The organism is Klebsiella michiganensis (genome assembly GCF_002925905.1).
In the GTDB taxonomy this organism is placed as follows: Bacteria; Pseudomonadota; Gammaproteobacteria; order Enterobacterales; family Enterobacteriaceae; genus Klebsiella; species Klebsiella michiganensis.
The window spans coordinates 113986-171112 of sequence record NZ_PRDB01000011.1 but is presented as its reverse complement, the minus strand read 5'-3'; the positions used below and the strand labels follow the sequence as shown (position 1 = coordinate 171112).

Sequence of the window (57127 nt, the reverse complement as noted above, 5' to 3'; positions counted from 1 at the left end):
TTGTTTATATTTTTGGCATGGTACTCATCGGCTTTATTGCCTGGCGCTCGACAAAGAACTTTGATGATTATATTCTCGGCGGCCGCAGCCTTGGCCCATTCGTCACCGCGCTCTCCGCCGGAGCCTCCGATATGAGCGGCTGGCTGCTGATGGGGCTACCGGGGGCGATATTTATTTCCGGTATTTCCGAAAGCTGGATTGCCATTGGCCTGACGTTAGGCGCATGGATTAACTGGAAGCTGGTGGCGGGGCGTTTGCGGGTGCATACCGAGGCGAATAATAACGCCCTGACGCTGCCGGATTATTTCACCGGCCGTTTTGAAGATAAAAGCCGCGTGCTGCGCATTATCTCGGCGCTGGTCATTTTGTTATTTTTCACCATCTATTGCGCTTCCGGTATTGTGGCCGGCGCGCGTCTGTTTGAAAGCACCTTTGGCATGAGCTACGAAACCGCGCTGTGGGCCGGGGCGGCGGCAACCATTATTTATACCTTTGTCGGCGGCTTCCTCGCGGTAAGCTGGACCGATACCGTTCAGGCCAGCCTGATGATATTCGCCCTGATCCTGACGCCGGTGATGGTGGTGATTTCCGTCGGCGGGTTTGGCGATTCCCTGGAAGTGATTAAGCAAAAGAGCATTGAGAACGTTGATATGCTCAAGGGCCTGAACTTCGTGGCGATTATTTCGCTGATGGGCTGGGGCCTGGGCTATTTTGGTCAGCCGCATATTCTGGCGCGCTTTATGGCGGCGGATTCGCATCACAGCATCGTTCACGCCCGTCGCATCAGCATGACCTGGATGATCCTCTGCCTGGCGGGCGCCGTGGCCGTCGGTTTCTTCGGAATTGCCTACTTCAATAACAACCCGGCCGTTGCCGGTGCGGTTAATCAGAACGCTGAACGCGTCTTTATCGAACTGGCGCAGATTCTGTTCAACCCGTGGATTGCCGGGATCCTGCTGTCGGCGATTCTGGCGGCGGTGATGTCCACCCTGAGCTGCCAGCTGCTGGTGTGTTCAAGCGCCATTACTGAAGATCTTTATAAAGCGTTTTTGCGTAAAAATGCCGGACAGAAAGAGCTGGTATGGATAGGACGCTTTATGGTGCTGCTCGTCGCGTTAATTGCGATCGCCCTGGCGGCCACCCCGGAAAACCGCGTGCTGGGTCTGGTGAGCTACGCATGGGCTGGCTTTGGCGCAGCGTTTGGCCCGGTGGTGCTGTTCTCGGTGATGTGGTCACGAATGACCCGTAACGGTGCACTGGCCGGGATGATCATCGGCGCCTTAACGGTCATTATCTGGAAGCAGTTCGGCTGGCTGGGCCTGTATGAAATCATCCCAGGCTTTATCTTTGGTAGCCTGGGGATTGTGGTCTTCAGCCTGCTGGGTAAAGCGCCTTCCGCCGAGATGCAGCGACGCTTCGCCGAAGCGGACGCCCATTATCACTCCGCACCGCCGGTGCGCGCGACCGCCGAGTAAGCCTCCGCAACCCCATCAAGCCCGCGTAATGCGGGCTTTGTTATTTATGTCTCTTGCTAATGGCTTGAAAATACGCTGATATCTCAGCACAAATAACAATGAGGGTAGCAAAATGAGTTTCAAACAGGGTGCAGTGGCGCTGGTACTGGCAGGGATATTAAGCGGCTGCGTAGCGCCCGCCGCGAAGAGGGCTCCGGCGGCGGACGCTAACGCCTGCCCGGCGGATAACGCCATGGTGCAAACCACGCTTTATTTCGGCTTAAGCCGTCCGGCCGGGAAGGATATTACCGCGCAGGAGTGGCAGCAGTTCGTTGACCGCGACGTGACGCCGCGCTTTCGCGATGGCCTGACGGTCTTTGACGCGCGCGGGCAGTGGCTGGGCAATGACGGTACCGTGGCGCGCGAGCAGAGCAAAGCGCTGATGCTGATTCACGGCAAAGATGAGAAGAGCGAAGAGGGGATTGAGGCGCTGCGCACGACCTATAAATCACGCTTTGCTCAGGAGTCGGTGATGCGCGTTGACCAGCCGGTCTGCGTACATTTTTAATTTGAATCAGGTGATATTCCCGGGTTGCGGCTAACGCCTTACCCGGGCTACATAGCTACGCGGGCCTGTTACCCCGGGGTAACAGGCCAAACGCGCTTCGGTTACAGTACCAGCCCCGCAAAGCTGGCGGAGAGCAGGCTGACCAGCGTTGCGCCATACACCAGGCGCAGGCCAAAGCGGGAAACGATATTCCCCTGCTGCTCGTTCAGGCCTTTAATCGCCCCGGCGATAATGCCGATAGAGGCAAAGTTGGCGAAGGAAACCAGGAACACGGATAAAATTCCCAGCCCGCGCGGCGTCATGCTAGCGGCTATTTTTTGCAGCTCAATCATGGCGACAAATTCATTGGCCACCAGTTTCGTCGCCATAATACTCCCGGCGTTCAGCGCATCGCTAAGCGGAATGCCAATCAGCCACGCCAGGGGATAAAAGACGTAGCCGAGGATCTGCTGGAAGCTCAGGCCAAATATCGTGGCGAACAGGGCATTTATGGCGCTAATTAAGGCGATAAAACCAATCAGCATCGCCAGAATAATCATCGCGACTTTAAAACCGGCCAGAATATATTCACCGAGCATTTCAAAGAAGCTCTGGGATTCATGCAGTTTTTCAAGCTTGATCTCCTCCTCGCTGCCCGGACGCGTCGGGTTAATGATCGACAGCACAATAAAGGTGCTGAACATATTCAGGATCAGCGCGGCGACGACGTATTTCGCGTCGAGCATACTCATATAAGCGCCGACGATGGAGAGCGACACCGTCGACATCGCGGTGGCCGACATGGTGAACAGGCGGCGGGAAGAGAGATCGCCGAGCACGCCTTTATAGGCAATAAAGTTCTCTGATTGACCGAGAATCAGCGAACTGACCGCGTTGAAGGACTCCAGCTTACCCATACCGTTAACCTTTGACAGCAGGGTGCCAATCAGGCGAATAAAAATTGGCAGAATACGCCAGTGCTGAAGAATACCGATGAGCGCGGAGATAAAGACAATGGGGCACAGCACGCCAAGGAAAATAAACGCCAGCCCTTTTTCACTCATGCCGCCAAATACAAAGTTGGTGCCTTCGGCGGCAAAGCCGAGCAGTGATTCAAAAAAGGATGCGATATTTTTCACTAGCCACAGGCCGCTTTCGGCGTGGAGAAAAAAGAAAGCCAGGGCAACTTCAATAATAATTAACTGGATAATATAGCGAATGCGGATTTTTTTACGGTCGTAGCTGGCAAGCCAGGCAAGGGCGAGGATAACCACCAGCGCCAGCAGGAAGTGCAAGAATTGAGTCATGTCGTTTATTTCGCAGGTCAATAAGGCCGCCATTTAGCCACAGCTGGGCAGCCGGGTAAATATCTGGCGCAAAAAATCCCGTCCTGCTGCCCGAGGGGCCTGGGCTGCGAGATAATCGCGCAAGTCATTATTTGTTCGCGACTGATTTACAAATCGTCATCATTCACTCCATATTTCACTTGTGTTTCTGATTATTGTAATGATAATCACTATCATAAATATTTACCTATCTTTGCATCAGTTGACTGCGGTTCACATTTAAGGGTGTTGGCATGTTTGTCCCATTTCTCATCATGTTACGTGAAGGCCTGGAAGCTGCGCTGATTGTCAGCCTGATTGCCAGCTATCTGAAACGCACCCAGCGCGGTAGCTGGATTGGCGTCATGTGGATTGGGGTGCTGCTTGCGGCGGCGCTGTGCCTGGGCCTCGGAATTTTTATCAACGAAACCACCGGCGAGTTTCCGCAGCGCGAGCAGGAGCTGTTCGAAGGCATCGTGGCGGTGGTGGCGGTGTGCATTCTGACCTGGATGGTGTTCTGGATGCGTAAGGTGTCGCGCAACGTCAAACAGCAGCTTGAGCAGGCGGTTGATAATGCCCTCCAGCGCGGAAATAACCACGGCTGGGCGCTGGTGATGATGGTCTTTTTCGCCGTCGCGCGTGAAGGCCTGGAATCGGTCTTTTTCCTGCTCGCCGCTTTCCAGCAGGATGTCGGAATCTGGCCGCCCATCGGCGCGATGCTCGGCCTCGCGACGGCCATCGTTTTAGGGTTCCTGATCTACTGGGGCGGCATCCGCATGAATCTCGCCGTCTTTTTCAAATGGACCAGCCTGTTTATTTTACTGGTGGCCGCAGGTCTCGCCGCGGGGGCTATCCGCGCCTTCCATGAGGCCGGACTGTGGAACCATTTCCAGGCGGTCGCCTTCGACCTGAGCAACGTCATTTCGACGCACACCCTATTCGGCACGCTGCTGGAAGGGATCTTCGGCTATCAGGAAACGCCGACCGTCAGCGAAGTGGCGGTCTACTTTATCTATTTGATCCCGGCGCTGGTGCTGTACGTCTCGCCGCCGGGTAAAAAAACCACCGCATCCCGGGCAGCGTAGTCGGGCATCGCGGATTGCAATAGTGACAACATACTTATCGAAAGGGATGGTCATGATGAATCATTTTCGTCGTAATGCGCTGCAGCTTACGCTTGCTGCGCTGTTCAGCTCGGCTTTTTACGCCCAGGCGGCCGATATTCCGCAGGTCAAAGTGACCGTCACCGACAAACAGTGCGAGCCGATGAACGTCACCGTGAAGGCGGGTAAAACCCAGTTCATCATTCAGAACCACAGCCAGAAAGCGCTGGAGTGGGAGATTCTGAAAGGGGTGATGGTGGTGGAAGAGCGGGAGAATATCGCCCCCGGCTTTACGCAAAAGCTGACGGCCAACCTGCAGCCGGGTGAATATGATATGACCTGCGGCCTGCTGACTAACCCGAAAGGCAAACTGACGGTGACCGGCGAGGCGACCAAAGATGCCGCCAAAGCCGATGCGCTGCTCAGCCTGGGTGAAGCCATTACCGCCTATAAAGCCTGGGTCACCGCCGAGACCGCGGAGCTGGTTAGCGGCACGAAAGCCTTTACCAATGCGGTGAAAGCGGGCGATATCGAGAAGGCGAAAGCGCTGTACGCGCCGACGCGCCAGCACTATGAACGTATTGAACCGATCGCCGAACTGTTCTCCGATCTCGATGGCAGCATTGACGCCCGCGAGGATGACTACGAGAAAAAAGCCGAAGATCCGAAATTCACCGGCTTCCACCGGCTGGAAAAAGCGCTGTTTGGCGATAACAGCGTCAAGGGAATGGATAACTATGCCGATCAATTGAACGCTGACGTTCTCGAGCTGCAAAAACGCATTAGCGAACTGGCGTTCCCGCCGTCAAAAGTGGTCGGCGGCGCGGCCGGTCTGATTGAAGAAGTGGCCGCCAGCAAAATCAGCGGAGAAGAAGATCGCTACAGCCATACCGACCTGTGGGATTTCCAGGCCAACATTGACGGCGCGCAAAAAATCGTCGACCTGCTGCGTCCGCAGCTGCAAAAAGAGAACAGCGCGCTGCTGGCGAAGGTGGATGCCAACTTCAAAAAGGTGGACGCAATTCTCAGCAAATACCGCACCAAAGATGGCTTTGAGGCCTATGACAAGCTGACGGATGCCGATCGTAACGCGCTGAAAGGCCCGATCACCACGCTGGCGGAAGATTTGGCCCAGCTGCGCGGGATCCTGGGTCTGGACTAAGGCGATGGCTGAGCAAAAATATGATGTTAATCAACCGTCCCGGCGGCGGTTGTTAAAAGGGATTGGCGCGCTTGGCGGCGCGCTGGCGATATCCGGCGGCTGCCCGGTGGCGCACGCGGCAAAAGACAATAGCTCTCCGGGTACGGTGTCGCCGGATGCGCGTCAGGAAGCGCAGCCGTTTTATGGTCCACATCAGGCAGGGGTGCTGACCCCGCAGCAGGCGTCGATGATGATTGTCGCCTTTGATGTGCTGGCCAGCGATAAAGCGGACCTTGAGCGGCTGTTTCGCCTGCTGACCCGGCGTATTGCCTTTCTGACCAAAGGCGGTCCCGCGCCGGAGACGCCGAACCCGCGGCTGCCGCCGATGGACTCAGGCATTCTCGGGCCGTGGATCGCCCCGGATAATCTGACGATCACCGTCTCGGTGGGGCATTCGCTGTTTGACGAGCGTTTCGGCCTGGCTCATCAGGCGCCGAAGAGGCTGCAAAAGATGACGCGTTTTCCGAACGATTCGCTGGATGCGGCGCTGTGCCACGGCGATCTGCTGCTGCAAATTTGCGCCAACACCCAGGATACGGTGATTCACGCCCTGCGGGATGTGATTAAGCACACCCCGGATTTGCTCAGCGTGCGCTGGAAGCGGGAAGGGTTTATCTCCGACAGCGCCGCGCGCAGCAAGGGTAAAGAGACGCCGGTGAATCTGCTGGGCTTCAAAGACGGCACCGCGAATCCGGTGAGCACCGATAAGGCGCTAATGGATAAAGTGGTGTGGGTCACCGCCGACCAGGGAGAGCCTGCGTGGGCGACGGGCGGCAGCTATCAGGCGGCGAGGATTATTCAGTTCCACGTTGAGTTCTGGGATCGCACTCCGCTGAAAGAGCAGCAGACTATTTTTGGCCGCGATAAACTGAGCGGCGCGCCGCTTGGGATGCAGCACGAGCACGATGTCCCTGATTACAGCAAAGACCCTGACGGCGATACCATTGCGCTCGATAGCCATATTCGTCTGGCGAACCCGCGTACCCCGGAAACCGAATCCAGCCTGATGATGCGCCGGGGCTATAGCTATTCGCTGGGGGTGACCAATTCCGGTCAGCTGGACATGGGGCTGCTGTTTGTTTGCTACCAGCACGATCTGGAAAATGGCTTCCTGACGGTGCAAAAGCGCCTGAATGGAGAAGCGCTGGAGGAGTACGTGAAGCCCATTGGCGGCGGCTATTTCTTTGTTCTGCCGGGGGTTATCGACGATCGGCATTATCTCGGGCAATCGCTGCTCGAAGCCTGACGTACCTGCCCGCAAGGGCAGGGCGTTTTCTGCTGTTTTTCCATTCATTTTTTGTATTTCCTGCCTTGTTTCATTTTTCTGTAATCTTATAGTCGGAAACTCTCCTCAGCTGCGATGAGAATTATTTGTTGTCCGTGTGTGAAAAATAAGTTGCGCTTAGAATTATTTCTGATGTACTTATTACAGGCGCGGTAGTTCTCGGCAGTAGTCTCGTTTCATTATGGAGATCGCGAATGCCCGATTGCTGTAACGGAAAAAGTCAAACCCCAGACCGTACTTATCAGCACGGGAGCCCAACTTCCGGCCGCGATTTTCACACCGCAAAATCCTCCTCCTCTATCAAAGAAAACCAGAACCCAGGCAAGGTTACCGGTGCGCGTAGCCGTGACCCTCTGCCAATTCGTCAGGCAAGCAATGGCTTACAAGGAAGCCAAACCTCAATCGTTAGTGCGCATAATCGCGTCGATCGTGGCGCGTGTGATGTAAACCAACAACGCAAGGTGCTATCCATGGGAAGACAAAAAGCAGTGACCAGAGCTCGTCGTGAGGCCAAACGTGTGCTGAGACAGGATTCGCGAAGCCATAAGCAGCGCGAAGAAGAATCGGTCACATCGCTTGTGCAAATGAGTGGCGTAGAAGCCATTGGCATGGCGCGGGATAGCCGCGACGCATCGCCAATCGAAGCGCGCAATGACGCTCAGGCGCATTATTTGAATGCCATCGACAATAAACAGCTGATCTTCGCCACGGGCGAGGCCGGGTGCGGTAAGACCTGGATTAGCGCGGCAAAAGCAGCTGAAGCCCTGATCCATAAGGATGTGGACAGAATTATTGTTACCCGTCCCGTTCTGCAGGCCGACGAAGATCTCGGCTTCTTACCGGGAGATATCGCCGAGAAGTTTGCTCCCTATTTCCGACCGGTCTATGACGTGCTGGTGAGAAGGCTAGGGGCTTCCTTTATGCAGTACTGCCTGCGTCCGGAAATCGGCAAGGTGGAAATCGCGCCGTTCGCCTATATGCGCGGACGTACATTTGAAAATGCGGTGGTGATTCTGGACGAGGCCCAGAACGTGACCGCTGCGCAAATGAAGATGTTTTTGACCCGCCTCGGGGAGAACGTGACGGTTATCGTCAACGGCGACATTACCCAGTGCGATTTACCTTCAGGCGTACGGTCGGGTCTGACCGATGCGCTGGCGCGTTTTGAAGAGGATGAGATGGTGGGTATTGTGCGCTTTACAACCGATGATTGCGTGCGCTCAACGCTTTGCCAGCGCGCGCTGAAAGCCTACTACTGAGTTCTTCTGCGTCTGCAAAGCCCGGGTGACCGGGCTTTGTTTTTTGCTGCACTACAGAAGAGCCTGCAGTGAAGGAGCGGCCATCGTGGCTTCAAACGGAACGATCTCGACTTTCGCTACGCCCGATTGCTGAAATGGATCCTGGCTCAGCCAGTTTTGCAGCCCATCCATATCATCGCCTTTAGCCAGAATCACGCCGCCGGACCTGGGGATTTTACGCCCCGAAGCGAGAAATATTCCGTCAGCATAGCCTTGCTTTAGCCATTCCACGTGCGCAGCAAGCTGGGCGTCTACCTGATCAAGCGGTTTAACGTAAGTCAGAACAACAACGGCAATGGTGCTCATTTTCCTTCCTTAACATTTAAATGTAACGCTGCAGAAGCTTATCATTCACGTGAACAGCGCTTCAGGTTTTATTAATCAACTGATGCGGGTCAGCCGCGGCGCATAACCGGCGCGGTGGGTGTCTGGACGAGCGCAGGATCGATTAAAATGTCCAGGTGATTGCCGCGGTCACGGAACCTTCATTGCGCCGTGAGACTATCGGGCTGTCAGCGGCGTGTTCTCCGAGCCAGGTATAGCCGGCGCTGAGCGTGGAACCCCAATGCTCGTCATATTGATGGCTCCAGGTCAGCGCGTTGTCGATGCCGTAAAATCCGCCGGGTGCGCGATAGGGGCGATAGCCGGAACGGGCGCTCTGCCGTTGATCGACCCCGTAAAAGGTATTGGCGTACCGGCTGTCGCCAAACAGCGCGGCGGACTGTAGGGCAACGATATCCTGCGAATTCTGGAGCAGCAGGAGGGTTGCGGAGGTCTGATAATGCACGCCCTGGGCGTCGGTGAGCGGAAGCGTAGCCTTACCTTCAACGGTGAGCCACGGCGTGACCGACCAGCCGACGGCGAAGGCGGTATTCATGGTGGCTTTAATATTACCCATCCCCTTCAGCGTATTCGCCCCATCGCGCCAGCCTGAGTTTTTTTCCGCTCGCCCGAGGTCATAACCGAGCGTGTGCTCGAAGTAGAGACCGCTGTCGCCAGCCAGGTCATAGCCTATGCCTTTTTGGCTATCAATAAAGAAAGCGCCTTTCCGCCCCTGTAGCACGGGAACCACCTGCCAACTCTGCTTGTCAGAGCCGCTGTAACGAGGCGCGTATTTTCCGCCCACCCCGATAGTCAGCCCATCGGAAGGCGCGGCGGCTTCATCGGCACGCGCGCCGGGTGTTATTGCCATTAAAAACGGCACGACCATATACGGCGAAATTTTTCTGGCTATCATACTGTTCTCCACGTGGACGCGGGCGCCGTCGATAAGGACGCGCCGCAGAATGCCGGTGCAGTATGGTTTTGCTAAATCAATGAACGGTCGGGATAGTGTTAAGAAACGGTCAAGGTGAACAGATGTTGTCCAGAAGAGTGTTGATAATTGAAGATGACGCCGATGCGGCCGGGGTGCTTGAGGCCTATTTACGCCGGGAAAACTATGACGTGGCGGTCACCGTGGATGGCCTCGCTGGGCTGGATATGGCGCAGCGCTGGAAACCCGATCTGATTCTGCTGGACGTGATGCTGCCCGGGCTGAACGGCACCGAGGTGCTGGCCAGCCTGCGGCGGAAAAGCGATGTGCCGGTGATTATGGTTACCGCGATGGGGGATATGCCCGATCGTATTGGCGCGCTGCGCTATGGCGCCGACGATTATGTGGTGAAACCCTATCATCCCGGCGAAGTGGTGGCGCGAGTTCAGGCCGTGCTCCGGCGGAGCCGCAAAGCGGAGACGCAGGAATACATTCTGCGCTGGCAGGGGCTGGAGGTGGACGTCGCTGCCATCGTCGCGGCCGTCAGCAATCCGGGGGAACCTGTCCATATTCTCGATCTTACCCCGACCGAGTTTTCGCTTCTGGCTACGCTGATGCGCGCCCCCGTCCGTCCCTTTTCGCGACAGTATCTGCTGGAGCGCTGCCTTCCTGAGAGCGAAGCGCTTGAGCGCGTGGTGGATACGCATATTTATAACCTGCGTAAAAAACTGGAGGGGGCGGGGGTATCCGGGGTGCTAGTCAACGTTCGCGGCGTGGGCTACAGGTTCAGACAGCCATGATGAAGACCCGTCACTCCTCTCTCTGGCGCTGGATTTGCGGGCGCATTCTGGCACTGGCCATCGGCAGCGTGATGGTTATCGCCACCTGTATGTGGCTGCGTTTCGCCGTGCAAAACTATTGGATCATGCACAAAATGCCGCCCGCTTTGCGGGAGGAATTCATTGCGCTCAGCCGCAATCCGGAGGCCAACCCGGCGCGTTTTCATCAGATTGTCGATACCTGGTGGGGATTGAGCTATTCCACGCCCTCTATCGCCTCGGCGGACTGGGTGACCGTGGCGGTGCTGGTGCTGGTCATGATCCCCTTCATTGTCGTTATGGGGCTCCGCTACGCCCGTCCACTCTCGCTGCAGTTCAGCCGTCTTCGTGATGCGGCGAAGGACGTCACCGGGGGGCAATTTGGCCGCCAGGCGGAGCTGATTGAGGACGCGCCAGCGGAAATGATCCGCTTTGCTGCCGACTTTAACAAAATGACCGGCCAGCTGGCCCGCTATGATAAAGAACTCCGCGCCTCGCATGTTGCGATGGCGCATGAGCTTCGCTCCCCGCTGACGGCGGCGATTGGCCGTCTGCAGGGCATGCTGGATGGCGTTTTTGATACCCAGCCGCAGCAGCTGGAGATGGTGATGAAACAACTCCAGCATTTGAATCGATTGACCGATGAGCTGCATCTGCTTTCCCTGGCGGATGCCGGCAATCTGGTGCTCGATGAGCGGCCATTTTGTCTGGATGAGCTCCTTCAGGAGCGAGCCGCATGGTTAACGCCGCAGGCGGACGCGCAGAGCGTGACGATCGCCATTCAGCCATCGCCGTCCTGTCCCTTCCGCGGCGATGCTTTTCGCATGGGCCAGGTATTTAGCGTACTGATGGAAAATGCCGTACGTTACGGGCGCAGGGGGGGACATCTGGCAATTACGTTGCGCCGCGGCGAGGGCGCTTACACCATTGATTTTGTCGATGACGGGCCCGGCGTGGCGAGGCATTTTTTACCGGATATGTTTGAACGTTTTACCCGCGAGGAGGCGTCCCGCGCCAGACACTCCGGCGGCAGCGGCCTCGGATTATCCATTGCGCGCGCTATCTGCGTGGCGCACGGGGGGCGCATCAGCGCATCGCTACCGGCGAGCGGCGGCCTGCAGATTCGCGTTGTTCTGCCGTACGCTCCCGCCGCAGAAGAAAACAGCCTGCCTTGATAATCCCTTGACACAACGTCGAGCCATTCTCGATGAATGTGTCATGTAATGGCGCCATTTCCCGAACGGAGTGGCGTTATGTTATATGAGTTAGTTCTTTCCCTTCGTCAGTGCGTGTACGCTTTGCTCGGCGCAGAACGGACGCTATCCTGGTTTGCGCTGTTGCCGCCGATCGTACTGATCCTGATGATCGTACCGCTTGTGGGCTGCGGCGATAAAAGCGCCGAAAAGCCCGCGCCGGCCCGCCCGGTGCGCTACGTGGTGGTGGGTTCCCCGGCGACGCTTCCCGCTCTGGAAAGAACGGGCGAAATCCACGCGCATGATGAGACGGCCCTGAGCTTTCGTACGGCGGGCAGGATGCTGACGCGCGCGGTGGATGTCGGCGATCGGGTCAACTACGGGCAGCTGCTGGCGACGCTTGAAGAGACCAGCGCGCGAAATCAGCTGGACAGCGCGACGGCTGACGATGAGAGCGCTCGAGCGACCGCCCGGGTCGCCGCGCTGAACGTTAACCGGATGCAGAAGCTCATCGCCACGGGCGCAATCGCCCGCTCTCAGCTGGACAGCGCGCAGGCGGACTGGCTGGTCGCCAGCGCCCGGGTGAAGAGCAGCGAGGCCGCTTTGCGCAACGCCAGGGAAAGCCTGGGCTGGACGCGTCTTACTTCGCCGGGTGAGGGGGTTATCACGGCGGTCAGCGCCTCTCCCGGTCAGGTGGTCAGCGCCGGAGAGACGGTGGTGACGCTGGCGGCGGGTCAGGCGCGCGATGTGGTATTTGATATCCCGGATCCCGCTAAGGTTGAGGCGCAAAGGGCGGAAGAATTTCAGGTTGCTTTGCTCAGCGATGCCGGGGTGAAGGCTTATGCTGTGTTGCGTGATATTAGCCCACAGGCCGATCCCCAGACCCGGACATGGCGCGTCAGGGCAACGCTCAAGAAACCGCCCGCCGCGATGGCGCTGGGCGCCAGCGTCACGGTAAGGCTGCCGTCATCAGGCTCGACGGGGTACGCTATACCGGCTTCTGCGCTGAGCCGCTGCGGAGATAAACCGGCCGTCTTTGTCATCACCCCGCAGATGCAGGCGCAGCTGCGCGTTGTCGTTCCCGCCAGCTACACGGCTTCTTCCGCGATCATCGCTTCCGGCCTTGTGCCCGGCGACCGGGTTATTACCGCCGGCGTTAGCAAACTGCGCCCGGGCGAAAAAGTCGTCGCCGGAGAGAGGCTGCCGTGAAAATAGCGCCGTCAAAAAATCGCTTTAACCTTTCTGCATGGGCGCTGGAAAACCCGCAAATGGTCAGTTTCTTTATGCTGCTGATTATGGTTATCGGTTCGCTCAGCTATACGCTGCTGCCGCGAAATGAAGATCCGGCTTTTACTATCAAAACGGCGGTAGTCTCGGCGCAGTGGCCGGGCGCGTCGGTAACGGATACCACGCATCTGGTGACGGATGTCCTGGAGAAAAAATTACAGGAAACGCCCTGGCTCGATTATATCGAAAGTGAAACCCGAGCCGGGCAAACGGTTATCTATATTAATCTCCGCGATGACACCCCGGCGCACAACGTTCCGGCGATCTGGTACCAGATCCGCAAAAAAATGCAGGATATTGCGCCATCGCTGCCGGAAGGTGCGCAGGGACCGAGCGTGAACGATGAGTTTGACGATACGTACGGCACCATTTACGGATTTATCCCTGACGGATATAGCCTTGAAGAGGTGCGACAGCGGGTGGAGACGATCCGCCGTGAACTGATGTCCGTGCCGGATATCGGCAAAACGGTCCTCCTTGGCGAGCCGCAGGAGCAGATAGTCATCGCTTTTTCGCCCGCCCGGCTGGCCGGTATGGGGCTTACCATTCAGCAGGTTGCGGACGCTCTGAAGGCCCAGAATGCCGTGGCGCCGGCAGGAACCCTGCGCACCGGGCAGGAGAATATCACGCTAAACGTCAGCGGGGCCCTCAGGAGCGAAGCGAGCCTGCGCGCCGTCATCCTGCACATCAACGATCGCTATCTTCCCCTGACCGATATTGCCACGATTGAAAGAAGCGCGGCCGAACCGCCTTCAGCGGCGTTTCGCGTTAACGGACGTCCTGCCGTTGGGCTGGCGATTTCCATGGCGCCGACGGGCAATATGCTGCGCTTTGGCGAGACGCTGAATAACAGAATGCGCGCCATCGGCGCCGGGCTGCCGCACGGCATCGAGATAGTTAAAGTGGCTGACCAGTCGGCGGTGGTCAGCGGCGCCGTAAGCGGATTTGTCCGGGTACTGGTGGAAGCCGTGCTGATTGTGCTGGCGGTTTCTTTTGTCTCGCTGGGATTAAGGGCCGGGCTGGTGGTGGCCGCGGCGATCCCGCTGGTGCTGGCGATGACCTTTGCCGGGATGCTGCTGGCAGGCATTGGTCTACAGCGCATCTCTCTCGGGGCCCTGATCGTTGCGCTAGGGCTGCTGGTGGATGATGCCATGATCGCCGTGGAAACCATGGTATCCCGGCTTGAGGCCGGCGATACGCGACGGCAGGCGGCGACGTACGCTTTCCAAACCACGGCATTTCCGATGTTGACCGGTACGCTGGTCATGATTGCCGGGTTTATTCCCGTCGGTTTTGCCTCATCCAGCGCGGGCGAATACTGCTTTTCGCTGTTTGCCGTGGTGCTGATGGCGCTTCTGAATTCATGGGTCGTAGCGATTCTGTTCTCCCCTTTGACCGGAACGTGGCTGCTGCCGGAAAAGCTGAAACATCGTGCCGCAGGTCCGGGCCGCATGGCGCGGGGATATGGACGACTTCTGCGTACGGTACTGCGCCACCGGCTTGCCACCCTGGGGATTGCGCTGGCCGCGCTGGGACTGTCGGTGTACGGGACCACGTTTATGCAGGGGGAGTTTTTCCCTTCATCGGATCGCCCGGAGCTGCTGGTCAGCCTGACGCTTCCGGCCAATGCTTCGCAGACGGAAACGGAGAAACAAACGGAGAGGCTGGAAAGGGCGCTCGCCGGGAATCGCAATATTGACCATTATTCGACCTATATTGGGGCGGGCGCCATCCGCTTTTATCTGCCGATGGATGTTCTGCTGGATAATGAAAATACGGCGCAGCTGGTGGTGGTGGCGAAAGACCTGGCCGCCCGCGACCGCCTGCGGGAACAGTTAAACGCGCTGCTGACCACGCAATTCAGCGATCTGACCTCGCGCGTTTCGCCTCTGGAGCTAGGGCCTCCGGTGGGCTGGCCGATCAAATACCGGGTCAGCGGGCCTGATTATCTCAAGGTCAGAGAGTATGCCGGGCGTCTGGCCGAGGCGATAGGGCGCTCGTCGTTAACCCGGGAGGTAAATCAGACCGCCGGCGAGCCGGAGAGAACCATCGTCCTGCAGGTGAACCAGACTGCCGCGCGGGCGGCGGGCGTGTCATCGCAGAGTCTGGCGCAGACGCTTAATACCGTCTGGTCAGGCACGACGGTCACATCGCTGAGAGACAATGACCGGCTGGTTGATGTGGTGCTGCGGGCGAACGACAGCGAGCGATTGAATCTTGCCACCCTGTCATCGCTGACGGTTGAGGGGCGCGGTGGAGAAAAAGTTCCCCTCAGCGCAGTAGCCACGCCAACCTGGGGAGTGGACGATCCGGTGCTCTGGCGTCGGCAAAGATTGCCGTTTATCACCGTACAAACCGACCTCGCGCCGGGAATGCGGGCAGAAGGCGTATCGAACGGTCTGCGCCCGATGGTGGATCAACTGCGCGCGGGTTTACCCACCGGTTACAGCATTGTCGAAGGCGGAGTGGTCGCGGAGTCCGAAAAAGGCAACAGCTCGGTATTGAATATTTTACCCGTCACCCTCGGCATTATGCTGTTATTGCTGATGCTTCAGCTGCGGCGCTATTCTCGTATGCTGCTGGCTCTGTTCATGGCCCCGTTCGGCTTGCCGGGGATTGTTATGGCCATGCTGCCGGGCGACACGCCAATGGGATTTGTGGCTCTGCTCGGCGTCATCGCGCTGGCGGGGATGATTATCCGCAATGCCGTGATACTTATCACTGAAGTTGACGGCAATCTGGCTCAGGGCATGGAAAGCGATGCCGCTATTATTGCCGCCGCAGAGCACCGGGCCAGGCCGATATTTCTGACCGCCTGCGCCGCGATACTGGGTATGGTCCCCATCTCTCACCAGGTCTTCTGGGGACCGATGGCGTATGCCATCATTGGCGGGCTGATTGTCGCGACGCTCGTCACGTTAACCGTGCTGCCGGCGTCCTTTAGCCTGCTGCTGGAGAGGGGGAGATACCGGGAAAAACGTCCCGCCGCTTAATAACACAGGATGGCCGGGGGCGACCCCGGTCGGGGTGCAACAGGCGAAAAAAAAGCCCGTACTTGCGTACGAGCTCTTCTTAAAATATGGCGGTGAGGGGGGGATTGACTCGCTGCGCTCGCCGTTACTCGGCCCGTCCCTGGGCCTCGCCCCTGCGGGGCCAGCGCAGGCGCTGTTCAAAATTGCTCCCGGCAATTTTGTCGGGGCAGATTCCTCGCAGGCTCGTCATCTGTCCAACTGGCTGGCACCAGTTGTCGAACCCCGGTCGGGGCTTCTCATCCCCCCCGGCGGGTGCTATATGCGAAAAAAAAGCCCGTACTTGCGTACGAGCTCTTCTTAAAATATGGCGGTGAGGGGGGGATTCGAACCCCCGATACGTTGCCGTATACACACTTTCCAGGCGTGCTCCTTCAGCCACTCGGACACCTCACCATATTGTTTTGTCGCTCACCTTGGGTGGGCAACGGGGCGCTACTATAGGGAGTTGCGCTAAAACGGTCAAGCAGTATTTATGCTTTCGCTATCGTTCGGTTAAGCAATGAACACTGCCCCGCCGTAGCACGGCGGGGCAGTCATTTTAACGCTGTGAATCAAGCTGTTCGTTATTCTTCACCACGTCCTGAGCTTTGGTGTAGCTCTCAATCAGCAGCTGGTATGCCGGGAAGACCTTGGTATACACCTCGGCCCACTCAGCGGCATCCGGGCGGTTCCAGGTGCGCTGCAGTTCAGAAGCAACCGCTGCGGTATCCATCGGCACGACGCCAGCCTGGACGACGCGGGCGAGGGTGATTTCCTGCGCCATCTTGCTATAGGTACCGGAAGCATCAATGACGGCAAAAACCTTATAGCCATCGGCGACGGCGGCAATGGACGGGAACGCCATGCAGACGCTGGTAATGGTACCAGCGATAATCAGCGTTTTACGCCCGGTCGCTTTTACCGCGGCAACAAATTCCGGGTTATCCCACGCGTTAATCTCTCCTTTACGCGCAATATATTGCGCATGGGGCGCGTTCGCATGAATCTCAGGGATCAGCGGGCCGTTTGGTCCCTGCGGCACTGACGCCGTGGTGATCACCGGGATCCCGGCTAATGAAGCCATCTTCGCCAGCGCGGCGGCGCGCGCCCGCAGCTCCGGCATCGGCATATCACCCACGGTCTGGAACAGACCGCTCTGGTGGTCAATCAGCAGCATGGCGGTATCATTGACATCAATAACCGGACGAGAACCATTAAAGTTAGCTGGGGTAGACATATTATTCACCTCATTCAGTATCAGATTTGGCCGAAGCGGCCGCTATTAAAATCACGAACCGCTTCCGCGATTTGTGCTTTGGTATTCATCACAAAGGGGCCGTAGCCCACGATCGGCTCCTGCAGCGGTTCACCGGCCATCAGCAGTACTTTTGCGTTGCTACTGGCCGAGAGGTGGAGCGCTTCTCCTTTCTGGCTGAGCACCACCAGTTGACCCTCGCGGGCGCTACCCTCGCCGTTCACCACCACTTCACCTTCCAGAACGACCAGCGCCGTACTCCAGCCGGCAGGCTGATGCAGCGTAATTTCCTGGCTCTGGTTAAGCTGCAGGTCCCAGACGTTAAGCGGAGAAAACGTGTGCGCAGGGCCGACAATATCTTCGTAGCGCCCGGCAATAACCCGCATATGGCCCGCATTATTCGGCAGCTCAACGTCCGGAATCACATCAGCAGTGATGCTCTGGTATCCCGGCTGCGTCATTTTGTCTTTCGCCGGGAGGTTGACCCAGAGCTGAATCATTTTCAGCTCGCCGCCGGTACGGGTAAATTCCGCCGAGTGGAACTCTTCATGCAGGATCCCGGCGCCTGCGGTCATCCACTGCACATCGCCCGGTCCAATGACGCCGCCTCTGCCGGTAGAGTCACGATGTTCAACTTCGCCGGAATAGACCACGGTGACGGTTTCAAATCCGCGATGCGGATGTTCGCCGACGCCGCGTTTGCCTGTCCCCGCCGGGAAGTGATGGGGGCCTGCGTAGTCGAGCAGCAGGAAGGGGCTTAGCTGTTCGCCGTGAGTCTGGTAAGAGAACATTGAGCGAACCGGGAAACCATCGCCTACCCAGTGCTGTGAAGGCGCGGTGTAGATACCTGTAATTTGTTTCATGGCAGTCTCCTGAATAGCTGTTTCTGATGTGAATAAGCATATATTCGCCACTAATAGTCCGCTAGATAGCAAAAATGACCTATACTGTTCTAAAAATGGAACGATGGAGGAAGGATGCAGGATCTCAATGACTTAGCCTGGTTCGTACAGGTGATCGATCACGGTGGTTTTGCCGCGGCGGGCAGAGCGCTCGATCAACCCAAATCCAAGTTGAGTCGTCGTATCGCCCAGCTAGAAGAACGCCTCGGCGTCCGTTTGATTCAACGTACAACCCGGCAGTTTGCGGTAACGGAAGTTGGCCTGACCTTTTATCAGCACTGCAAAGCGATGCTGATCGAGGCGGAAGCGGCAGAACAGGCGGTGGAAACCCTGCGTTCCGAGCCGCGCGGGAGCGTAAAGCTGACCTGCCCGGTAACGCTATTGCATGCGCATATCGGGCCGATGCTGGCACGGTTTATGGTGCGCTATCCGGGCGTGAATCTGCAGCTGGAAGCGACTAACCGACGCGTTGATGTTGTTGGAGAGGGCGTCGACGTCGCGATTCGCGTACGTCCAAGGCCGATAGAAGATAGCGATCTGGTGATGCGTGTTCTGGCCGATCGCGGGCACCGTCTGGTCGCCAGCCCCCGGTTGGTGGAGCGGCAGGGGCAGCCTCAGGTTCCTTCAGCGCTAAGCGATTGGCCGGGGTTAAGCCTGGGGGCGGGCAAACATCAGCATAAGTGGCAGTTGACCGGCCCGGAGGGGGCAAGGGCGGAAATCTACTTTACTCCCCGGCTGGTCACCACGGATATGCTGGCGCTCCGTGAAGCGGCCATTGCCGGCGTTGGGGTGGTACAGCTTCCTTTATTAATGGTGCGCGATCAGTTGGCCGCCGGAGAGCTGGTGGTTGTCCTCGATGAGTGGCAACCGCGCAGGGAGGTGATCCATGCGGTGTTTGCCTCTCGTCGCGGATTACTCCCCTCGGTCAGGGCGCTGGTGGATTTTCTCAGCGAAGAGTATCAGCGGATGGAAGAGGATTAGCATTTGCCATAATCCCGGCGGCGGCGCGATGCGCCTGTCCGGGCTCGGATTACCGGCGATCTGCGGCCCGGTAGCCCGGCTAAGCGCAGCGCAAGCCGGGAAGAAGCCACAGCAATACCACCTCACGGCATATTCCCCGGGTTGCGGCGTAAACGCCTTACCCGGGCTACGGGCTATCGGCAATCTGCGGTACTGTAGCCCGGGCACGCGCATCGCGCAGCCCCCGGGAGAAGAGCATGGAGTAGAAGAATTTCCCGGAGGCGATGCTGCGCATCTGTCCGGGCTACCGGACGGGGTGCTATATGCGAAAAAAAAGCCCGTACTTGCGTACGAGCTCTTCTTAAAATATGGCGGTGAGGGGGGGATTCGAACCCCCGATACGTTGCCGTATACACACTTTCCAGGCGTGCTCCTTCAGCCACTCGGACACCTCACCATATTGTCTTTCCCGTTGTTGCCGGGAACGGGCGCTAATTTAGGGAAATACGTATCTCCCGTCAATCAACTTTTTTAAAAAATCGCGCGTTTAGCCAAACTTCAAGCAACTTGCTCCCTAAATGGGCGAAAATCGATTTTTTTATCGCCATTCCCTTTTTCGCACGCTCGGCGAATGAAATTTGCTATGCTGGCAATCCAATAGAAAACAACGAGTAAAACGCGACGCTAACCTAACCTGCCAGCAGCGTCGGCTATCAGGAGCCTTTATGGATATCATCTTTTACCACCCCACGTTCGACACCCCTTTCTGGATTACTGAACTGGAAAAACAGCTGCCCGGCTCGCGCGTCCGCGAGTGGAAACCCGGAGATAATCAACCCGCTGACTATGCGCTGGTCTGGCATCCGCCGGTAGAAATGCTCCAGGGCCGCCAGCTTAAAGCCGTCTTTGCCCTTGGCGCCGGCGTCGATTCAATCCTCAGCAAACTGCGGGAACACCCGGAAATGCTGCCGCTGTCAACTCCGCTGTTCCGTCTGGAAGACACCGGCATGGGGCTGCAGATGCAAGAATACGCGGTGAGCCAGGTGTTGCACTGGTTCCGTCGTTTTGATGACTATCAGGCATTAAAACAAGAGGCGCGGTGGCAGCCGCTGGAGGAGTATCAGCGTGAAGATTTCACCATCGGCATTATGGGCGCGGGCGTGCTTGGCGCGAAAGTGGCCGAAGCCCTGCAAAGCTGGGGTTTTCCGTTACGCATCTGGAGCCGCAGCCGCAAATCCTGGCCGCAGGTCACCAGCTTTGCCGGAGAAGAGGAGCTGAATGCGTTCCTCAACGGAACACGAGTGCTGATAAACCTGCTGCCCAACACGGCGGAAACCGTTGGAATTATTAATAGCGCGCGCCTGGCGCAGCTGCCGGATAACAGCTACGTGCTGAATCTGGCTCGCGGTGTTCATGTGGTGGAAGACGATCTGCTGGACGCGCTGAATAGCGGCAAGTTGAAAGGCGCGATGCTGGATGTGTACAGCCGCGAACCGCTGCCTGAAGCGAGCCCGCTTTGGCGGCATCCGCGAGTGGCGATGACGCCGCATGTTGCCGCCGTCACCCGGCCTCTGGAAGCCATGGCTTATATCGCCAAAACCATCGGTCAGTTAGAACGAGGTCAAACGGTCAGCGGGCAGGTCGATCGCCAGCTGGGATACTAAGCGACAGCCCCGCGTGAGCGGGGTTTTTGCTGATCACAGGCGCAGATTCCTGCTATTCTTGCCACAAACAGAGAAGGAGATTGTGATGTATCCTGTTGACCTGCACATGCATACCGTCGCCAGCACCCACGCCTACAGTACCCTGCACGATTATATTGCAGAAGCAAAGCGCAAGGGGATCAAACTCTTTGCCATTACCGACCACGGGCCCGATATGGCCGATGCGCCTCACTACTGGCATTTTATTAATATGCGTATCTGGCCGCGGCTGGTGGAGGGCGTTGGTATCCTGCGCGGTATCGAAGCCAATATCAAAAATACCCAGGGCGAAATTGACTGTACCGGCCCGATGCTCAACTCGCTGGACCTGATCATTGCCGGTTTTCACGAGCCGGTGTTCCCTCCAAAGGATAAAGCAACGCATACCGAAGCGATGATCGCCACGATAGCGAGCGGCGCGGTGCATATCATTAGCCATCCGGGTAATCCTAAGTTTCCCGTTGATATCCCGGCCATTGCCGCGGCAGCGGCGAAGCACCACGTGGCGCTGGAAATCAATAACTCATCCTTTGTTTCGTCGCGCATTGGCAGCGAAGATAACTGCCGTGCCGTTGCCGCGGCCGTACGCGATGCCGGCGGCTGGGTTGCGCTGGGTTCGGATTCCCATACGGCATTCACGCTTGGTGAATTTAGCGAATGTCGCAAAATCCTCGATGCTGTTGATTTTCCGGAAGAGCGAATTCTTAACGTGACGCCGCGGCGTCTGCTTAATTTTCTTGAATCGCGTGGGATGCCTGCGATTCCTGAGTTTGCTGAACTTTAATTTGAATAACTGGAATAAATGAATGAACGAGTTTTCAATCCTCTGCCGCGTGCTGGGCTCTCTCTATTATCGTCAGCCGCAGGACCCGCTGCTGGTGCCGCTGTTTACCCTTATTCGCGAAGGGAAGCTGGCAGCGAGCTGGCCGCTGGAGCAGGATGAACTGCTGGAGCGTCTGCAAAAAAGCTGCGATATGCCGTCTCTGGCCGCCGAATACAACGCGCTGTTTGTCGGTGAAGAGTGCCGCGTGGCGCCTTACCGTAGCGCATGGGTAGAAGGCGCCACGGAAGCTGACGTTCGTACTTTCCTCAGCGCGCATGGTGTCCCCACGGGGGAGGGCGCGGCGGATCATTTAGGCTCCTTGCTGCTGGCCGCTTCGTGGCTGGAAGATCACGCGCCGGAAGATGAAAGCGACGTTCTGGAAACCCTTTTCGCTGAGTATATTCTGCCGTGGTGCGGCGAGTTCCTGGGCAAAGTTGAAGCCCATGCAACCACGCCGTTCTGGCGCGCCATGGCCCCGCTGACTCGTGAAGCCCTCTCCGCCATGTGGGATGAGCTGCAGGAAGAAAATGAGCAATAAATTGTGATTAAAGTCACAATTTAGTTGCAACAAAACATTCTGAATTTCATTTAGTGTGTTCTGTGTCGCATTTGACGGGCGCGTTTCTGCTATGATACGCGCCATGAACATACTCTTCGCAATCGCATTAACGACGGGCATTCTCTCCGGTATCTGGGGATGGGTGGCGGTCGCATTGGGTCTGCTGAGCTGGGCAGGTTTCCTCGGCTGTACGGCTTACTTTGCCTGTCCGCAAGGTGGGTTAAAAGGGCTGCTTATTTCGACCTGTACGGTCATGAGCGGCGTGGTGTGGGCGCTGGTGATTATTCACGGTAGCGCGCTGGCGCCGCAGCTGGAAGTGGTTAGCTATATCATGACCGGCGTCGTGGCGTTTTTGATGTGTATCCAGGCGCGTCAGCTGATTCTCTCTTTTGTGCCGGGTACTTTTATCGGCGCGTGTGCGACGTTTGCCGCCGGCGGCGACTGGCGTTTAGTTGTGCCTTCACTCGCGCTGGGCCTGGTATTTGGCTATGCCATGAAAAATAGCGGCCTGTGGCTGGCGACCCGGGCGGAGAAAAATAAATCTCTGGCTAATCAAAGTCGCGAATCTTTTTAACTTATCCCACTTTTCATCACCAAAGAGCCCGTCGGGCTCTTTGGCTGTTTTTGCTGCCAAGTATTACCTCATCATAAATCTTCCCGCCATTTTGTTTTTCCTTATATATCCGCAACTTTAACTGTACCGGGAGTTAGTGAATCGATTTTGTTAGCACATTTAAACAAATGATATTTTTTGTTTTTAAATTGTTAATATAATTAAATTGAAGTAAAAAAAATTAACTCGTCGCACTCATGGATGGCTGGTGCTCTTCAGTAGCTATACCGATATGCAGAGGAGTTTTATAATGAAAACAATTAGATATGCTTCGCTTGCAGCCCTGTTTATATTACCCTCGTTTATTAGCCCTGCGATCGCCGAACAGACCGTGGCTGGCGTCGTCCATTTTTACGGACGGGTGGTGGAAGCACCCTGCCAGCTCGATGCAATCAATAATCAGGTTATTATGGATTGCCCGCGGGCGGAGACGATTAAAATTTCCGCTCAGCAGCTTGAGAAAGGGAATATCCGCAACGAAAATATCCGTTCTGCGCAATTACGCTATATTAATCCGCAACGGACCCTCGCCATTCTGGATGTTGATTATCGGTAACCCTCTGCCCCCGGGCTTTCGCCCCGGGGGCTATCGTGCCATATTATCCTCCTGTATTCCTTTCAAGACGTATGCCGACAGGAGGAGAAATGGCTGTTCAACCTGAAGTGGTTCTCGGCGATATTACCAGGCTTGAGGTCGATGTTATCGTCAACGCGGCTAATCCGTCGCTGCTTGGCGGCGGCGGGGTGGACGGGGCGATTCACCGCGCGGCAGGGCCGGAACTGCTGGCTGCCTGTAAAGTTGTGCGGCAACAGCAGGGAGAGTGTCCGCCGGGCCATGCGGTGATTACGGCGGCAGGAAATCTGCCCGCCAGCGCGGTGATTCACGCCGTAGGGCCGGTCTGGCACGGCGGTGACAGGCAGGAGGCGGAATTACTGGCTGACGTTTACAAAAATAGCCTGCTGCTGGCCTCGGCAAATAATTACCGATCCATCGCATTTCCTGCTATCAGCACCGGCGTATATGGTTACCCTAAACAGGCCGCCGCGGAGATAGCCGTGCGGACGGTAACTGCCTTTCTCACTCGCTACAATCCGCTGGAGCGCGTTTATTTCGTTTGTTTTGATAGCGAAACCGCCGGCATCTATACCCAATTACTCGAGGCGAGTCGCGCGCAACTCGGCCATCAGAATAAGATATGATAGTTTCCTGCGAAGACGGGAAACTATCATAACGGGAGAGTCATCGGTGACTGAAGGGAAGGTTCTACAAAAACAACGGCTTCGCCGGATGGAAATTGTTGCCGCGGCACAAAAATGTTTCGCGGAAAAGGGCCTGCATGGCGCCTCCGTAGCGGATATTGCGCGTCAGGCTGGCCTTAGCGTAGGCCAGCTATATCGCGTTTTCGCCAGCAAAGAAGAGATCATCGAAGTTATCGTCAGCGAGATCGTGAATGCCAGAGTGGGCGAAATGGTTGCCGGGAATCATGATTTAGCCCGCATGGCTTCAGTTTTAGCCGGCGTGCTCCCCGCGACCGAGTCTACGAAAAACGATAATTATCTGCTGATGGAAATTAACGCCGAGGCGTCCCGAAATCCGCGCCTGCGTGAAATTATGATCCAGGCCGATCGTCGCCTGAAAGAGGAGGGCGGACGGCTTACCCGCCACTACCATCCTGAGATGACCGCGGAGCAAATTAGCGTCGCCTGCGAATTTATCGCGATATTAACGGAAGGGGCGGCATACCGTTGCGACCTGGCGACGGCTCCGATGGTAGATAAAGCGGCGATGGAGAGCCTGTACCGCGATGTCTTTCAGCTGTTGTTTGCGCAAAAATAGCGCTGCTATGTGCGTTCCACACAGCAGCTCCCTGTTTTAACTGGCGGAAATTTGCGGCTTAGCCGTCTTTTGCTGGAATTTTCCGGAAAAAAGAAAGCGCAACAGCGGTATCCGCAGATGAATTTCATACAGCACCAGTGCAATCCCGACAACAAAAACCAGCCCGGTGATAAATCCAAGGGTATTTGATTGAATGACCGGGGTTATCCATGCCCCGTAGAGCAGGGTCAGAGGGTGGTGCACCAGGTAGATAAATAGCGATGCGTTGACGAAGTAGGTCACCCGCGCGGACTGGAAATTCAACAAACGGTGGCCAAGCGAAAAGACCACGTTGACCATCCATAGCCCCAGCACCATCGTAATCACGTACTCCGTTTCGTACATCCAGCCATCGCCCGAGCCGTACTGCTGATTCAGTCGGTAAGCGATAAATCCCAGGAATGCCGCCACAAAGCACCACGGCGAGGGGGTCGTGAACATCGTCTTCAGCCGCGCGTTAATAAACGTCTGGGCGCCCAGGATAAAGAAAGGCAGGTAGAACAGCGTTTGCATCACGATAAAGTTGAACAGACCGTTGCTGAGAATGGGCGGATAGAGGATAAAAATAGTGCGGCGGATGACCGCGTACAGCACGCCCAGAGCGAGAAAAATCATCGACAGCTGGCCTAATGTGACGGTGTCACCAAAGGTGGGCGCAGCGGCAGAACGCGGTCGCGTCAGCCATTTGAACATTACCACGCCCAGCGACGTCAGGACCACCAGCACCAACAAAAACCACAGATGAGAGATCAGCTCCCAGGCGAGGGTGTTGAACTTGTCATAGCCTGATAGCGTATGCCAGTTATCCGCTTTACCGTTGACGTACTGCAGCATAATAAACTGCGGCAGGGTCAGGAGCGGGATCGCCGTTAACATGGGAATGCCGACGCGCTCAACGCGTACTTTCCACCATTTTTTCAGCGGATAGCGCAGAAAAAGCATGTAGGAAAAATAGCCGGAAATCACAAAGAAGACCTGCATGCGAAAGGCATGGATGAAGTCGTTAAATAACGTCAGCCACCACGAGGGCTCGGCGCTGTTAACATGCCAGCTGTGGCTGGAGTAAATGAGCGAAATGTGAAAAGGGATGCCCAATAGCATCAGCCAGGCGCGGATGCTATCGAAAAAATATTCACGCTGTACCGGAGTATTATTCATACAATATCACTACATTCTCAGACAATTCGTCTTATCACTCAACGTGATAACGTTTAAATTCTCTGCAACCCTACATGAACTCTGGTTAACTGTCTCCAGGATAAGCACGCAAAGTGCAAACGGGGCAGTAACTGTGTATTCCCTGTGCCGCGATGCCGAACAATGCAGGGATTATGTTGTCGGAATGCCTGAGTTTCCATTAAAATAGATCGGATCGATTTAAGCACACAAAGGGGGAAGTGCTTACTTATATGAAACATAAACCACAGATGATGAAAATGCGTTGGTTAAGCGCAGCCGTAATGTTGTCCCTGTGTACTTCATCTGCATGGGCATTCAGCATTGATGACGTCGCAAAAGAGGCACAAACGTTAGCCGGCAAAGGCTTTGAAGCGCCTAAAAGTAACCTGCCCTCTGCCTTCCGCGACATGAAGTATGCGGACTATCAGCAAATTCAGTTTAATCACGACAAAGCCTATTGGAATAATCTGAAAAGCCCGTTCAAGCTCGAGTTTTATCACCAGGGAATGTATTTCGATACGCCGGTCACCATTAATGAAGTGACGGCAACCAGCGTACGTAAAATTAAATATAGCCCGGACTATTTTAATTTTGGCAACGTTCAGCACGATAAAGACACGGTTAAAGACCTCGGTTTTGCGGGCTTTAAGGTTCTGTATCCGATCAACAGCAAAGACAAGAACGATGAGATCGTCAGCATGCTCGGAGCCAGCTATTTCCGCGTGCTCGGTCAGGGCCAGGTATATGGGCTTTCTGCCCGCGGACTGGCTATCGATACCGCGCTGCCGTCCGGAGAAGAGTTCCCGCGCTTCCGTGAGTTCTGGATTGAGCGTCCTAAAGCCACCGATAAACGCCTGACGATTTATGCGCTGCTTGATTCCCCGCGCGCAACCGGCGCCTATCGCTTTGTGATCATGCCCGGTCGCGATACCGTGGTGGACGTGCAGTCTAAGGTCTATCTGCGTGACAAAGTCGGTAAACTGGGCGTGGCGCCGTTAACCAGCATGTTCCTGTTCGGGCCGCATCAGCCGTCTCCGACCACCAACTACCGCCCGGCGCTGCACGACTCCAACGGGCTGTCCATTCTTGCCGGTAACGGTGAGTGGATCTGGCGTCCGCTCAATAACCCGAAACACCTGGCCGTCAGCAGCTACGCAATGGAAAACCCGCAGGGGTTTGGCCTGCTGCAGCGCGGCCGTCAGTTCTCGCGTTTTGAAGACCTCGACGACCGCTACGATCTGCGCCCAAGCGCGTGGATTACGCCGAAAGGTGATTGGGGCAAAGGGAAAATCGAACTGGTCGAGATCCCAACCAACGATGAAACCAACGATAACATCGTCACCTACTGGACGCCGGATCAGCTGCCGGAACCCGGCAAAGAGATGAACTTCAAATACACCATCACTTTCAGCCGTGACGAAGACAAACTGCATGCGCCGGATAACGCTTACGTTATGCAGACCCGCCGTTCTACCGGCGACGTCAAGCAATCGAATCTGATCCGCCAGCCTGATGGCACCATTGCCTTTATTGTCGATTTCACCGGCGCCGAGATGAAAAAGCTGCCCGCAGATACGCCAGTGACTGCCCAGGCCAGCATCGGCGATAACGCTGAAATCGTCGAAAATACCGTGCGCTACAACCCAGTAACGAAAGGCTGGCGTATGATCCTGCGCGTCAAAGTGAAAGATCCTAAGAAAACCACGGATATGCGAGCAGCCCTGGTCAATACCGACCAGACGCTGAGCGAAACCTGGAGCTATCAGCTGCCTGCCAATGAATAAGATAACGAAGTACATCGACGCATTGCCGCTGTCGGATGCAGAAAAACGCGCGTTACCTGACGCAAGTCTGCAGGCCGTACATCAAGCACTGGACGCTGAACATCACGTTTACCACCGCGAAGACGACTCCCCGCTGGGGTCGGTAAAATCGCGGCTGGAGCACAGCTGGCCAGATTCACTGGCCGGTAACCAGCTGGTTAAGGATGACGAAGGGCGCACTCAGCTCAACGCCATGCCGAAAGCAAAACGCTCCTCCATGTTTCCGGACCCCTGGCGGACTAACCCGGTCGGGCGCTTCTGGGATCGGCTGCGCGGACGCGACGTGACGCCGCGCTATCTTTCTCGCCTGAGCCAGGAAGAGCAGGAGAGCGAGCAGAAATGGCGTACCGTCGGCTCTATCCGCCGCTACATTCTGCTGCTGCTGACGCTGGCGCAGACCGTGGTGGCGACGTGGTACATGAAAACCATTTTGCCCTACCAGGGCTGGGCGCTGATTAACCCGGCGGATATGGTGGGGCAGAACCTGTGGATCTCCTTTATGCAGCTGCTGCCCTATGTGCTGCAGTCGGGGATCCTGATCCTGTTCGCCGTGCTTTTTTGCTGGGTCTCAGCGGGATTCTGGACCGCGCTGATGGGCTTCCTGCAGCTGCTCATCGGGCGTGATAAGTACAGTATCTCAGCCTCGACCGTCGGGAATGAGCCGTTGAACCCGGAGCATCGCACGGCGCTGATCATGCCGATCTGCAACGAAGACGTTGACCGCGTATTCGCCGGCCTGCGTGCGACCTGGGAGTCGGTAAAGGCCAGCGGCAACGCCGAGCACTTTGATGTCTATATCCTGAGCGATAGCTACAACCCGGATATCTGCGTGGCAGAGCAAAAGGCGTGGATGGAGCTCATTGCCGAAGTGCAGGGCGAAGGGCAGATCTTCTATCGCCGCCGCCGCCGCCGCGTGAAGCGCAAAAGCGGTAACATTGATGATTTCTGCCGCCGTTGGGGTAGCCAGTATAGTTACATGGTGGTGCTGGATGCCGACTCCGTCATGAGCGGTGAGTGCCTGAGCGGCCTGGTGCGCCTGATGGAAGCGAACCCGAATGCCGGTATCATCCAGTCATCGCCTCGCGCGTCGGGCATGGATACGCTGTATGCTCGCTGTCAGCAATTTGCCACCCGCGTCTACGGCCCGCTGTTTACCGCAGGGCTGCACTTCTGGCAGCTGGGTGAGTCGCACTACTGGGGACACAACGCCATTATCCGGGTGAAACCGTTTATTGAGCACTGTGCCCTCGCGCCGCTGCCGGGTGAGGGTAACTTCGCGGGTTCCATTCTGTCGCACGACTTCGTCGAAGCCGCATTGATGCGTCGCGCCGGATGGGGGGTCTGGATTGCTTACGATCTCCCCGGATCTTATGAAGAGCTGCCGCCGAACCTGCTGGACGAGCTGAAGCGCGATCGCCGCTGGTGTCAGGGGAACCTGATGAACTTCCGCCTGTTCCTGGTTAAAGGGATGCACCCGGTTCACCGCGCGGTGTTCCTGACCGGCGTGATGTCATACCTGTCGGCGCCGCTGTGGTTTATGTTCCTTGCGCTCTCAACTGCCCTGCAGGTGGTGCATGCGTTGACCGAACCGCAGTACTTTCTGCAGCCGCGGCAGCTGTTCCCGGTCTGGCCGCAGTGGCGTCCGGAGCTGGCCATTGCCCTGTTTGCTTCCACCATGGTGCTGCTGTTTCTGCCGAAGCTGCTGAGTATTATCCTGGTGTGGTGTAAAGGGCCAAAAGAGTACGGCGGATTTATCCGCGTGACCCTTTCTCTGCTGCTGGAGGTGCTCTTTTCGGTGCTGCTGGCGCCGGTGCGTATGCTGTTCCATACCGTGTTTGTGGTCAGCGCGTTCCTCGGCTGGGAAGTGGTGTGGAACTCGCCGCAGCGTGATGACGACTCTACCCCGTGGGGCGAAGCGTTTATGCGTCACGGCTCGCAGATGCTGTTGGGTCTGGTCTGGGCGGTGGGCATGGCATGGCTGGATCTGCGCTTCCTGTTCTGGCTGGCGCCGATTGTGGTGTCGCTGATTCTGTCGCCGTTCGTGTCGGCCATTTCCAGCCGCGCCACCATCGGCCTGCGCACTAAACGCTGGAAGCTGTTCCTGATCCCGGAAGAGTACTCCCCGCCGCAGGTGCTTAAAGATACTGACGCTTACCTGACGCTTAACCGTCAGCGTTCGCTGGACGACGGCTTTATGCATGCGGTATTTAACCCGTCGTTTAACGCGCTGGCAACGGCGATGGCCACCGCGCGCCACCGTCACGGGCATATTCTGGATATCGCCCGCGAACGTCACGTTGAGCAGGCGCTGAACGAGACGCCGGATAAACTAAACCGCGATCGTCGTCTGGTATTGCTGAGCGACCCGGTCACGATGTCACGCTTGCACTATCGCGTGTGGGCCGCGCCGGAGAAATACTCTTCGTGGGTCGGCGCCTATCAGCAGCTGACGTTGAATCCGCTGGCGTTAAAAACGAAGTAAGCCGTACGTTAAGGAAAATACCGGCAATGGTGCCGGTATTTTTTTACCTGAAAATCGAGGTTGTTGATGAGAGTTTTACTGGTTATCGCAATGACGCTGTTTCTCAGCGGCTGCGGGAGTATTATCAGCCGCACAGTGCCTGGCCAGGGCCATGGAAACCAGTACTATCCCGGCGTTCAGTGGGATGTTCGTGATTCAGCATGGCGCTATATCACTATTCTCGATCTGCCCTTTTCGCTGGTGTTTGATACGCTACTGCTGCCGCTTGACGCCAGCCATGGCCCCTATAACTAATTAGCGTTCATCCCATTCATCGGCGGCAGCCTGGCCCTCCTCGGTATCGAGAGAGGGTTCAAGCTGAAACTCGCCTTCATCCCATTCATGCAGCGTGTTTTCTTCCAGCCACTCCTGGCGAAGCTCAATCTCATCATAATCGCCGTCAAAGACGCTCTGCGCAGCCTGACCGCTGAGGACCGGCAGACATTCGCCCTGTTCATCCTCGTCGGCGAAAAATTCGGCCTGCCAGGCAATATCACCGTCCTGGAGTACGTACTTCTGGATATTTAGCTGCTCAATGCTGGCGCTCTCTTCGTCGCTATCGGGATTATTAGCCAGAAACTCCTCGCGGGCTGCATCGATTGCTTCTTCAAGCGTGGCATAGAACATCGAATCCTTTGGCATGGCTAACCTCCTAAGATGAATAGAAATGAACACGATTCAATCTATAGAAGGCGGTTGGCAATGCGTCAAGGAGGTGAACGCCACACGGACATTAATTTACCGAATGCGTGCCGGAACCCGGATTGTCCGTTGCCCGGGGGCGGCGGGAGCGACCGAGGGTCAGGGTCGAGTAGACCGCATTGAACAGCACCACACCGGCGGTGACTAAAAAGACTGCCCGGAAGCCGTAGTTGGCGGAAACCGATGCGCCGATGAGCGGGCCCGTGACGTTGCCGATATCGCGGAACGACTGGTTATAGCTGAATATTCTGCCCGAGATTTGGCTGGTGGAGTTGTACACCAGCAGCGTTTGCACTGCCGGCAGCAGCGCGCCGTCGGCGGCGCCTAACAGGAAGCGCAGGATCCCCAGCTGCAGCGGCGTCTGGACAAACGACATGGGAATCAGGAGCAGGACAGAAATCACCAGCGCAACGATCAGGATCTTTTCCGGACCGATACGGTCGCCGAGTTTACCGAGGCGAGGGGCGCTAAGCAGGGCGGCAATACCGGGGACTGAAGCTATCATGCCGCTGATAAACGCAATATTACTGACGTTGCCGGCGAGATCGCGCACGTAAAGCGTCAAAATCGGCGCGATGGAACCGGTAGCCACCTGGATAATCAGCGATGTCACAAACAGACTCAGCACCAGCTTCGGATTTTTAAGCGACGTGAAAACGTCTTTCGCGCTGAGCATCTCTTTTTTACTGACGGCGACAAAATTTTCGCGGATGAGAAAAAGGGTAAATAAGAAACAAATAAACAGCACGCCTGCCGTCATAAAGAAGACGGTACGCAATCCCCAGTGATCGGCCAGGAAACCGCCGGCCAGCGGCCCCAGCAGCGCGCCGCTGACCGCCCCGGTAGAGAGAGTCCCCAGCGCCCAGCCGCTCTTATGACGGGGAATTTGCGTCGCTATCAGCGCATTGGCGTTAGGAATAAATCCGCCGAGCAGACCTAACAGCGCGCGCAGGATCAGAAACTGCCAGATATTCTGCGCCAGGCCCATCAGCAGCATAACGATTGCCATACCGAGGGCCGAGCGCAGCAGCATAATTTTGCGCCCTTTGCGGTCCGCGAGACCGCCCCAGAAGGGGGAGGCCACGGCGGAAAATAAAAAGGTAATGCTGAAAACCAGCCCTGACCACATATTGAGGGCGCTATGGCCGGTTACGCCGAGTTGTTCGACGTAGAGCGGGAGGAACGGCATCACCAGGCTAAAGGCGGCGCCGGTTAAAAAGCAGCCGAGCCAGGTGACGGTGAGATTACGTTTCCAGTTAATGGGGGTATCAGCAGAGGGCATAGGATTCCACTGGCCTGCCGCGCAGGTCAAATAATTGAAAATATGAGCCTGCTAATTATGCGCCTGAGAAATGGTTGCCGCAATGGAGGAGAGCTTTTAAAGCTAAAGGAGGGCTCTGAACGGTGGGGCTTACTCCGCATCCGGATTCAGATGCGGAGCCATTGCGCGAGCGCGCGCCGGGAGGCGCTAGTAACGAGAAGGAATGCCTTCAGGACGCGTTTTAAAGCGGCGATGCATCCACATATACTGTTCCGGCGCCATCAATATGCACTTCTCTACCACTTTGTTCATCCAGACGGCGGTAGTCTCCGCATCGTCCAGCGGCGGATCGCACTCCGGCGGCAGGATAATCAGCTCATAGCCTTTACCGTCCGGTTTACGGCGCGGCACGAACGGCACAACGCAGGCTTTAGACATCTTTGCCAGCATCCAGGTGCCCGAAGTGGTCGCGGCCTGGTCAACGGCGAAAAACGGCACAAATACGCTGGCGGCCGGGCCATAGTCGTGATCCGGCGCATACCAGATCACTTCACCCTTTTTCAGCGCGCGGATCATGCCTTTCAGATCCTTACGATCGATCATGTCTTTGTTGGAGCGCAGGCGTCCCCATGTCTGCAGCCAGTCGATAACCGGGTTATCGTTTGGACGATAAACGCCAATGCCCGGCTCGTTGATACCGAACATGCGCGCGCCCATCTCCAGCGTGAGGAAATGAATGCCAATCAGCAAAATGCCGCGCTTTTGCGCCTGAACATCACGGATATGCTCGACGCCGATGGAGTCAGTCCAGCGCGCAATACGCTTCGTCGGCCAGAACCAGGCCATGCCGGTTTCCATTAACCCCATGCCAACGGATTCAAAGTTTGCCACGACCATGCGGTGACGCTCTTGTTCGCTCTTATCGGGAAAACAGAGCTCCAGATTCCGGTTGGCTATTTTGGCCCGGCGCTTCATTAGCCGCATGGCGAGGCGGCCAAGACCGGTTCCGAGGCGATAAATCAGCGGATAAGGCAGCTGAACAACCAACCAGAGCAGGCCGATCCCGAGCCAAAGCAACCAGTAACGCGGGTGCAGCAACGCTGCGGAAAATTTAGGTAAATGGGTCATCTCATACCTGTTTAATTAAGCAACGTGTTCTATTATCGCATTTTTTTATGCCTCAGCCAAAATACCGGCCGCAGATGGCATTTAATGTTAACGCAAGCAAATATGGGTGAGAAAAATGTAGCGCAAAATGTGGGGATGTAAATTAAGCGTGTTTGCTATATGATGCCCGCCGTTTATTTTACTCATTGACTATGCCGAGCAGGTACACCATGCCAGTGTTACATAACCGCATTTCAAATGAGACGTTAAAGGCGCAAATGTTGGCTGAGACCGAGCCGCGCACGACGATCTCGTTTTATAAATATTTCACTATTATCGACCCAAAAGCCACGCGCGATGCGCTGTGGATTGCGTTGACTAAGCTGAACGTTTTTGGCCGAATTTATCTGGCTCACGAAGGTATTAACGCGCAAATTAGCGTTCCGCAAAGCCGGGTCGATGCGCTGCGCGAATTCTTATACGCTTTTGATCCCGCCCTGAATGGCCTGCGCCTGAATATCGCCCTCGATGATGACGGTAAATCCTTCTGGGTTCTGCGTCTCAAGGTACGCGATCGGATCGTCGCGGATGGGATTGACGATCCGACGTTTGATGCATCGGACGTGGGCGATTATTTAAAGGCTGCGGAAGTCAACGCGATGCTGGACGACCCGGATGCGGTCTTTATTGATATGCGTAACCATTACGAATATGAGGTCGGCCATTTCGAGAACGCGCTGGAGATCCCGGCGGATACGTTTCGCGACCAGCTGCCGAAGGCCGTTGAGATGATGCAGGAACATAAAGATAAAAATATCGTGATGTACTGCACCGGCGGTATCCGCTGCGAAAAAGCCAGCGCGTGGATGAAGCACAATGGGTTCACTAAGGTCTCGCATATTGAGGGCGGGATTATCGAATACGCGCGACGCGCGCGCGAACAGGGGCTGCCGGTTCGCTTTGTCGGTAAGAACTTTGTATTCGATGAGCGGATGGGAGAGCGTATCTCAGATGATGTTATCGCCCATTGCCATCAGTGCGGCGCTCCCTGCGACAGCCATACCAACTGCCTGAACGATGGTTGCCACCTGCTGTTTATTCAGTGTCCTGCCTGCGCGGAGAAATTCGCCGGCTGCTGTAGCGAAGCCTGCATGGAAGAGCATAAGCTGCCGGAAGAGGAGCAGCGAAAACTGCGCGCCGGCCGCGAGAATGGCAATAAGATCTTTAATAAATCTCGCGGTCGGTTGAATACGAAGCTGGGGATCCCGGATCCTGAGCCTTCAGAAAAACCATAGCCAGATAAGATCGATAAACGCCAGCAGAAGCCATAGCGCCAGATAAATCATAAAATGTTCGCGGATGTTGTTAACCAGTAATTCGAACAGGCGACGCATCATCTCTCTCATCATTCACGGCCTCAAGCGAGGCCGTTTCTTTAGCGTGGTTGTCAGGTTGTACGGCGGGCGATTATTTCTTAAACCGCGCCAGTGAAAACGGGGATAGATCAAACCCAAAGGGTTCTTCAAGCGCGAACCGTGTGGCCAGTTCACCGAGTACCGGTGCGAACTTAAAGCCGTGTCCGCTCAGGCCGGTAATCAATAGCGTATCCGGCTGGCCGGGCAGCGTATCAATGATAAAGTCCTCGTCGGCGGTGTTGTCATAGGTACAGGATGCGCCATGCAGGCAGCCGCCGATACCGGGCAACACATTACGCAAGAAGCTAAAAGCTTCAGAGCCGTCCGTTGCAACGGCACCAAACGGCTTACGCTCTTCCGGCGTGGAAATAGGCTGCCCGCCGTTATGCTTGCCGATTTTCAATTCGTTATCTTCTGCCGGGAAACCGTAAAACTGATCGCCATTCGCTAACTCACCGGTAAACGCCGGGAAATTATTTTTGCTGCTGTAGCGGCCATCCGCCTGAAACCAGGCGAAAATTTTACGTACCGGCTGGACAGGGAGTTCTGGCATCAGCCGGGTAACCCAGGTACCGGCGCTAACCAGCAGTTTTTTGCCGCTGTACTCACCATCAAGCGTATCGACGGTTACGCCGTTCGGCGCGTGGTGAATGGCCGACACCGGGCAATTGAAGAGCTGTGCGGCGCCCGCTTCGCGTGCCAGACGGATCCAGCTTTCAACGGCCAGTTCGCTGCGCAGTATGCCGGATGCGGGTTCAAATATCGCCCGATAATCATCAGGAATACGAATTTCCGGCCAGCGAGTCATCACCGTCTGCGCATCCATTTCTTCGATATTGAGCTGGAACTCGCGCGCGCTGCTGGCAACATTGCGCAGAAAGTCGGAGCCGGCAGGCCCGAGGTTAATCACTCCTGTACGTTCAAAGACGGCTTCACCGCTGGCGGCGGCAAACTCATCCCATAGCTGTTGCGCGCGCAGTACCAGGGGGACATATCTTTCGCCTTCGCCATAGGCGTGACGAATGAGGCGGGTACTGCCGTGATGGCTGCCTTCCTGATGCGGCGGCTGATGGGCATCAATCATCAGTACGTTGAGCCCTGCCTGCCGCGCATAATAGCCTGCGGCAGCGCCGACCGAGCCGCTACCGATAATGATAAGATCGTATTGCATGGTGAGTTCCAGGTTATTGCTTTATTAGCAGGGTAATTAACAACCTGCTGTTATACAAGCCCGAAAATAATTCAGGCACCCGAGGGTGCCTGTTAAGTGAATATTCTGACATTAGCGCTAAATTTTAATGCCTTCGATACTCATTTTCCTGGTATTCGCCAGATTCAATCTTCGCAATACCTGCTTCCAGAATCGAAATAAACTGACGTGCGACGTCCGTCGTTAGCCATAGCGTCTGGCCAATCTCTGCGTCTCTACTGCTTTCTTGAGCGGGGTTTTGGTAGTGCAGGCGCAACATCAGCGCATCGTAACTATCAACGGTGCTGATGTCCCATCCGACGAGGGGATGGGTCTGGATGACTTCATTATTCTTTTCCATCATAACCCCTTATTCATATGTTAAAAGACAACAGTTCTCGAGGTTTAATGCGTGTTTTTTGAAGCAAGTTAATTATATCAGTAGTCAAGAATAAACTCGAGAAATTAAATGAAATAGAGATACATACGCGCCCATTTGCTGATTTTTTAGGCAAATCAGGGAGGGTTAATTGTTATTTATGAAGGTGCTAAGGAAAAGCAATAGGGGAGAGTCTGACTATGAAAAAAATAAAAAAGCCGGGGCGACCCGGCAAAAAATTGCACAATGAGGGAGCAAATTTAATTGACTAGTCGCGGACAAACCAGTCGTCAGCGCTTTCCCAGGTTTCTTGCAGGATTTCGCTAATCCGGTCTTTGTCTTCTTTCAGGCCGCCGATAACCGACAGATTGTTATTAGCCGCGTACCGAACCGTTACCTGACTTGAGGTAGAGGGAAACTGCTGTTCGATACGACGCGAGAGTTCATTGTTCAGCGCATCTAAGGCGCCGTTGGGTAAGGCTGTTGATTTGGCGATAGAGACTTCAATACGCATAATTGCCCCCTGGATAATGTACTGTTTGTTTATACAGTACTATCTGAAGATTTACAACAGGGGGCAGGCTATTTATTTTTTCATCGTCCAGCGCACGGTTTCCCCGGCAAGGAACGGCACCAGCGCGTCGCCTGGCAGGGCGATACTCTCGACCACCTGGCTCTCTTCGCGCACCAGCTCCACGTAGCCCTCATTGACCGGCAGGCCATAGAAGCGGGGGCCGTTAAGCGAACAGAAGGCTTCAAAGTGTTGCAGGGCGTTCATCTCCTCAAATACCGTGGCGTAGCTGCCCAGCGCGGTCGGCGCGTTAAAACAGCCTGCGCATCCGCAGCTGGCTTCCTTACGATGGCGGGCATGGGGAGCGGAATCCGTGCCGAGGAAAGCGCGGTCAAAACCGCTGGCAACCAGTTCGCGCAGCGCCTGCTGGTGAATATTGCGTTTCAGGATCGGCAGGCAATAAAGGTGGGGACGCACGCCGCCAACCAGCATATGGTTACGGTTGAACATCAGGTGCTGCGGGGTGATGGTGGCCGCCAGCAGCTCGTTACCGTCGCGTACGTATTCAGCGGCATCTTTGGTCGTGATGTGTTCGAAGACCACCTTCAGGCCGGGCAGGCGCTGACGCAGCGGCTCCATGACCGTTTCAATAAAGCGCGCTTCCCGGTCAAAAATATCGATATCAGCATGGGTGACCTCACCGTGAACCAGCAGAGGCATCCCCAGCTTTTCCATGCGTTCCAGCACCGGCATAATGGCATCCGTACTGGTGACGCCGTGGCTGGAGTTGGTGGTGGCGTTGGCCGGATAGAGCTTGGCGGCAGTGAATACGCCTTCGTTAAATCCGCGCTCCAGCTCAGCCGGGTCGAGCGTATCCGTCAGATAGCAGGTCATCAGCGGCGTAAAATCATGGCCCGCAGGGATCGCATCAACGATACGCTGGCGATAGGCGAGGGCGGCTTCGACGGTAGTGACAGGCGGTACCAGGTTTGGCATCACGATTGCCCGGCCATAAAATTCACTGGTATAAGGCACGACGGTTTTTAACATATCGTCATCGCGCAGATGGATATGCCAGTCATCAGGGCGGCGGATTTTCAATACCTGGGATTGTGCTGTCATGGAAGGCTCCGGCTAATAGGTTCAGTCATCAGGGCTGTTTTTGCCGGGCACTAAGGATAAGCGTAAACGTTTTCCTTTGCATCAACTTCCGTAAAAAATCGGGCGCTTCAGCGCCCGAGCCATCAGTTGGTGAACGGGATAATAATCTCGCCGGGCTTCACTTCAATCCCTTTAGCATACTTTTTCGCCAGCGCTTCACCGGTGCTGGCATCCTCGCGCAGGACGTAGGCAGGCTGCTGATTGAAGTAGCTACGCAGGGACTGATTCAGGTAAGGGATCAGCGTCTGTACGACAGACTGGAGCTTTTCCGGCTGAACTTTAGCATCGACGACTTCCATCTCCTGCAGGAAAATGGCCCCCTTTTCTTTATTGAAAGCCGGCAGCGCTTTGAGCTTCAGATCGATGGTCGCTTTCTGGTTCCCGAAAAGTGAATTCAGATCTAAATTGGCCACGCCGCTTAACGTGACTTTGTTTGGTTCTTCACGGCCAATAGCGCTGGTAAGATTTTGCAGTTCAATATGGGCATCCGCTACGCCTGGCAGGCCAATATCCTTAGCGAAGTGGTTACGTTTCTGCAGCGCCTGATTGATTTCCTGCTCGCTCACGGAATATTGCGTGAGCTGATTACAGGCGCTAAGCAGGCCGCTAACGATAAGCGCGGCCGCGATAAACATCTTTTTCATTGGATTCCTTAATGTCATGCCATGGGTTCATCCTGACACAAAGCAGCATGGCCCGCCAGCGCAGGAGGTGCTAGCGGAAAAGACTGAAAAAGAGGCGTTCGGCAGCGAAGGGCCAAACCATCCGCTGCCTTGAGGTTAAATAGCCATTGAAGAAAGCAGGTTGATCTGCGTCTGTTTGGCCATGTTGTCACGATAGGCGGCCACCCGACTCGGCCAGTTCACGCCGGCAACCAGCGTCAGATTCCTCAGCAGAGGAAAGAGCTGAATATCATCTTCAGAGAGTTCTCCGTTGACGGCGTTCGGCTGGACAATCAGTTTATCCAGCGCCCGCAGATCGTCGCTGATGTTCTTCACCAGACCGGGGGAATGGGCGAGATGGTCAGCAAAGCTGCCGATAGCCGCCTCTTTCTTTTTCACAAAATAGGCGCGCGCCTCTGGCGTGGCGAATTCATCAAACGCGGATTTGGCAAAGCGGGGGATCAGCAGGCGGTTCGCGTAGCCGTTGACCTTCCGCAGCCAGGTTTCCACCGCCGGATTACGCGGGCCGGTAAGCAGCGGTTTGCCGTCCAGCTTATCGACATAGTGCACGATATCCATGCTTTCCGGCATATAGCGGCTATCGTCTTTTTGCAGGATTGGCGCCATTTTCTGGCCGATCATTCGGGTGGGGGTTAATTCATCATCGTTCAGGAGCACAATCAGTTCGACGGGGATATTTTTCAGGCCGAAAATCATGCGGGCTTTAAGGCAGAACGGGCAGTGATCGTAGATATATAACTTCACGTTTCTCCTCCATTGTTGCTGAACATCCTCAATTCAGTATGGAGGAGAAAGGAAGGCCCGGCAAATCAGGTTCGCGGCTCCAGCATTCCGGAGGCCGAACGTTTTGGGCTGAACTGCCACCACAGCGCAATAAACGTCGCGAGGCCGATAATGCCCAGCATCAGCCACGGCAGCTCAGGCTGCCCGACGGCCTTCCCGGCATCGAACAGCCAGCCGCCGCCTGCGTAGCCGAAAGCGCCGCCGAAGGCCAGGCCTAACCGGCTAAAGCCCATATAGCTGCCGCGCGCTCTCGCATCCGCCAGCGACGCCCCCAGCGTCTCACGCGCGGGTTCAGCGATGATTGACCCCATATAAAATACGCACATCAGCGTAAACAGCTGCTGCAAATTGCTGCTCAGGCCAATTGGCATCATCGCGAGCGTCATGATCAGCAGGCCGGCCATCAGGCGCTGCTCCAGGCGAAAACGCTTTTCGCTCCAGCGGGCAATCGGATACAGCAGCGTTAGCGAAATGGTGGCTTCAATGGCGTACATCCATTTGACCGCCGCCGGAGAACCCGCAATATCATTAACCATAATCGGCAGCATCAGCATCACCTGCACCGCCAGCATATAATACCCGGTCAGCGTCAGCACATAGGTGACAAAGCGTTTGTCGCGCAACACGCGCCCCAGTCCTTCACGAACCGGCGTTTTGACCGTCGACAGCTTCCAGGCGGGAAGATACCAGGCGTTGAATGCCGCACAGGCGATAAACAGCGCCGCTCCGGCGCTGCACACCAGGCGAAAATCATATTGCAGCAGCCAGCTGCCCAGCAGCGCGCCGATCACCGCTCCTGCGCTGTCCTGCATCATCAGGATAGAGAAGAAACGTCCGCGCTGGTGCGGGCGTACCAGCTTGACCACCAGCGCCGCCCGCGGGGGATCGAATAGCGTGCCGCCGAGGCCAGAAAGAATACAGGAGAGCCACAGCACCCAGGGTTCATGGGCAACGGCCATCGCCGCGAAGCCGGCCGCGCGCATCAGCATACCGGTAACGATCATCGGTTTGGCGCCAAAACGGTCGGCAATGGCGCCGCCAAATATTCCTAAGCCTTGCTGCACCAGCTGACGCAGGCCGAGCGCAATCCCGACCATCAGCGCAGCCCATCCCATCTGGTCGACAAAGCGAATGGAGATAAGCGGAAACACAACGAAAAAGCCGAGTACGACAAGCATGTTATCGACTAACAGGAAATATTTACCCAGGCTCCTTGCCTGCGATACGCGGGACATTTCCCCTCCAGGGAAAAATAAGAATAAGCTCTGACATTTTGCGGGGTTAATGGCTATTTTCCCAGCGCGCTCGCGACAATATTTTTTTATCAAAATGCAAGAACGATAGAGGCTATTCATCGAAAAGCAGAGATGGTGCAGAAAATGGTATGTTGCTGTTTTCACACCGCCGTGCAGGACAGGTATAGTAAAGTCAGCAAGTATTGCGTCAGGGGAACAGGAGAGGGGAATGTTTGGCTATCGCAGTAACGTACCGAAGGTGCGTTTGACGACGGACCGGCTGGTGGTTCGGCTGGTGCACGATCGTGACGCCTGGCGTCTGGCCGATTATTACGCGGAAAATAAAGGGTTCTTAAAACCCTGGGAACCGGTGCGCGATGACAGCCACTGTTATCCTTCCGGCTGGCAGGCGCGTTTATCGATGATTTCTGAGTTTCATAAGCAGGGCTCGGCGTTCTATTTTGCTCTGCTTGACCCGGAAGAAAAAGAGATCATCGGCGTGGCGAATTTTTCGAACGTGGTGCGCGGATCGTTTCATGCCTGCTATCTCGGCTACTCCATCGGGGAGAAATGGCAAGGGCAGGGGCTGATGTATGAAGCGCTGACGTCGGCCATTCGCTATATGCAGCGCACGCAACATATCCATCGCATAATGGCAAACTATATGCCGCATAATCAGCGCAGCGGCGATTTGCTGGCGCGTCTGGGCTTTGAAAAAGAGGGTTACGCCAAAGATTACCTGCTCATTGATGGGCAGTGGCGCGATCACGTACTGACGGCGTTGACGACACCGGACTGGACCCCGGGTCGCTAAGGAGACATCATGAAATATCAGTTAACCGCGCATGAGGCGCGGGTCATTGGCTGCCTGCTGGAAAAGCAGGTCACCACGCCGGAGCAGTACCCCCTGTCGGTCAACGCGGTGGTCACCGCCTGTAACCAGAAAACAAACCGTGAACCGGTAATGTCGCTCAACGAAAGTGAAGTTCAGGATCTGCTCGATACGCTAGTCAAACGCCATTATTTGCGTACGGTCAGCGGTTTCGGCAATCGGGTGACCAAGTATGAACAACGCTTCTGCAACTCTGAATTCGGCGATCTGAAATTCACGCCGGCGGAAGTCGCTATCGTGACCACACTGCTGCTGCGCGGGGCGCAGACGCCTGGCGAACTCCGCGGTCGCGCGCAGCGAATGCATGAATTCAGCGATATGGCCGAGGTTGAAAGCGTCCTCGAAAACCTGGCTTCGCGAGAAGATGGCCCCTATGTTGCGCGTCTGCCGCGGGAGCCTGGCAAGCGTGAAAGCCGCTATATGCATCTGTTCTGCGATGATATGGATTCACTGATTACCGTCGTGGAGGCCGTGTCGCCGCCCGGCGACGATCTTCAGATGCGCGTTGAGGCGCTGGAGGCGGAAGTTGCCGAGCTAAAAGCGCGTCTCGATTCACTGCTGGCTCACCTGGGAGATTAAGCATGTCGGCGAAACTACGTATAGGAGTGGTTGGCCTGGGCGGTATCGCGCAAAAGGCGTGGTTACCGGTGCTGGGGGCCGCAGATGACTGGACGCTGCAGGCGGCATGGTCGCCCGGGAAAGAGAAAGCGCTGCGTATCTGTGAAACCTGGCGTATTCCCTATGCGGATTCTCTGGAACAGCTGGCGGCGCAGTGTGATGCCGTATTCGTGCATACTTCAACGGCTTCACATTATGAAGTGGTTTCCCGCCTGCTCAATGCCGGAGTGCATGTCTGCGTTGATAAACCGCTGGCGGATAAACTCAGCGATGCGGAGGCGCTGGTTGAGCTGGCCGCTCGCCGTCATCTCACGCTAATGGTCGGGTTTAACCGCCGTTTTGCCCCCCTCTATCGCGAGCTGAAGGCCCAGCTCGGGAGCGCTGCGTCGCTGCGGATGGATAAGCACCGTAGCGACAGCGTGGGCCACGATCTGCGCTTCACGCTGTTGGATGACTATCTGCACGTCGTCGATACCGCGCTATGGCTGGCGGGCGATAAAGCGCGTTTAAGCGGCGGTGCGCTGCACACCACCGCTCAAGGGGAGATGCTGTATGCCGAACACCATTTCAGTTGCGGAATGATGCAGATAACCACCAGTATGCACCGCCGCGCCGGAAGCCAGCGGGAGTGGGTACAGGCGGTAACCGACGGCGGATTATATGAAGTCCGGGATATGCGGGAGTGGCAGGAGGAGCGGGGGCGCGGCGTGATCCAGCGCCCGATCCCTGGCTGGCAGACCACCCTTGAGCAGCGTGGATTTACCGGCTGCGCGCGGCATTTTATCGAATGCGTGCAAAATCAGACGGTTCCTGAAACGTCCGGCGAGCAGGCGCTGCTTGCTCAGCGCGTTATAGAGAAACTCTGGCGCGAAGCGATGAGCGAATAATCCGTTGTAACAACTGACAGTAGTAATTCATTATGAACCCGGTAGACTATCGCCACTTTCCAGCGCCCGCATTTGCGGGCGTTTTACTCCAGGGTTGTGGAATAACACGTTAATGAATCTTTTAAAATCACTGGCGGCCGTCAGTTCGATGACCATGTTCTCGCGCGTGCTGGGCTTTGCGCGCGATGCGATTGTGGCGCGTATTTTTGGCGCGGGGATGGCCACCGACGCCTTCTTCGTTGCTTTTAAACTCCCGAACCTTTTACGGCGTATTTTTGCTGAAGGCGCTTTCTCACAGGCTTTTGTGCCGATTCTGGCGGAGTATAAAAGCAAGCAGGGTGAAGATGCGACCCGGGTTTTCGTCGCCTATGTTTCGGGGCTGCTGACGCTGGTTCTGGCGCTGGTCACCGTCGCCGGTATGCTGGCGGCACCGTGGGTGATTACTATCACCGCGCCGGGATTTGCCAATACGCCCGAAAAGTTCGCCCTGACCACGCAGCTCTTGCGCATCACTTTTCCCTATATTCTGTTGATCTCCCTGGCTTCACTCGTGGGCGCCATCCTGAATACCTGGAACCGCTTTTCGGTGCCTGCTTTTGCCCCGACCTTCCTGAACGTCAGCATGATTGGTTTTGCGCTGTTTGCCGCGCCCTATTTTAATCCGCCGATGCTGGCAATGGCGTGGGCGGTAACGGTTGGCGGTATTTTGCAGCTCGCCTGGCAACTGCCGCATCTGAAAAAAATCGGCATGCTGGTGCTGCCGCGGGTCAACCTTAAAGATGCTGGCGCGGTGCGGGTGGTGAAACAGATGGGCCCGGCGATCCTCGGCGTCTCCGTCAGCCAAATCTCGCTGATCATTAACACGATTTTTGCCTCATTCCTCGTTTCCGGCTCCGTATCGTGGATGTACTACGCCGATCGTCTGATGGAGTTTCCGTCCGGCGTACTGGGCGTGGCGCTGGGGACCATTTTGCTGCCTTCGCTGTCTAAAAGCTTCGCCAGCGGCAATCACGATGAATATTGCCGTTTGATGGACTGGGGATTACGCCTGTGCTTCCTGCTCGCGCTACCGAGCGCGGTGGCGTTAGGGATCCTGGCCAAGCCGCTGACGGTCGCGTTATTCCAGTACGGGAAATTTACCGCTTTTGATGCCGCGATGACCCAGCGCGCGCTGGTGGCATATTCTGTCGGGCTTATGGGGCTCATCGTCGTGAAGGTGCTGGCTCCCGGATTCTATTCGCGGCAGGACATTAAAACGCCGGTGAAAATTGCCATCGTCACGCTGATCATGACGCAGGTGATGAACCTCGCCTTTATTGGCCCCCTGAAGCACGCTGGTCTGTCGTTGTCGATTGGTCTGGCGGCCTGCCTGAACGCCGCGCTGCTCTACTGGCAGCTGCGGAAACAGAAAATTTTTACGCCTCAGCCGGGCTGGTTCCTGTTCCTGCTGCGCCTGGTCATCGCGGTGATTATTATGTCAGCGGCGCTGCTGGGTGTGATGTACCTGATGCCGGAGTGGTCGCAGGGGACGATGCCGTTCCGCCTGCTGCGCTTGATGGTGGTCGTGGTGGCCGGCGTTGTCGCCTATTTCGCGACGCTGCTGCTGCTGGGCTTTCGCGTGAAAGAGTTTGCTCGCCGCACGGTTTGAGTTGTTCTGATGAAAGAAAAGCCGCTCTGCAGGAATTGCACAGCGGCTTTTTTTACCTGACGGTTCGCTCTTTATCTGGCGGTTCGCTGCGCCGATACGACCCTGGCGCTTTCCAGCAGGCGGATCCCAAGGGCAATCGCACCGGTTACGACGGCGAGGGTCACCACGCCGCTCCAGCCTGCGAGCACATACAGTTTGCTTCCCAGTACTGAACCCAGCGACATCCCAATAAACACGCCGGTGAACAGCAGCGCGTTGAGGCGTCCGCGCGCCTGCGGCTCCAGGCCATACACCAGGTTCTGGTGCGCTACGAGGCTGGATTGCAGCCCCAGGTCAAAACCGACGGCCGAGATGGCAATCAGGATTAGCTGACCATGCGGCGGTAGCGCAGGCAGCAAAAACATCAGGGCAAACGAAACCGTCACCAGCGCCGCGCCCATTTGCGTGACTTTTTCTGCGCCGAACTTGTCGGCCAGGCCGCCTGCCAGCGGGGCGGCAAGCGCCCCGGCAGCCCCTGCAATACCGAAGCCACCGGCTACCGCGCTGCCCATCTGATAGTGCGCCAACAGCATGACCGCAAGCGTAGACCAGAAGGCGCTAAAGGCGATAGAGAGGAATCCCTGGGCGAATGCGGCGCGACGGAGTGCCGGATAGCGTTTCCACAGATGCGCCATCGATTTCATCAGCTGCGGGTAGCTGAGGGTTGAGTGAATTTCGAAGCGCGGCAGCACGCGCCACATCACCACACCAATCATCGCGATGCTGACCGCAGCCGCCTGATACATTACCCGCCAGCCGAATAGCGCCCCCACCAGACCACTAACGGTTCGCGACAGCAGGATCCCCAGCAGCAGGCCGGTCATCACCGTACCCACCATTTTCCCCTGCTTGCCCGCGGGAGCCAGAATCGCGGCTGCCGGTACGATATCCTGTGCCATGGTCGCGGCCATACCGATAAGCAGGCTGACAATCAGCAGAGAGCTTAGCTGACCGGTAAGGCTGCAGAGCAGCAACAGGACGGCCAGCGCGGCGCTTTTCATCAGGATCAGCTTTCTGCGGTCGTGGCGGTCGCCAAGCGGGAGAAGGAAAAGTATGCCCAGCGCGTAGCCGGCCTGGGTCAGGGTCGGAACCAGACCCATACCCTCAACGCTCAAATGGAGGTTAGCCCCCATCAGCGGCAGCAGCGGTTGCGCGTAATAGATTGAGGCGACGCTGAAGCCTGCGCCCAGCGCAAGGATGAAAATGACCCACCCGGCGGCGCGGGAGGTGAGTGGAGTTGGTGTCATGGTGGATTCCTCTTAGAAGCGATGGCGCTATTTTTCCCGTAATCCGGCTGGCGCGGTAGATAGCCCGGTGGTAAAACGGTTATACGCTAAACGTATAGGCAAAATATAAATGAAGAAGCAAGAGCGTATAGATCGTATCGAACTGATGCGTACGTTCATTCGTATCGTGGAGGCCGGGTCTCTCTCCGCCGCCGCGGTACAGATGAATACGACCCAGGCGACGGTAAGTCGACGGCTTCAGTCTCTGGAGGGGCTGCTTGGCGCAAAGCTGATTCTGCGCACGACTCACGCGATGAAGCTGACCGATGACGGTGAGCGCTGTTATCAGCATGCCCGCCAGGTCGTCGATGCCTGGCTGGCGCTGGAGGACGACCTGCGGATCACCGATGACCGGCCGGTGGGGATTTTAAGGGTGCGGGCCCCGCATGCGTTTGGTCAGCAACAGCTGCTGGGACCGCTGGTGGATTTTTTGCAGCGCTATCCCCAGCTGGCGGTTGAATGGATGCTGAACGATAAGACGGTCGATTTTCTGAGCGATGGTATCGACTGCGCGATTCGCGTGGGGGCTGAGGTGGATCCGGCTACGGTATCGGTACTGCTGGCCGAGGTTCCCCGCAGCGTGGTGGCATCCCCATCGCTGCTGGCAAACTTGCCGCCGTTAAGCGCGCCGCAGGAGATGTCGTTGCTGCCGTGGATAGCTATCAGCACGTTCTATCAGCATGAGGTGAGGCTGCAGTCGCAGGTGGATGAGCAGCTTATTACCTTTGCCATCGCGCCGTGTCTGAGTACCGATAGCGTGCATGTGGCGCGTAATACCGCGCTGGCGGGGCTGGGCGCGGCGATTGTGTCGAGCTGGGCGGTAGCGGACGATATTGCCGCCGGGCGGCTGGTGGAGCTGTTCCCGCAGTGGCGAGCCTCACCGCTGCCGGTACACCTGGTGTATCCCTGGGCGCGCTACTATCCGACGCGGTTGCGTAAGTTTCTCGATCTGATGCGTGAGGTCATGCCGCAGATTGCGGGGATGCAGCGTCCGGAAGGGGAATAAAAAAAGACCGGCCGCGGGGGCCGGTCTTTTCGAGGTGACGTTACTCTACGGGCTGCGGACGGGTAGGTCCGGCAGCGGCTTTGTGCGTGGCGCTATGACCGCCAGCAGAACCTTTACCGTCAAAATCAAAGTTCGGGCGAACCCACTCGCTTTGACGAGGCGCTTCAGGTACGTAGTCTGGCGCTGGGGCGCGGGTCATCGGCGCCGTGGCGTGACGATTGGCGACCTTAACGACCGGCGCAGCCGTGACAACAGGTTGAGTCGCAACGACCGGCTCCGCCGCTGGTGCAGGTTCAACCACCGGTTCGGAAACAACAGGCGCTTCCTCAACAACCACCGCAGTCTCTTCAACCGCAACAGGTTCAGCGACCGCAGCTTCCGGTTCGACAGCCTCTTGCGCAACGACGTCAACGGCTTCTGCGACAACTTCTTCGGCCACGGCTTCATCGGCTTCGGCAATCAGCTGCGGCTGTTCATCAACCGGGGCGGCGATAGCCTCCGGATGCGTGGTTTCTACGACCGGAACTTCAGGTTCGTTAATCACCGCCACAGGCTCGGTAGTAGCCACTGGCTCGACTGCGCTTTCTGCGGCGACAGCCGGGGCAATGACGTCAGAGACAGCCGGCTCAGCGGCAGCCACTGGTGCGACGACGGGCTCAGCCGCAGTGGTTGAGAACTCCTGAACCTGCACGTCTTCCTGCTGCTGGTCCTGAGGGCGAACGACCGGGTAGCGGATCCACACTTTACCAGACGCCATTTCCGGCGATGCGCAGGCTACGGTCAGCGGCATCGGGGATTGCGTCGGGTAACGCTCATCACGGTAGCGACGACGGCGCTGGCCGCTGACGCGCAGGTGACGAGGGGAACGACGTGAACGACGCGGCATACCGTTGGATTCGCGGGCTTCACCGTTCTCATCATGTTCCGCAGCGGTTTCAACAACCGCCGGCAGGTCGACTTTCGCCAGTTCAGTGCGCGGCGCTGCGGCTTCCGGCTGGACGACCGGCGCTTCGGCGACCTGAGGCGCGGCTACCGGCTCGACAACCTGTTCAGCGGCGGCGGATTCAATACGCACCTTCTGCGCCAGCTGGCGAGGTTTACGACGCGGCATCGTCTGCACGCGCTCTTCCTGCTCGCTCTCCTGAACAACCGGCTCTTCGCGGGTTTGCGCTTTGGCTTCCTGCTGAACCTGACGTTTATCATCGTTACGACGGCGATTACGTTCGCGGCGCGGCTGCTGCTCGTCGCGCGCTTTGCCTTTTTCGCTATCTTCGACCGTTGTCTGGCGGATTTCGCGCGGCTCAGCGTTCTGCTGCTGCTTCTCACGACGGTTGCGGCGGTTTTCTTCACGAGACTCGCGGCCTTCGCTGTTCTCGGCACGACTATCGCGGTTCTCGCGGCTATCGCGATTATCCCGGTTGTCGCGGCGGTCATTGCGATCGCGGCGGTTGTTGGAGCGCGGTTTACGACGATCCTGCTGACGCTCGGATTTCTCTTCCGCTTTTTTCTCAACCTGAACTTCTGCCGGTTTAGTCTCTTCCTCGCTGGAGAACATATTTTTCAGCGCGCTGAAGAAGCGGGCAACCAGGCCAGGCTGCGCCGGCGCTGCCGCTTTCGGTGCGGATGCGGCAGGCGCAACGGTAGCCGCGGCTCTGGCCGGCTCTTCCTGGGCCGGAGCCGGAGGCGCGTCAGGCATGACAAAAGCAGCCAGCGCCGGTTGTTCCGGGAGTTTACGCTCGGCCGGCTCTTCATCAGAAGGCATGGCCATCTCTTCTTCGTGCAGTTTCGGCAGCAGATAGCTCAGCGTGGAGGTCTCTTCGCCCTTACGCACGCGCAGAACAGAGTAGTGCGGCGTTTCCATCTGGTCGTTTGGCACGATAATAACGCGCACATCGGCCTGACGGGTTTCAATCGCGCTTACCGCGGCACGTTTTTCGTTCAGCAGGTAAGAGGCAATCGGCACCGGTACGATAGCGTGAACTTCTTTGGTGTTCTCTTTCAGCGCTTCTTCTTCGATCAAACGCAGAATAGAAAGCGACAGCGATTCGTTATCGCGCACGGTACCCGTTCCGCTACAGCGCGGGCAGACGTGATGGCTGGACTCCCCGAGCGACGGGCTCAGGCGCTGACGCGACATCTCCAGCAGTCCAAAGCGGGAAATATGGCTGATCTGGATGCGCGCTCTGTCCTGACGGACGGCTTCGCGCAGGCGGTTTTCTACCGCACGCTGGTGGCGAACCGGGGTCATATCGATGAAGTCGATAACGATCAGGCCGCCAAGGTCGCGCAGACGCAGCTGACGAGCGATTTCATCGGCTGCTTCAAGGTTGGTATTAAACGCCGTTTCTTCGATGTCGCCGCCGCGGGTGGCGCGTGCGGAGTTGATATCGATAGCGGTCAGCGCTTCGGTGCTGTCGATAACGATAGAACCGCCGGAAGGCAGACGCACTTCACGCTGGAAAGCGGACTCAATCTGCGATTCGATTTGATAGTGGCTGAACAGCGGGATTTCCCCGGTGTACAGTTTGATTTTGCTGCTGAAATCCGGACGACCCAGCGCCGCAATGTGCTGGCGAGCCAGCTCAAGCACCTTCGGGTTGTCGATAAGGATTTCGCCGATATCCTGACGCAGATAGTCGCGGAAAGCGCGCACGATGACGTTGCTTTCCTGATGGATCAGGAACGGAGCAGGGCGGCTGTCTGCGGCTTTCTGGATGGCTTCCCAGTGCTTCAGGCGGAAGCTTAAGTCCCACTGCAGCGCTTCGGCGGATTTGCCGACGCCAGCGGTGCGGACGATAAGTCCCATGCCGTCCGGCAGCTCAAGGCTGGCCAGCGCTTCTTTGAGTTCGGTGCGATCGTCACCCTCGATGCGGCGTGAAATACCGCCAGCGCGTGGGTTATTCGGCATCAGCACCAGATAGCTACCCGCCAGGCTGATAAAGGTGGTCAGCGCGGCGCCTTTATTGCCACGCTCTTCTTTATCGATCTGGACAATCACTTCCTGGCCTTCACGCAGCACGTCCTTGATGTTTGGACGACCGTGAGAATTGTAGTTGGCAGGGAAGTATTCGCGGGCAATTTCTTTGAGAGGGAGGAAACCATGACGCTCGGCACCATAATCAACAAATGCGGCTTCGAGGCTAGGTTCAATACGAGTGATTTTGCCTTTGTAGATGTTCGCTTTTTTCTGTTCGTGCCCGGGGCTTTCGATATCCAGGTCGTACAGGCGCTGCCCATCAACAAGGGCGACGCGCAACTCTTCCTGCTGAGTTGCGTTGATTAACATTCTTTTCATCGTAACTTACTCATTATTCTTACATTGACGACTAAGCTACGGGCAGAGTAACGCCTTACCGGGGAAAACCGATGGCCTCGTGTCTGTTTCACGTCGCCAACCTCACGGCTGTCGCGCGCTTAAGAGGCGCAGAGTGTCGGTCGCCTGTATTTCAAACGGAAACACAGCGCACTTATCAGGGGAACTGCCTGGGATGTATCACCAGAGAAGATTCCATTTATACCCATCGTTTTTCATGCAGCAGGCGTGGCGGCTTAACCTGCTCATCTTAATCATTTGATCCAGATGAGCGCCGGGATATCCCAGTGTGAACGCCTTCCTGCGACGTGAAATCCATAGAGCCTGTACCGGTAAGGACTGCAACCCGCAGCCCGCTAACTGTCTGAAAGATCAATACGTCTTACGCCATTGCTGCGTTGATGATCGGTCAGACAAAATTGGTCATTCCGCTAATTTCTTGTTCTAACAAGTTTCAGCACGGAATACTGCATCATTATTCCATTGCTAAGCTCGTTATAGCAAGTTGACTTTCACCTTTTATCACCCGGTTACTCACAGTTTTTTCACCCGCGTATACAGATTGTTCTAATAACAAACAAAACGATGATGAAGCGTACTGTGAAATCCGGATGATGATAAATATAAGCATATAAAAATGAGTGGCGCTAATGCGTCGGGCTATTTAGAATCGCGCACCATGAAAACTGAGATCCCAAGCGTAAAAATGGTTGCCATTGCTGATGATGAAGCCGGGCAACGTATCGACAACTTTTTGCGTACGCAGCTGAAGGGCGTACCGAAGAGCATGATTTATCGCATCTTGCGTAAAGGCGAGGTGCGGGTTAACAAAAAGCGCGTGAAGCCGGAATATAAACTGGAAGCCGGCGACGAAGTGCGCATCCCGCCGGTTCGCGTCTCTGAGAAAGAAGAAGAGGCGGTCTCTCCACACCTGCAAAAAGTGGCCGCGCTGGCCGATGTGATTTTATATGAAGACGATCATATCCTGGTGCTTAACAAGCCTTCCGGAACGGCGGTACACGGCGGCAGCGGATTGAGCTTTGGCGTAATTGAAGGTCTGCGCGCGCTGCGTCCGGAAGCGCGTTTCCTGGAGCTGGTGCATCGCCTGGATCGCGACACCTCCGGCGTGCTGCTGGTCGCCAAAAAGCGCTCCGCGCTGCGTTCCCTGCACGAGCAGCTGCGCGACAAAGGAATGCAGAAGGATTACCTGGCGCTGGTGCGCGGGCAGTGGCAGTCGCATACTAAAGTGGTGCAGGCACCGCTGCTGAAAAATATTCTGCAGAGTGGTGAGCGCATTGTGCGGGTTAACCAGGAGGGGAAACCGTCGGAGACGCGCTTTAAAGTTGAAGAGCGTTATACCCATGCGACGCTGGTGCGCTGCAGCCCGGTGACCGGTCGTACGCATCAAATCCGCGTGCATACGCAATACGCCGGCCACCCTATTGCTTTTGACGACCGCTACGGCGACCGTGAATTTGATAAGCAGCTGGCGGGCACCGGCCTTAACCGGCTGTTTCTGCATGCGGCGGCGCTGAAGTTTACCCATCCGGGTAGCGGGGAGATTATGCGCATTGAAGCCCCCTTAGATAATCAGCTTAAGCGCTGCCTGCAGGTCTTGCGTAACGCGAAATAACCGCGCTCAGGCTCAGGGTTTGAGCCACCTGGCAAGCCAGGGGAAAACTTCTTCCTGCTGTTGTTGATTAAAAACGTGGCCCACTTCCGGCCACGTTTTTGTTTCCAGCTTATCCTGCGCGTTTTGCGACGCCCACACTTTATGTACTTTTGCGAAGGCCTCGTTAACGGCTTCCGCCGGGAAGAGCTTATCTTGTCCGCCGCTGTAAATAAGCATCGGTTTTGGCGCGGCAATGCTGGCGATATCGGGAATATCGAGGCGTCCGGATAAGCCAGGGTGAAGCATATAAAACGCCGACTGGCCGCGCAAAACGTTGTTGCCAGGCTGCATCAGGCCGTTCCAGGTTCCAAACCAGGATATAACCGCAGTCGCGGCGACTTTGTCAGACAGGGCGGCCAGCTGCCAGGCGCGAAAACCGCCCATTGAGAAACCCACGACCCCAATGCGTTGACTATCAACCGTTTTTAAAGTGCTGAGGAAATCGACGGTACGCAGATCTTCATAGGCGACTTCACCAGCCAGCGAGCGCCCCAGGTTAAAGTAGTTGCTGGCGAGGGCCTGCTGCTGCTCGTAGACCATCGGCCCTCGGTCCCCCCAACCCGGGCTATCAATGGCGATGACGACATAGCCGCGCTGCGCCAGTTCATCGCCGATAAACCGACCGCTGAAAAATTTATCCGCCCACGCCTCAGCGCTGGCCAGCCGTGCGGCGTCGTTCCACGGACGGATTAGCTTCTCCTTACCGATATCAAACTTTGAGCCATGGTCGTGCAGCAGAACAATTGCCGGGTGAGGGCCGGGGGAATTTGGCGTCAACATCAGCGCGGCAATCCTGTTATCGTCGGTTACGTTGAAGGCCAGCTTCTCGGCGGTATACGCGCCTCGATTTTCTCTCATCAGCGTTTGCGGCGCGAAGGGGAGTGTCGACGCCGGGGTTAGCAGAGACTGCCGAAGCAGCGTACGGGCCTGCTGTCGCCATTGCTCAAAATCACGGTAGTGGCCAGAGAGCCACGAGTCCGGGTAGGTCATCTGCGCTTTCAACTGCTGCCAGGAGGCGGGGAGATTGCCCTCTACGATGCCCTGGCGCTGCCAGTCATGGGCATTAACGCCGGCGGCGGCCAGCAGGGTGAGGGTCAAAAGCGTAGCGCGGGTTGGCATAGTGGCTCCATTTAAAAATAAAACAACGTTTCATAATGGATTCTAATGGCGCGGGTAAAATAAACTGTGACAGGCGATGCATTAATTAAGTTGGGGTAAACCTGCTCTGCTCCGTTGGGCAGCGGGTAAAACGCGTTGTAAAGTGGCGGCACGCGGCCTCAGGAAGAGACCGCGTGGGATCGGGAGGCCTTTATCATGTTTACGTGAGCAGGGGATTCAACGCTTCCCGGCGCAGCATCTGGCACAGGGCAATGAGCGGCAAACCGACCAGCGCGTTGGGATCGCGCCCCTCAAGCCGTTCGAATAGCGTGATGCCTAAACCTTCGCTTTTAAAGCTTCCGGCGCACTGCAGCGGGTTTTCCTTGCGGATATAGCTCTCAATTTCCTGGTCGCTTAAACGGCGGAAATGAACGTCGAAAGGTTCGCATTCCGTTTGTAGATGACCGTTGGCGGAATTGTACAGCGCCAGGCCGGTATAGAACGTGACGATGGTGCCGCTGGCCTTTCTCAGCTGGCGATGGGCGTTTTCTTCCGTATGCGGTTTGCCGGTAATTTCACCGTCCAGGACACAAACCTGATCGGAGCCTATAATGAGGTGCTGTGGGTAGCGTGCGGCAAGGGCCTGCGCCTTTGCCTGCGCCAGACGCATCACCAGCTGGCGGGCAGGTTCGCCGGGCAGCGGGGTTTCATCAACGTTCGGCGCAGCGCATTCAAAAGGCACCGACAGTTTTTCCAGCAGCATTCGCCGCCACGGCGAGGTTGACGCGAGGATTAGTTCAGACATATTTTTTCATCCACATATAGCGCTTCGCAGAGCATCATTTTAAACTATGCGCCGCAATGTGTGCGAATAAATGGCAAAAGGCAACCTGAGGCTGCCTTTTTCTTTGACTCTATGACGTTACAAAGTTAATATGCGCGCCCTATGCAAAAGGTAAAATTACCCCTGACTCTCGATCCGGTTCGCACGGCTCAAAAACGCTTAGATTACCAAGGTATCTATACCCGTGATCAGGCTGTGCGTGTCGCTGATTCTGTTGTCAGCGTGGACAGCGATGTGGAATGCAGCATGTCGTTCGCTATCGATAACCAGCGTCTTGCCGTTTTAAGCGGCGATGCGACGGTGTCGGTAACCCTCGAATGTCAGCGTTGCGGGAAACCGTTCCCCCATCATGTTCACACAACGTATTGTTTCAGCCCCGTCAGAAATGACGAACAGGCCGAAGCACTGCCGGAAGCGTATGAGCCGATTGAGGTTAACGAATTCGGTGAAATCGATCTGCTGGCGCTGGTTGAAGATGAAATCATCCTCGCCTTGCCCGTAGTTCCGGTGCATGATTCTGAACACTGTGAAGTGTCCGACGCGGACATGGTCTTTGGTGAACTGCCTGAAGAGGCACAAAAACCAAATCCATTTGCCGTATTAGCCAGCTTAAAGCATAAGTAATTGAGGAGTAAGGTCCATGGCCGTACAACAGAATAAACCAACCCGTTCCAAACGTGGCATGCGTCGTTCCCATGACGCGCTGACCGCAGTCACCAGCCTGTCTGTAGACAAAGCTTCTGGTGAAAAACACCTGCGTCACCACATCACTGCCGACGGTTTCTACCGCGGTCGCAAGGTTATCGCTAAGTAATCACGCATTACTCCATGGATTTCGCGTTGCAAGAAGACGCAAGCGAGAGAAGCACCAGGAGCATAGCTCACTATGTGACTGGTGTGAACGAGCGTAGTCAACGCACTTGCCGCGTGAAAGACGAAGAGTAAAAGCGTGATGAAGCTTAGTGAGGATCTCCCCGGGTAACTGGGGAATAACCGAACCGAGCAGCGACGATACCTTGACACGTCTAACCCTGGCGTTAGATGTCATGGGCGGGGATTTTGGCCCTTCCGTGACAGTGCCTGCAGCATTGCAGGCACTGAACTCTAATTCACAACTCACACTTCTTTTAGTCGGCGATCCCGACACTATCGCGCCATTACTTGCCAAAGCTGATTTTGAACAACGTTCACGTCTGCAGGTTATCCCTGCGCAGTCAGTTATTGCCAGTGATGCTCGACCCGCGCAAGCGATTCGCGCCAGTCGCGGTAGCTCAATGCGCATTGCGCTTGAGTTAGTGAAAGAAGGGCGGGCGGAGGCCTGCGTCAGTGCGGGTAATACCGGAGCGCTGATGGGGCTGGCGAAGCTGCTGCTTAAGCCCATTGAGGGGATTGAGCGCCCTGCGCTGGTTACTATGTTGCCGCATCAGCTGAAGGGCAAAACGGTGGTGCTGGATTTAGGCGCTAACGTGGATTGCGATAGCACAATGCTGGTGCAGTTTGCCATCATGGGGGCGGTTCTTGCCGAAGAAGCGATCGGTATTAAGGATCCCCGCGTTGCGCTTCTGAATATCGGCGAAGAAGAGATGAAAGGTCTCAGCAGCATTCGCGACGCGGCGGCGGTTTTGAAGACCCTGCCAACCCTCAACTATATTGGGTATCTGGAAGCCAACGAATTGTTGACGGGCAAGACGGATGTTTTGGTTTGTGATGGATTCACGGGCAACGTCACATTAAAAACGATGGAAGGTGTTGTCAGAATGTTCCTTTCACTGTTGAAATCACAGGGAGAGGGGAAAAAAAGGTCGTGGTGGCTGCTTTTATTAAAGCGTTGGTTACAAAAAAGCCTGTCGAGGCGATTCAGTCACCTCAACCCCGACCAGTATAATGGTGCCTGTCTGTTAGGATTACGCGGTTCCGTGATTAAAAGTCATGGGGCTGCCAATCAGCGCGCTTTTTGCGTCGCGATAGAGCAGGCAGTGCAGGCTGTGCAGCGGCAGGTTCCTCAGCGAATTGCCGCTCGCCTGGAATCTTTATACCCTGCAGGTTTCGAATTGCCTGAAGGCGGCAGAAGCGGAAATTCCAGGCCTCAAACCCGGATGACCGGCAACGACTGACGCCTCGCAGTTTGAGTTAACCCGGTATATTACCCAAGAGTGACTGAGCGTACATGTATACGAAGATTATTGGTACCGGCAGCTATCTGCCTGAGCACGTGCGTACGAACGCTGAACTGGAAAATATGGTCGATACGTCTGACGAGTGGATTGTTACTCGTACCGGTATCCGCGAGCGTCGTATTGCCGCACCGAATGAAACAGTTGCTACGATGGGCCTTGAAGCCGCTAAGAATGCGCTGGACATGGCGGGCGTCAAGCCGGAGCAAATTGGTCTGATTATTGTTGCGACCACCTCCGGTACCCATGCGTTTCCTAGCTCGGCTTGCCAGATTCAATCAATGTTGGGTATTAAAGGCTGCCCGGCGTTTGACGTCGCTGCGGCCTGCGCGGGGTTCACCTACGCGCTCAGCGTTGCCGATCAATACGTGAAAAACGGTGCGGTGGATTACGCGCTGGTGATCGGCGCTGACGTGCTGGCGCGCACCTGCGATCCTGCCGATCGCGGAACCATTATTATTTTTGGCGATGGCGCCGGTGCCGTGGTGCTGGGCGCTTCTGAAGAGCCGGGCATCATCTCCACCCATCTGCACGCGGATGGCAGTTACGGCGAGCTGCTGACGCTGCCGAACGCCGATCGCGTCGAACCGGAAAACCCCATCTATCTGACGATGGCGGGTAATGAAGTCTTTAAGGTGGCGGTAACCGAGCTGGCGCACATCGTGGACGAGACTTTAGCTGCGAACAACCTCGAGCGCTCTGCGCTTGACTGGCTGGTGCCGCATCAGGCCAACCTGCGTATTATCAGCGCCACGGCGAAGAAGCTGGGCATGTCGATGGACAACGTGGTCGTCACGCTCGACAGACACGGCAATACGTCGGCGGCATCTGTTCCCTGTGCGCTGGATGAAGCCGTTCGCGATGGCCGCATTCAACGTGGTCAGCTTATTCTGCTGGAAGCCTTCGGTGGTGGTTTCACCTGGGGTTCCGCGCTGGTTCGTTTTTAGGATAAGGATTTAAACATGACGCAATTTGCTTTTGTGTTCCCGGGACAGGGCTCTCAGAGTGTCGGGATGCTGTCAGACATGGCGGCCGCTTACCCGGTCATTGAAGAGACGTTCCGTGAAGCCTCTGCGGCGTTGGGTTACGATCTGTGGGCGCTTGCACAGCAGGGCCCGGCGGAAGAGTTGAACAAAACCTGGCAGACGCAGCCGGCTCTGCTGACCGCCTCCGTAGCGCTGTATCGCGTCTGGCAGCAGCAGGGCGGTAAAGCGCCCGCTTTGCTGGCGGGCC

54 protein-coding genes and 2 tRNA genes (2 of these 56 running past the window's edge) are annotated in these 57127 nt (G+C 56.4%); 33 read left to right on the top strand and 23 right to left on the bottom strand.

Annotated features, from left to right (window positions below; all coding sequences use genetic code 11):
- A protein-coding gene (gene putP, locus CDA56_RS21740) for a sodium/proline symporter PutP (RefSeq protein ID WP_104011425.1) crosses the window boundary here: on the top strand, positions 1–1475 show its 3' portion. The gene continues 34 nt to the left of window position 1, outside the view; the window shows 1475 of its 1509 coding nt (coding positions 35–1509); its start codon lies off the left edge, out of view; its stop codon occupies positions 1473–1475.
- A 112-nt stretch (positions 1476–1587) separates the two neighbouring features.
- Positions 1588–2022, top strand: a complete 435-nt coding sequence (locus tag CDA56_RS21735) for a DUF3574 domain-containing protein (RefSeq protein WP_025106253.1) — start codon at positions 1588–1590, stop codon at positions 2020–2022.
- A 101-nt stretch (positions 2023–2123) separates the two neighbouring features.
- Here the strand turns inward: CDA56_RS21735 and CDA56_RS21730 are convergent, their stop codons facing one another.
- Positions 2124–3308 (bottom strand): NupC/NupG family nucleoside CNT transporter, encoded by a 1185-nt coding sequence (locus CDA56_RS21730; RefSeq protein ID WP_014228804.1) that lies wholly within the window; start codon positions 3306–3308, stop codon positions 2124–2126.
- A 272-nt stretch (positions 3309–3580) separates the two neighbouring features.
- Here CDA56_RS21730 and efeU point away from each other — a divergent pair, with 272 nt between their 5' ends.
- The 4 genes from efeU (at position 3581) to phoH (ending at position 8174) form a co-directional block, all read left to right on the top strand.
- A complete protein-coding gene (efeU, locus tag CDA56_RS21725) occupies positions 3581–4411 on the top strand; it encodes an iron uptake transporter permease EfeU (RefSeq protein ID WP_009653546.1) in 831 nt (276 codons plus the stop codon).
- A gap of 52 nt (positions 4412–4463) precedes the next feature.
- Positions 4464–5591, top strand: coding sequence for an iron uptake system protein EfeO (gene efeO / locus CDA56_RS21720; protein ID WP_102802840.1), 1128 nt, complete (start codon positions 4464–4466; stop codon positions 5589–5591).
- Between the two features lie 4 nt (positions 5592–5595).
- A complete protein-coding gene (gene efeB / locus CDA56_RS21715) occupies positions 5596–6876 on the top strand; it encodes an iron uptake transporter deferrochelatase/peroxidase subunit (RefSeq protein ID WP_025106255.1) in 1281 nt (426 codons plus the stop codon).
- A 509-nt stretch (positions 6877–7385) separates the two neighbouring features.
- Positions 7386–8174, top strand: a complete 789-nt coding sequence (gene phoH / locus CDA56_RS21710) for a phosphate starvation-inducible protein PhoH (RefSeq protein ID WP_014228807.1) — start codon at positions 7386–7388, stop codon at positions 8172–8174.
- Between the two features lie 51 nt (positions 8175–8225).
- On the opposite strand, the gene CDA56_RS21705 is transcribed toward phoH, so the two are convergent.
- Entirely contained in the window at positions 8226–8519 is a 294-nt protein-coding gene (locus tag CDA56_RS21705; protein ID WP_014838068.1) for a YciI family protein, read from the bottom strand.
- Positions 8520–8661: 142 nt separating this feature from the next.
- Positions 8662–9450, bottom strand: coding sequence for a MipA/OmpV family protein (locus tag CDA56_RS21700; RefSeq protein WP_102802839.1), 789 nt, complete (start codon positions 9448–9450; stop codon positions 8662–8664).
- Between the two features lie 122 nt (positions 9451–9572).
- On the opposite strand from CDA56_RS21700, the gene CDA56_RS21695 reads away from it, so the two are divergent.
- From CDA56_RS21695 to CDA56_RS21680, 4 genes are all read left to right on the top strand, one after another.
- Positions 9573–10268: a response regulator gene (locus CDA56_RS21695; RefSeq protein ID WP_103814005.1), complete on the top strand. Its 696-nt coding sequence runs from the start codon at positions 9573–9575 to the stop codon at positions 10266–10268.
- Positions 10265–11461: a sensor histidine kinase gene (locus tag CDA56_RS21690; RefSeq protein WP_032749615.1), complete on the top strand. Its 1197-nt coding sequence runs from the start codon at positions 10265–10267 to the stop codon at positions 11459–11461. Before CDA56_RS21695 ends, CDA56_RS21690 begins: the two co-directional genes overlap by 4 nt.
- A gap of 78 nt (positions 11462–11539) precedes the next feature.
- Positions 11540–12688, top strand: a complete 1149-nt coding sequence (locus CDA56_RS21685) for an efflux RND transporter periplasmic adaptor subunit (RefSeq protein WP_049083456.1) — start codon at positions 11540–11542, stop codon at positions 12686–12688.
- Complete coding sequence (locus CDA56_RS21680; RefSeq protein ID WP_103814007.1) at positions 12685–15759, top strand: efflux RND transporter permease subunit; 3075 nt, start codon at positions 12685–12687, stop codon at positions 15757–15759. The genes CDA56_RS21685 and CDA56_RS21680 overlap by 4 nt, the downstream gene beginning before the upstream one ends.
- A 344-nt stretch (positions 15760–16103) precedes the next feature.
- On the opposite strand, the gene CDA56_RS21675 is transcribed toward CDA56_RS21680, so the two are convergent.
- The 3 genes from CDA56_RS21675 to CDA56_RS21665 all read right to left on the bottom strand — a co-directional run bounded on the left by CDA56_RS21675 (position 16104) and on the right by CDA56_RS21665 (position 17895).
- Positions 16104–16191, bottom strand: a tRNA-Ser gene (locus CDA56_RS21675).
- Between the two features lie 145 nt (positions 16192–16336).
- The gene (locus CDA56_RS21670; RefSeq protein ID WP_049101166.1) at positions 16337–17014 is read right to left on the bottom strand and encodes an isochorismatase family protein; all 678 of its coding nucleotides are present in this window, start codon (positions 17012–17014) and stop codon (positions 16337–16339) included.
- 20 nt (positions 17015–17034) lie between these two features.
- On the bottom strand, positions 17035–17895 hold the full coding sequence (locus CDA56_RS21665; RefSeq protein WP_014228815.1) for a pirin family protein: 861 nt from the start codon (positions 17893–17895) through the stop codon (positions 17035–17037).
- A 114-nt stretch (positions 17896–18009) separates the two neighbouring features.
- Here CDA56_RS21665 and CDA56_RS21660 point away from each other — a divergent pair, with 114 nt between their 5' ends.
- A complete protein-coding gene (locus CDA56_RS21660) occupies positions 18010–18915 on the top strand; it encodes a LysR family transcriptional regulator (protein ID WP_014228816.1) in 906 nt (301 codons plus the stop codon).
- A 348-nt stretch (positions 18916–19263) separates the two neighbouring features.
- Here the strand turns inward: CDA56_RS21660 and CDA56_RS21650 are convergent.
- Positions 19264–19351: transfer RNA gene (locus CDA56_RS21650), tRNA-Ser, on the bottom strand.
- A 268-nt stretch (positions 19352–19619) separates the two neighbouring features.
- On the opposite strand from CDA56_RS21650, the gene ghrA reads away from it, so the two are divergent.
- The 7 genes from ghrA (at position 19620) to CDA56_RS21615 (ending at position 24429) form a co-directional block, all read left to right on the top strand.
- The gene (gene ghrA / locus CDA56_RS21645) at positions 19620–20558 is read left to right on the top strand and encodes a glyoxylate/hydroxypyruvate reductase GhrA (protein ID WP_048261565.1); all 939 of its coding nucleotides are present in this window, start codon (positions 19620–19622) and stop codon (positions 20556–20558) included.
- An 85-nt stretch (positions 20559–20643) separates the two neighbouring features.
- On the top strand, positions 20644–21381 hold the full coding sequence (locus tag CDA56_RS21640; RefSeq protein WP_025106900.1) for a phosphatase: 738 nt from the start codon (positions 20644–20646) through the stop codon (positions 21379–21381).
- Between the two features lie 22 nt (positions 21382–21403).
- Complete coding sequence (locus CDA56_RS21635) at positions 21404–21958, top strand: TorD/DmsD family molecular chaperone (protein ID WP_025106901.1); 555 nt, start codon at positions 21404–21406, stop codon at positions 21956–21958.
- A gap of 103 nt (positions 21959–22061) precedes the next feature.
- Complete coding sequence (locus CDA56_RS21630; RefSeq protein ID WP_014228820.1) at positions 22062–22553, top strand: DUF1097 domain-containing protein; 492 nt, start codon at positions 22062–22064, stop codon at positions 22551–22553.
- Between the two features lie 289 nt (positions 22554–22842).
- Complete coding sequence (locus CDA56_RS21625; protein WP_014228821.1) at positions 22843–23148, top strand: type 1 fimbrial protein; 306 nt, start codon at positions 22843–22845, stop codon at positions 23146–23148.
- An 89-nt stretch (positions 23149–23237) separates the two neighbouring features.
- Positions 23238–23792, top strand: coding sequence for an O-acetyl-ADP-ribose deacetylase (ymdB, locus tag CDA56_RS21620; protein ID WP_014228822.1), 555 nt, complete (start codon positions 23238–23240; stop codon positions 23790–23792).
- 46 nt (positions 23793–23838) lie between these two features.
- Complete coding sequence (locus tag CDA56_RS21615; protein WP_224260574.1) at positions 23839–24429, top strand: TetR/AcrR family transcriptional regulator; 591 nt, start codon at positions 23839–23841, stop codon at positions 24427–24429.
- 36 nt (positions 24430–24465) lie between these two features.
- Here CDA56_RS21615 and mdoC read toward each other — a convergent pair whose 3' ends face one another.
- Positions 24466–25626 carry a glucans biosynthesis protein MdoC gene (mdoC, locus tag CDA56_RS21610; protein ID WP_046876514.1) on the bottom strand — a complete coding sequence of 387 codons (1161 nt, stop codon included), beginning with the start codon at positions 25624–25626 and terminating at the stop codon, positions 24466–24468.
- Positions 25627–25877: 251 nt separating this feature from the next.
- On the opposite strand from mdoC, the gene mdoG reads away from it, so the two are divergent.
- From mdoG to CDA56_RS21590, 3 genes are all read left to right on the top strand, one after another.
- Positions 25878–27431, top strand: a complete 1554-nt coding sequence (gene mdoG, locus CDA56_RS21600) for a glucans biosynthesis protein MdoG (RefSeq protein WP_004101027.1) — start codon at positions 25878–25880, stop codon at positions 27429–27431.
- On the top strand, positions 27424–29952 hold the full coding sequence (gene mdoH / locus CDA56_RS21595) for a glucans biosynthesis glucosyltransferase MdoH (RefSeq protein ID WP_014228826.1): 2529 nt from the start codon (positions 27424–27426) through the stop codon (positions 29950–29952). Before mdoG ends, mdoH begins: the two co-directional genes overlap by 8 nt.
- Positions 29953–30018: 66 nt before the next feature.
- Complete coding sequence (locus tag CDA56_RS21590; RefSeq protein ID WP_004849859.1) at positions 30019–30246, top strand: YceK/YidQ family lipoprotein; 228 nt, start codon at positions 30019–30021, stop codon at positions 30244–30246.
- Here the strand turns inward: CDA56_RS21590 and CDA56_RS21585 are convergent, their stop codons facing one another.
- From CDA56_RS21585 to CDA56_RS21570, 3 genes are all read right to left on the bottom strand, one after another.
- Positions 30247–30633 (bottom strand): MysB family protein, encoded by a 387-nt coding sequence (locus tag CDA56_RS21585; protein ID WP_004137236.1) that lies wholly within the window; start codon positions 30631–30633, stop codon positions 30247–30249.
- Positions 30634–30724: 91 nt separating this feature from the next.
- Positions 30725–31975, bottom strand: coding sequence for a multidrug efflux MFS transporter MdtG (mdtG, locus tag CDA56_RS21580; protein ID WP_014228827.1), 1251 nt, complete (start codon positions 31973–31975; stop codon positions 30725–30727).
- Between the two features lie 186 nt (positions 31976–32161).
- Positions 32162–33082 (bottom strand): Kdo(2)-lipid IV(A) acyltransferase, encoded by a 921-nt coding sequence (locus tag CDA56_RS21570; RefSeq protein WP_047724098.1) that lies wholly within the window; start codon positions 33080–33082, stop codon positions 32162–32164.
- Positions 33083–33291: 209 nt separating this feature from the next.
- On the opposite strand from CDA56_RS21570, the gene trhO reads away from it, so the two are divergent.
- Entirely contained in the window at positions 33292–34356 is a 1065-nt protein-coding gene (gene trhO, locus CDA56_RS21565) for an oxygen-dependent tRNA uridine(34) hydroxylase TrhO (RefSeq protein ID WP_004849866.1), read from the top strand.
- Here trhO and CDA56_RS21560 read toward each other — a convergent pair.
- From CDA56_RS21560 to mdtH, 8 genes are all read right to left on the bottom strand, one after another.
- Positions 34342–34455, bottom strand: coding sequence for a YceO family protein (locus tag CDA56_RS21560; RefSeq protein WP_065366212.1), 114 nt, complete (start codon positions 34453–34455; stop codon positions 34342–34344). The genes trhO and CDA56_RS21560 overlap by 15 nt on opposite strands.
- A gap of 73 nt (positions 34456–34528) precedes the next feature.
- The gene (gene solA, locus CDA56_RS21555; protein WP_049082415.1) at positions 34529–35647 is read right to left on the bottom strand and encodes an N-methyl-L-tryptophan oxidase; all 1119 of its coding nucleotides are present in this window, start codon (positions 35645–35647) and stop codon (positions 34529–34531) included.
- A gap of 124 nt (positions 35648–35771) precedes the next feature.
- On the bottom strand, positions 35772–36026 hold the full coding sequence (bssS, locus tag CDA56_RS21550) for a biofilm formation regulator BssS (RefSeq protein WP_004101039.1): 255 nt from the start codon (positions 36024–36026) through the stop codon (positions 35772–35774).
- Between the two features lie 286 nt (positions 36027–36312).
- The gene (dinI, locus tag CDA56_RS21545) at positions 36313–36558 is read right to left on the bottom strand and encodes a DNA damage-inducible protein I (RefSeq protein ID WP_004101040.1); all 246 of its coding nucleotides are present in this window, start codon (positions 36556–36558) and stop codon (positions 36313–36315) included.
- A 72-nt stretch (positions 36559–36630) separates the two neighbouring features.
- Positions 36631–37677 carry a dihydroorotase gene (gene pyrC, locus CDA56_RS21540; protein WP_014838079.1) on the bottom strand — a complete coding sequence of 349 codons (1047 nt, stop codon included), beginning with the start codon at positions 37675–37677 and terminating at the stop codon, positions 36631–36633.
- 122 nt (positions 37678–37799) lie between these two features.
- Entirely contained in the window at positions 37800–38360 is a 561-nt protein-coding gene (locus CDA56_RS21535; RefSeq protein WP_004849873.1) for a lipoprotein, read from the bottom strand.
- Between the two features lie 135 nt (positions 38361–38495).
- Entirely contained in the window at positions 38496–39143 is a 648-nt protein-coding gene (grxB, locus tag CDA56_RS21530) for a glutaredoxin 2 (RefSeq protein WP_004849875.1), read from the bottom strand.
- A 65-nt stretch (positions 39144–39208) separates the two neighbouring features.
- Positions 39209–40417, bottom strand: coding sequence for a multidrug efflux MFS transporter MdtH (gene mdtH / locus CDA56_RS21525; protein WP_104011424.1), 1209 nt, complete (start codon positions 40415–40417; stop codon positions 39209–39211).
- Positions 40418–40646: 229 nt separating this feature from the next.
- Between mdtH and rimJ the strand changes: the two genes are divergently transcribed.
- From rimJ to murJ, 4 genes are all read left to right on the top strand, one after another.
- Positions 40647–41231, top strand: coding sequence for a ribosomal protein S5-alanine N-acetyltransferase (gene rimJ / locus CDA56_RS21520; RefSeq protein WP_004131378.1), 585 nt, complete (start codon positions 40647–40649; stop codon positions 41229–41231).
- 9 nt (positions 41232–41240) lie between these two features.
- On the top strand, positions 41241–41888 hold the full coding sequence (locus tag CDA56_RS21515) for a YceH family protein (RefSeq protein WP_104011423.1): 648 nt from the start codon (positions 41241–41243) through the stop codon (positions 41886–41888).
- 2 nt (positions 41889–41890) lie between these two features.
- Positions 41891–42814: a Gfo/Idh/MocA family protein gene (locus CDA56_RS21510; RefSeq protein WP_025106906.1), complete on the top strand. Its 924-nt coding sequence runs from the start codon at positions 41891–41893 to the stop codon at positions 42812–42814.
- 112 nt (positions 42815–42926) lie between these two features.
- On the top strand, positions 42927–44462 hold the full coding sequence (gene murJ, locus CDA56_RS21505) for a murein biosynthesis integral membrane protein MurJ (protein WP_004849883.1): 1536 nt from the start codon (positions 42927–42929) through the stop codon (positions 44460–44462).
- A 71-nt stretch (positions 44463–44533) separates the two neighbouring features.
- Here murJ and CDA56_RS21500 read toward each other — a convergent pair whose 3' ends face one another.
- Complete coding sequence (locus tag CDA56_RS21500) at positions 44534–45748, bottom strand: MFS transporter (RefSeq protein ID WP_014228834.1); 1215 nt, start codon at positions 45746–45748, stop codon at positions 44534–44536.
- A 109-nt stretch (positions 45749–45857) separates the two neighbouring features.
- On the opposite strand from CDA56_RS21500, the gene CDA56_RS21495 reads away from it, so the two are divergent.
- Positions 45858–46793 carry a LysR family transcriptional regulator gene (locus CDA56_RS21495; RefSeq protein ID WP_004849886.1) on the top strand — a complete coding sequence of 312 codons (936 nt, stop codon included), beginning with the start codon at positions 45858–45860 and terminating at the stop codon, positions 46791–46793.
- A 40-nt stretch (positions 46794–46833) separates the two neighbouring features.
- On the opposite strand, the gene rne is transcribed toward CDA56_RS21495, so the two are convergent.
- Positions 46834–50088: a ribonuclease E gene (gene rne / locus CDA56_RS21490; protein WP_049103761.1), complete on the bottom strand. Its 3255-nt coding sequence runs from the start codon at positions 50086–50088 to the stop codon at positions 46834–46836.
- A gap of 697 nt (positions 50089–50785) precedes the next feature.
- Between rne and rluC the strand changes: the two genes are divergently transcribed.
- Complete coding sequence (rluC, locus tag CDA56_RS21480) at positions 50786–51739, top strand: 23S rRNA pseudouridine(955/2504/2580) synthase RluC (protein ID WP_014228836.1); 954 nt, start codon at positions 50786–50788, stop codon at positions 51737–51739.
- A 12-nt stretch (positions 51740–51751) separates the two neighbouring features.
- On the opposite strand, the gene CDA56_RS21475 is transcribed toward rluC, so the two are convergent.
- Together CDA56_RS21475 and CDA56_RS21470 are read right to left on the bottom strand one after the other, a co-directional pair.
- Positions 51752–52897, bottom strand: a complete 1146-nt coding sequence (locus tag CDA56_RS21475) for a dienelactone hydrolase family protein (protein ID WP_048261578.1) — start codon at positions 52895–52897, stop codon at positions 51752–51754.
- A gap of 199 nt (positions 52898–53096) precedes the next feature.
- Positions 53097–53681 carry a Maf family protein gene (locus tag CDA56_RS21470; protein ID WP_004849894.1) on the bottom strand — a complete coding sequence of 195 codons (585 nt, stop codon included), beginning with the start codon at positions 53679–53681 and terminating at the stop codon, positions 53097–53099.
- A gap of 141 nt (positions 53682–53822) precedes the next feature.
- Between CDA56_RS21470 and yceD the strand changes: the two genes are divergently transcribed.
- From yceD to fabD, 5 genes are all read left to right on the top strand, one after another.
- Complete coding sequence (yceD, locus tag CDA56_RS21465; protein WP_004849895.1) at positions 53823–54344, top strand: 23S rRNA accumulation protein YceD; 522 nt, start codon at positions 53823–53825, stop codon at positions 54342–54344.
- Positions 54345–54360: 16 nt separating this feature from the next.
- Complete coding sequence (gene rpmF / locus CDA56_RS21460; protein WP_004101077.1) at positions 54361–54534, top strand: 50S ribosomal protein L32; 174 nt, start codon at positions 54361–54363, stop codon at positions 54532–54534.
- 202 nt (positions 54535–54736) lie between these two features.
- Entirely contained in the window at positions 54737–55834 is a 1098-nt protein-coding gene (plsX, locus tag CDA56_RS21455; protein WP_071846169.1) for a phosphate acyltransferase PlsX, read from the top strand.
- Positions 55835–55887: 53 nt separating this feature from the next.
- Positions 55888–56841, top strand: coding sequence for a beta-ketoacyl-ACP synthase III (locus CDA56_RS21450; protein WP_004131395.1), 954 nt, complete (start codon positions 55888–55890; stop codon positions 56839–56841).
- A gap of 15 nt (positions 56842–56856) precedes the next feature.
- Positions 56857–57127: the start of an ACP S-malonyltransferase gene (fabD, locus tag CDA56_RS21445; protein WP_025106909.1), read on the top strand. 659 nt of this gene lie beyond the right edge of the window; only the first 271 of its 930 coding nucleotides appear in the window; its start codon is at positions 56857–56859; its stop codon lies beyond the right edge, outside the window.

Coding starts and splice junctions, on each gene's coding strand:
- dinI (WP_004101040.1), bottom strand. CDS start 36,558: ATGCGTATTGAAGTCTCTATCGCCAAATCAACAGCCTTACCCAACGGC.
- CDA56_RS21570 (WP_047724098.1), bottom strand. CDS start 33,082: ATGACCCATTTACCTAAATTTTCCGCAGCGTTGCTGCACCCGCGTTAC.
- CDA56_RS21450 (WP_004131395.1), top strand. CDS start 55,888: ATGTATACGAAGATTATTGGTACCGGCAGCTATCTGCCTGAGCACGTG.
- efeO (WP_102802840.1), top strand. CDS start 4,464: ATGATGAATCATTTTCGTCGTAATGCGCTGCAGCTTACGCTTGCTGCG.
- rluC (WP_014228836.1), top strand. CDS start 50,786: ATGAAAACTGAGATCCCAAGCGTAAAAATGGTTGCCATTGCTGATGAT.
- CDA56_RS21705 (WP_014838068.1), bottom strand. CDS start 8,519: ATGAGCACCATTGCCGTTGTTGTTCTGACTTACGTTAAACCGCTTGAT.
- CDA56_RS21735 (WP_025106253.1), top strand. CDS start 1,588: ATGAGTTTCAAACAGGGTGCAGTGGCGCTGGTACTGGCAGGGATATTA.
- CDA56_RS21475 (WP_048261578.1), bottom strand. CDS start 52,897: ATGCCAACCCGCGCTACGCTTTTGACCCTCACCCTGCTGGCCGCCGCC.
- ghrA (WP_048261565.1), top strand. CDS start 19,620: ATGGATATCATCTTTTACCACCCCACGTTCGACACCCCTTTCTGGATT.
- mdoG (WP_004101027.1), top strand. CDS start 25,878: ATGAAACATAAACCACAGATGATGAAAATGCGTTGGTTAAGCGCAGCC.
- CDA56_RS21670 (WP_049101166.1), bottom strand. CDS start 17,014: ATGTCTACCCCAGCTAACTTTAATGGTTCTCGTCCGGTTATTGATGTC.
- CDA56_RS21590 (WP_004849859.1), top strand. CDS start 30,019: ATGAGAGTTTTACTGGTTATCGCAATGACGCTGTTTCTCAGCGGCTGC.
- CDA56_RS21500 (WP_014228834.1), bottom strand. CDS start 45,748: ATGACACCAACTCCACTCACCTCCCGCGCCGCCGGGTGGGTCATTTTC.
- mdoC (WP_046876514.1), bottom strand. CDS start 25,626: ATGAATAATACTCCGGTACAGCGTGAATATTTTTTCGATAGCATCCGC.
- CDA56_RS21510 (WP_025106906.1), top strand. CDS start 41,891: ATGTCGGCGAAACTACGTATAGGAGTGGTTGGCCTGGGCGGTATCGCG.
- murJ (WP_004849883.1), top strand. CDS start 42,927: ATGAATCTTTTAAAATCACTGGCGGCCGTCAGTTCGATGACCATGTTC.
- CDA56_RS21515 (WP_104011423.1), top strand. CDS start 41,241: ATGAAATATCAGTTAACCGCGCATGAGGCGCGGGTCATTGGCTGCCTG.
- mdoH (WP_014228826.1), top strand. CDS start 27,424: ATGAATAAGATAACGAAGTACATCGACGCATTGCCGCTGTCGGATGCA.
- trhO (WP_004849866.1), top strand. CDS start 33,292: ATGCCAGTGTTACATAACCGCATTTCAAATGAGACGTTAAAGGCGCAA.
- CDA56_RS21535 (WP_004849873.1), bottom strand. CDS start 38,360: ATGAAAAAGATGTTTATCGCGGCCGCGCTTATCGTTAGCGGCCTGCTT.
- solA (WP_049082415.1), bottom strand. CDS start 35,647: ATGCAATACGATCTTATCATTATCGGTAGCGGCTCGGTCGGCGCTGCC.
- CDA56_RS21690 (WP_032749615.1), top strand. CDS start 10,265: ATGATGAAGACCCGTCACTCCTCTCTCTGGCGCTGGATTTGCGGGCGC.
- rpmF (WP_004101077.1), top strand. CDS start 54,361: ATGGCCGTACAACAGAATAAACCAACCCGTTCCAAACGTGGCATGCGT.
- CDA56_RS21635 (WP_025106901.1), top strand. CDS start 21,404: ATGAACGAGTTTTCAATCCTCTGCCGCGTGCTGGGCTCTCTCTATTAT.
- mdtH (WP_104011424.1), bottom strand. CDS start 40,417: ATGTCCCGCGTATCGCAGGCAAGGAGCCTGGGTAAATATTTCCTGTTA.
- yceD (WP_004849895.1), top strand. CDS start 53,823: ATGCAAAAGGTAAAATTACCCCTGACTCTCGATCCGGTTCGCACGGCT.
- efeU (WP_009653546.1), top strand. CDS start 3,581: ATGTTTGTCCCATTTCTCATCATGTTACGTGAAGGCCTGGAAGCTGCG.
- CDA56_RS21585 (WP_004137236.1), bottom strand. CDS start 30,633: ATGCCAAAGGATTCGATGTTCTATGCCACGCTTGAAGAAGCAATCGAT.
- CDA56_RS21700 (WP_102802839.1), bottom strand. CDS start 9,450: ATGATAGCCAGAAAAATTTCGCCGTATATGGTCGTGCCGTTTTTAATG.
- phoH (WP_014228807.1), top strand. CDS start 7,386: ATGGGAAGACAAAAAGCAGTGACCAGAGCTCGTCGTGAGGCCAAACGT.
- CDA56_RS21470 (WP_004849894.1), bottom strand. CDS start 53,681: ATGTCTGAACTAATCCTCGCGTCAACCTCGCCGTGGCGGCGAATGCTG.
- CDA56_RS21660 (WP_014228816.1), top strand. CDS start 18,010: ATGCAGGATCTCAATGACTTAGCCTGGTTCGTACAGGTGATCGATCAC.
- rne (WP_049103761.1), bottom strand. CDS start 50,088: ATGAAAAGAATGTTAATCAACGCAACTCAGCAGGAAGAGTTGCGCGTC.
- CDA56_RS21495 (WP_004849886.1), top strand. CDS start 45,858: ATGAAGAAGCAAGAGCGTATAGATCGTATCGAACTGATGCGTACGTTC.
- ymdB (WP_014228822.1), top strand. CDS start 23,238: ATGGCTGTTCAACCTGAAGTGGTTCTCGGCGATATTACCAGGCTTGAG.
- efeB (WP_025106255.1), top strand. CDS start 5,596: ATGGCTGAGCAAAAATATGATGTTAATCAACCGTCCCGGCGGCGGTTG.
- CDA56_RS21630 (WP_014228820.1), top strand. CDS start 22,062: ATGAACATACTCTTCGCAATCGCATTAACGACGGGCATTCTCTCCGGT.
- CDA56_RS21665 (WP_014228815.1), bottom strand. CDS start 17,895: ATGAAACAAATTACAGGTATCTACACCGCGCCTTCACAGCACTGGGTA.
- CDA56_RS21685 (WP_049083456.1), top strand. CDS start 11,540: ATGTTATATGAGTTAGTTCTTTCCCTTCGTCAGTGCGTGTACGCTTTG.
- CDA56_RS21625 (WP_014228821.1), top strand. CDS start 22,843: ATGAAAACAATTAGATATGCTTCGCTTGCAGCCCTGTTTATATTACCC.
- CDA56_RS21730 (WP_014228804.1), bottom strand. CDS start 3,308: ATGACTCAATTCTTGCACTTCCTGCTGGCGCTGGTGGTTATCCTCGCC.
- CDA56_RS21560 (WP_065366212.1), bottom strand. CDS start 34,455: ATGCGTCGCCTGTTCGAATTACTGGTTAACAACATCCGCGAACATTTT.
- pyrC (WP_014838079.1), bottom strand. CDS start 37,677: ATGACAGCACAATCCCAGGTATTGAAAATCCGCCGCCCTGATGACTGG.
- mdtG (WP_014228827.1), bottom strand. CDS start 31,975: ATGCCCTCTGCTGATACCCCCATTAACTGGAAACGTAATCTCACCGTC.
- CDA56_RS21695 (WP_103814005.1), top strand. CDS start 9,573: ATGTTGTCCAGAAGAGTGTTGATAATTGAAGATGACGCCGATGCGGCC.
- CDA56_RS21640 (WP_025106900.1), top strand. CDS start 20,644: ATGTATCCTGTTGACCTGCACATGCATACCGTCGCCAGCACCCACGCC.
- rimJ (WP_004131378.1), top strand. CDS start 40,647: ATGTTTGGCTATCGCAGTAACGTACCGAAGGTGCGTTTGACGACGGAC.
- bssS (WP_004101039.1), bottom strand. CDS start 36,026: ATGGAAAAGAATAATGAAGTCATCCAGACCCATCCCCTCGTCGGATGG.